The organism is Curtobacterium sp. PhB115, assembly GCF_003752025.1.
In the GTDB taxonomy this organism is placed as follows: domain Bacteria; phylum Actinomycetota; class Actinomycetes; order Actinomycetales; family Microbacteriaceae; genus Curtobacterium.
This window is the reverse complement of sequence record NZ_RJKR01000010.1, coordinates 171,865-228,277: the sequence shown is the minus strand read 5'-3', so window position 1 is coordinate 228,277 and position 56,413 is coordinate 171,865. Positions and strand designations below refer to the sequence as shown.

Annotated in this window: 55 protein-coding genes (2 of these 55 running past the window's edge); 21 read left to right on the top strand and 34 right to left on the bottom strand. The window is 70.3% G+C overall.

From position 1 onward, the window contains the following. Positions 1-672, top strand: the 3' portion of a protein-coding gene (locus EDF19_RS15245; protein WP_185022885.1) for a DUF4839 domain-containing protein. It extends 39 nt beyond the left edge of the window; the window shows 672 of its 711 coding nt (coding positions 40-711); the start codon falls outside the window, past its left edge; the stop codon is at positions 670-672. Here the strand turns inward: EDF19_RS15245 and EDF19_RS15240 are convergent. The 4 genes from EDF19_RS15240 to EDF19_RS15225 all read right to left on the bottom strand — a co-directional run bounded on the left by EDF19_RS15240 (position 653) and on the right by EDF19_RS15225 (position 8,014). After that, on the bottom strand, positions 653-3,331 hold the full coding sequence (locus tag EDF19_RS15240; RefSeq protein ID WP_123681701.1) for a DEAD/DEAH box helicase: 2,679 nt from the start codon (positions 3,329-3,331) through the stop codon (positions 653-655). The two genes, EDF19_RS15245 and EDF19_RS15240, sit on opposite strands and share 20 nt — an antisense overlap. 79 nt (positions 3,332-3,410) lie before the next feature. Continuing rightward, on the bottom strand, positions 3,411-4,871 hold the full coding sequence (locus EDF19_RS15235) for a hypothetical protein (protein ID WP_123681700.1): 1,461 nt from the start codon (positions 4,869-4,871) through the stop codon (positions 3,411-3,413). Next, on the bottom strand, positions 4,864-5,856 hold the full coding sequence (locus tag EDF19_RS15230) for a hypothetical protein (protein WP_123681699.1): 993 nt from the start codon (positions 5,854-5,856) through the stop codon (positions 4,864-4,866). Before EDF19_RS15230 ends, EDF19_RS15235 begins: the two co-directional genes overlap by 8 nt. Before the next feature lie 43 nt (positions 5,857-5,899). Then, the gene (locus EDF19_RS15225) at positions 5,900-8,014 is read right to left on the bottom strand and encodes a nuclease-related domain-containing DEAD/DEAH box helicase (RefSeq protein ID WP_221180682.1); all 2,115 of its coding nucleotides are present in this window, start codon (positions 8,012-8,014) and stop codon (positions 5,900-5,902) included. Positions 8,015-8,338: 324 nt separating this feature from the next. Here EDF19_RS15225 and EDF19_RS15220 point away from each other — a divergent pair, with 324 nt between their 5' ends. From EDF19_RS15220 to EDF19_RS15210, 3 genes are all read left to right on the top strand, one after another. Next, complete coding sequence (locus tag EDF19_RS15220) at positions 8,339-8,659, top strand: nucleotide pyrophosphohydrolase (protein WP_123681698.1); 321 nt, start codon at positions 8,339-8,341, stop codon at positions 8,657-8,659. Beyond that, positions 8,646-10,379: a DUF2075 domain-containing protein gene (locus EDF19_RS15215; protein ID WP_123681697.1), complete on the top strand. Its 1,734-nt coding sequence runs from the start codon at positions 8,646-8,648 to the stop codon at positions 10,377-10,379. The genes EDF19_RS15220 and EDF19_RS15215 overlap by 14 nt, the downstream gene beginning before the upstream one ends. A gap of 263 nt (positions 10,380-10,642) precedes the next feature. Beyond that, positions 10,643-11,431: a hypothetical protein gene (locus tag EDF19_RS15210; protein WP_148071113.1), complete on the top strand. Its 789-nt coding sequence runs from the start codon at positions 10,643-10,645 to the stop codon at positions 11,429-11,431. Here EDF19_RS15210 and EDF19_RS15205 read toward each other — a convergent pair. From EDF19_RS15205 to EDF19_RS15175, 7 genes are all read right to left on the bottom strand, one after another. Further along, positions 11,413-11,820: a (deoxy)nucleoside triphosphate pyrophosphohydrolase gene (locus EDF19_RS15205; RefSeq protein ID WP_148071112.1), complete on the bottom strand. Its 408-nt coding sequence runs from the start codon at positions 11,818-11,820 to the stop codon at positions 11,413-11,415. The two genes, EDF19_RS15210 and EDF19_RS15205, sit on opposite strands and share 19 nt — an antisense overlap. A 17-nt stretch (positions 11,821-11,837) precedes the next feature. Then, positions 11,838-12,266, bottom strand: a complete 429-nt coding sequence (locus EDF19_RS15200) for a very short patch repair endonuclease (protein ID WP_123681695.1) — start codon at positions 12,264-12,266, stop codon at positions 11,838-11,840. 63 nt (positions 12,267-12,329) lie between these two features. Then, positions 12,330-13,355: a MupG family TIM beta-alpha barrel fold protein gene (locus tag EDF19_RS15195; protein WP_123681694.1), complete on the bottom strand. Its 1,026-nt coding sequence runs from the start codon at positions 13,353-13,355 to the stop codon at positions 12,330-12,332. Then, entirely contained in the window at positions 13,355-14,908 is a 1,554-nt protein-coding gene (locus EDF19_RS15190; protein ID WP_123681693.1) for a PTS transporter subunit EIIC, read from the bottom strand. The genes EDF19_RS15195 and EDF19_RS15190 overlap by 1 nt, the downstream gene beginning before the upstream one ends. Positions 14,909-14,952: 44 nt before the next feature. After that, the gene (gene murQ, locus EDF19_RS15185; RefSeq protein ID WP_123681692.1) at positions 14,953-15,876 is read right to left on the bottom strand and encodes an N-acetylmuramic acid 6-phosphate etherase; all 924 of its coding nucleotides are present in this window, start codon (positions 15,874-15,876) and stop codon (positions 14,953-14,955) included. An 8-nt stretch (positions 15,877-15,884) separates the two neighbouring features. Continuing rightward, positions 15,885-16,799, bottom strand: a complete 915-nt coding sequence (locus tag EDF19_RS15180) for a MurR/RpiR family transcriptional regulator (RefSeq protein WP_123681691.1) — start codon at positions 16,797-16,799, stop codon at positions 15,885-15,887. Positions 16,800-17,003: 204 nt separating this feature from the next. Continuing rightward, positions 17,004-17,648, bottom strand: a complete 645-nt coding sequence (locus EDF19_RS15175; RefSeq protein ID WP_185022884.1) for an NrtR DNA-binding winged helix domain-containing protein — start codon at positions 17,646-17,648, stop codon at positions 17,004-17,006. Positions 17,649-17,739: 91 nt separating this feature from the next. Here EDF19_RS15175 and EDF19_RS15170 point away from each other — a divergent pair, with 91 nt between their 5' ends. Beyond that, positions 17,740-18,681: an ADP-ribosylglycohydrolase family protein gene (locus EDF19_RS15170; protein ID WP_185022883.1), complete on the top strand. Its 942-nt coding sequence runs from the start codon at positions 17,740-17,742 to the stop codon at positions 18,679-18,681. A 121-nt stretch (positions 18,682-18,802) separates the two neighbouring features. Beyond that, the gene (locus tag EDF19_RS15165) at positions 18,803-19,270 is read left to right on the top strand and encodes a hypothetical protein (protein ID WP_185022882.1); all 468 of its coding nucleotides are present in this window, start codon (positions 18,803-18,805) and stop codon (positions 19,268-19,270) included. A gap of 170 nt (positions 19,271-19,440) precedes the next feature. Here EDF19_RS15165 and EDF19_RS15160 read toward each other — a convergent pair whose 3' ends face one another. From EDF19_RS15160 to EDF19_RS15150, 3 genes are all read right to left on the bottom strand, one after another. Then, positions 19,441-19,920, bottom strand: coding sequence for a DUF4395 domain-containing protein (locus tag EDF19_RS15160; RefSeq protein ID WP_123681688.1), 480 nt, complete (start codon positions 19,918-19,920; stop codon positions 19,441-19,443). Then, the gene (locus EDF19_RS15155) at positions 19,917-20,351 is read right to left on the bottom strand and encodes a thioredoxin family protein (RefSeq protein ID WP_123681687.1); all 435 of its coding nucleotides are present in this window, start codon (positions 20,349-20,351) and stop codon (positions 19,917-19,919) included. The genes EDF19_RS15160 and EDF19_RS15155 overlap by 4 nt, the downstream gene beginning before the upstream one ends. A 130-nt stretch (positions 20,352-20,481) precedes the next feature. Beyond that, entirely contained in the window at positions 20,482-21,081 is a 600-nt protein-coding gene (locus tag EDF19_RS15150) for a TMEM175 family protein (protein ID WP_123681686.1), read from the bottom strand. Between the two features lie 47 nt (positions 21,082-21,128). On the opposite strand from EDF19_RS15150, the gene EDF19_RS15145 reads away from it, so the two are divergent. Continuing rightward, a complete protein-coding gene (locus EDF19_RS15145) occupies positions 21,129-21,344 on the top strand; it encodes a DUF1653 domain-containing protein (protein ID WP_260217227.1) in 216 nt (71 codons plus the stop codon). A gap of 76 nt (positions 21,345-21,420) precedes the next feature. Further along, on the top strand, positions 21,421-24,912 hold the full coding sequence (locus tag EDF19_RS15140; protein WP_123681685.1) for a bifunctional RecB family nuclease/DEAD/DEAH box helicase: 3,492 nt from the start codon (positions 21,421-21,423) through the stop codon (positions 24,910-24,912). Positions 24,913-24,936: 24 nt separating this feature from the next. Here the strand turns inward: EDF19_RS15140 and EDF19_RS15135 are convergent, their stop codons facing one another. From EDF19_RS15135 to EDF19_RS15115, 5 genes are all read right to left on the bottom strand, one after another. After that, a complete protein-coding gene (locus tag EDF19_RS15135) occupies positions 24,937-25,647 on the bottom strand; it encodes a hypothetical protein (protein ID WP_123681684.1) in 711 nt (236 codons plus the stop codon). Between the two features lie 382 nt (positions 25,648-26,029). Further along, entirely contained in the window at positions 26,030-26,689 is a 660-nt protein-coding gene (locus EDF19_RS15130) for a GPP34 family phosphoprotein (RefSeq protein ID WP_123681683.1), read from the bottom strand. A gap of 111 nt (positions 26,690-26,800) precedes the next feature. Further along, positions 26,801-27,598, bottom strand: coding sequence for an SDR family oxidoreductase (locus EDF19_RS15125; protein WP_123681682.1), 798 nt, complete (start codon positions 27,596-27,598; stop codon positions 26,801-26,803). 146 nt (positions 27,599-27,744) lie between these two features. Then, positions 27,745-28,551 (bottom strand): HNH endonuclease family protein, encoded by an 807-nt coding sequence (locus EDF19_RS15120; RefSeq protein ID WP_123681681.1) that lies wholly within the window; start codon positions 28,549-28,551, stop codon positions 27,745-27,747. A gap of 59 nt (positions 28,552-28,610) precedes the next feature. After that, complete coding sequence (locus tag EDF19_RS15115; protein ID WP_148071110.1) at positions 28,611-32,126, bottom strand: DEAD/DEAH box helicase; 3,516 nt, start codon at positions 32,124-32,126, stop codon at positions 28,611-28,613. A 128-nt stretch (positions 32,127-32,254) separates the two neighbouring features. Between EDF19_RS15115 and EDF19_RS15110 the strand changes: the two genes are divergently transcribed. Then, the gene (locus EDF19_RS15110) at positions 32,255-32,452 is read left to right on the top strand and encodes a hypothetical protein (protein WP_123681679.1); all 198 of its coding nucleotides are present in this window, start codon (positions 32,255-32,257) and stop codon (positions 32,450-32,452) included. On the opposite strand, the gene EDF19_RS15105 is transcribed toward EDF19_RS15110, so the two are convergent. Further along, complete coding sequence (locus EDF19_RS15105) at positions 32,449-33,867, bottom strand: amino acid permease (RefSeq protein WP_123681678.1); 1,419 nt, start codon at positions 33,865-33,867, stop codon at positions 32,449-32,451. The two genes, EDF19_RS15110 and EDF19_RS15105, sit on opposite strands and share 4 nt — an antisense overlap. 233 nt (positions 33,868-34,100) lie before the next feature. Between EDF19_RS15105 and EDF19_RS15100 the strand changes: the two genes are divergently transcribed. Further along, entirely contained in the window at positions 34,101-34,592 is a 492-nt protein-coding gene (locus EDF19_RS15100) for a DUF427 domain-containing protein (RefSeq protein WP_123681677.1), read from the top strand. A 108-nt stretch (positions 34,593-34,700) separates the two neighbouring features. Here EDF19_RS15100 and EDF19_RS15095 read toward each other — a convergent pair whose 3' ends face one another. Continuing rightward, positions 34,701-35,036 (bottom strand): hypothetical protein, encoded by a 336-nt coding sequence (locus EDF19_RS15095; protein ID WP_123681676.1) that lies wholly within the window; start codon positions 35,034-35,036, stop codon positions 34,701-34,703. An 86-nt stretch (positions 35,037-35,122) separates the two neighbouring features. Between EDF19_RS15095 and EDF19_RS15090 the strand changes: the two genes are divergently transcribed. The 3 genes from EDF19_RS15090 to EDF19_RS15080 all read left to right on the top strand — a co-directional run bounded on the left by EDF19_RS15090 (position 35,123) and on the right by EDF19_RS15080 (position 36,569). After that, a complete protein-coding gene (locus EDF19_RS15090) occupies positions 35,123-35,503 on the top strand; it encodes a hypothetical protein (RefSeq protein ID WP_123681675.1) in 381 nt (126 codons plus the stop codon). Then, positions 35,476-35,949, top strand: coding sequence for a DUF6264 family protein (locus EDF19_RS15085; protein WP_395860450.1), 474 nt, complete (start codon positions 35,476-35,478; stop codon positions 35,947-35,949). Before EDF19_RS15090 ends, EDF19_RS15085 begins: the two co-directional genes overlap by 28 nt. Positions 35,950-36,134: 185 nt before the next feature. Beyond that, entirely contained in the window at positions 36,135-36,569 is a 435-nt protein-coding gene (locus EDF19_RS15080; RefSeq protein WP_123681673.1) for a hypothetical protein, read from the top strand. A 53-nt stretch (positions 36,570-36,622) separates the two neighbouring features. On the opposite strand, the gene EDF19_RS15075 is transcribed toward EDF19_RS15080, so the two are convergent. Continuing rightward, positions 36,623-37,243 (bottom strand): hypothetical protein, encoded by a 621-nt coding sequence (locus EDF19_RS15075; protein WP_123681672.1) that lies wholly within the window; start codon positions 37,241-37,243, stop codon positions 36,623-36,625. Between the two features lie 372 nt (positions 37,244-37,615). Beyond that, on the bottom strand, positions 37,616-39,070 hold the full coding sequence (locus EDF19_RS15070) for an APC family permease (RefSeq protein WP_123681671.1): 1,455 nt from the start codon (positions 39,068-39,070) through the stop codon (positions 37,616-37,618). Between the two features lie 98 nt (positions 39,071-39,168). On the opposite strand from EDF19_RS15070, the gene EDF19_RS15065 reads away from it, so the two are divergent. Then, positions 39,169-39,597: a DUF6892 domain-containing protein gene (locus EDF19_RS15065; RefSeq protein WP_123681670.1), complete on the top strand. Its 429-nt coding sequence runs from the start codon at positions 39,169-39,171 to the stop codon at positions 39,595-39,597. Here the strand turns inward: EDF19_RS15065 and EDF19_RS15060 are convergent. From EDF19_RS15060 to EDF19_RS15050, 3 genes are all read right to left on the bottom strand, one after another. Continuing rightward, positions 39,589-40,218, bottom strand: coding sequence for a uracil-DNA glycosylase (locus EDF19_RS15060; protein WP_123681669.1), 630 nt, complete (start codon positions 40,216-40,218; stop codon positions 39,589-39,591). The two genes, EDF19_RS15065 and EDF19_RS15060, sit on opposite strands and share 9 nt — an antisense overlap. 133 nt (positions 40,219-40,351) lie before the next feature. Beyond that, positions 40,352-41,554, bottom strand: coding sequence for a glycosyltransferase (locus tag EDF19_RS15055; protein WP_123681668.1), 1,203 nt, complete (start codon positions 41,552-41,554; stop codon positions 40,352-40,354). A gap of 9 nt (positions 41,555-41,563) precedes the next feature. Continuing rightward, on the bottom strand, positions 41,564-42,460 hold the full coding sequence (locus EDF19_RS15050) for a DUF429 domain-containing protein (RefSeq protein ID WP_123681667.1): 897 nt from the start codon (positions 42,458-42,460) through the stop codon (positions 41,564-41,566). Positions 42,461-42,492: 32 nt separating this feature from the next. Here EDF19_RS15050 and ligD point away from each other — a divergent pair, with 32 nt between their 5' ends. After that, positions 42,493-43,515 (top strand): non-homologous end-joining DNA ligase, encoded by a 1,023-nt coding sequence (ligD, locus tag EDF19_RS15045; protein WP_123681666.1) that lies wholly within the window; start codon positions 42,493-42,495, stop codon positions 43,513-43,515. Between the two features lie 9 nt (positions 43,516-43,524). On the opposite strand, the gene EDF19_RS19235 is transcribed toward ligD, so the two are convergent. From EDF19_RS19235 to EDF19_RS15040, 3 genes are all read right to left on the bottom strand, one after another. Continuing rightward, positions 43,525-43,668 (bottom strand): hypothetical protein, encoded by a 144-nt coding sequence (locus EDF19_RS19235; protein ID WP_185022881.1) that lies wholly within the window; start codon positions 43,666-43,668, stop codon positions 43,525-43,527. Further along, a complete protein-coding gene (locus EDF19_RS19230; protein WP_185022880.1) occupies positions 43,665-43,826 on the bottom strand; it encodes a hypothetical protein in 162 nt (53 codons plus the stop codon). The genes EDF19_RS19235 and EDF19_RS19230 overlap by 4 nt, the downstream gene beginning before the upstream one ends. Positions 43,827-43,980: 154 nt before the next feature. Further along, positions 43,981-45,024, bottom strand: coding sequence for an ATP-dependent DNA ligase (locus tag EDF19_RS15040; protein WP_123681665.1), 1,044 nt, complete (start codon positions 45,022-45,024; stop codon positions 43,981-43,983). 202 nt (positions 45,025-45,226) lie between these two features. On the opposite strand from EDF19_RS15040, the gene EDF19_RS15035 reads away from it, so the two are divergent. The 3 genes from EDF19_RS15035 to EDF19_RS15025 all read left to right on the top strand — a co-directional run bounded on the left by EDF19_RS15035 (position 45,227) and on the right by EDF19_RS15025 (position 47,012). After that, positions 45,227-46,270: an MBL fold metallo-hydrolase gene (locus tag EDF19_RS15035; RefSeq protein WP_185022879.1), complete on the top strand. Its 1,044-nt coding sequence runs from the start codon at positions 45,227-45,229 to the stop codon at positions 46,268-46,270. A gap of 146 nt (positions 46,271-46,416) precedes the next feature. Beyond that, positions 46,417-46,620 (top strand): type II toxin-antitoxin system HicA family toxin, encoded by a 204-nt coding sequence (locus tag EDF19_RS19545; protein WP_123681663.1) that lies wholly within the window; start codon positions 46,417-46,419, stop codon positions 46,618-46,620. A gap of 14 nt (positions 46,621-46,634) precedes the next feature. After that, positions 46,635-47,012: an antitoxin HicB gene (locus EDF19_RS15025; protein WP_123681662.1), complete on the top strand. Its 378-nt coding sequence runs from the start codon at positions 46,635-46,637 to the stop codon at positions 47,010-47,012. Between the two features lie 2 nt (positions 47,013-47,014). Here the strand turns inward: EDF19_RS15025 and EDF19_RS15020 are convergent, their stop codons facing one another. From EDF19_RS15020 to EDF19_RS15010, 3 genes are all read right to left on the bottom strand, one after another. After that, the gene (locus EDF19_RS15020) at positions 47,015-47,647 is read right to left on the bottom strand and encodes an FMN-dependent NADH-azoreductase (RefSeq protein ID WP_123681751.1); all 633 of its coding nucleotides are present in this window, start codon (positions 47,645-47,647) and stop codon (positions 47,015-47,017) included. A 125-nt stretch (positions 47,648-47,772) separates the two neighbouring features. Next, positions 47,773-49,368 (bottom strand): putative Ig domain-containing protein, encoded by a 1,596-nt coding sequence (locus EDF19_RS15015; RefSeq protein ID WP_123681661.1) that lies wholly within the window; start codon positions 49,366-49,368, stop codon positions 47,773-47,775. Positions 49,369-49,635: 267 nt separating this feature from the next. Continuing rightward, a complete protein-coding gene (locus tag EDF19_RS15010; RefSeq protein ID WP_123681660.1) occupies positions 49,636-50,538 on the bottom strand; it encodes a LysR family transcriptional regulator in 903 nt (300 codons plus the stop codon). Between the two features lie 105 nt (positions 50,539-50,643). Here EDF19_RS15010 and EDF19_RS15005 point away from each other — a divergent pair, with 105 nt between their 5' ends. Both EDF19_RS15005 and EDF19_RS15000 read left to right on the top strand, forming a co-directional pair. Then, complete coding sequence (locus EDF19_RS15005) at positions 50,644-54,102, top strand: bifunctional proline dehydrogenase/L-glutamate gamma-semialdehyde dehydrogenase (RefSeq protein WP_123681659.1); 3,459 nt, start codon at positions 50,644-50,646, stop codon at positions 54,100-54,102. A gap of 288 nt (positions 54,103-54,390) precedes the next feature. Beyond that, positions 54,391-54,831 carry a VOC family protein gene (locus EDF19_RS15000; protein WP_123681658.1) on the top strand — a complete coding sequence of 147 codons (441 nt, stop codon included), beginning with the start codon at positions 54,391-54,393 and terminating at the stop codon, positions 54,829-54,831. Positions 54,832-54,833: 2 nt separating this feature from the next. On the opposite strand, the gene EDF19_RS14995 is transcribed toward EDF19_RS15000, so the two are convergent. Both EDF19_RS14995 and EDF19_RS14990 read right to left on the bottom strand, forming a co-directional pair. After that, a complete protein-coding gene (locus EDF19_RS14995; protein WP_123681657.1) occupies positions 54,834-55,271 on the bottom strand; it encodes a thioesterase family protein in 438 nt (145 codons plus the stop codon). Beyond that, on the bottom strand, positions 55,268-55,876 hold the full coding sequence (locus EDF19_RS14990) for a QsdR family transcriptional regulator (protein ID WP_123681656.1): 609 nt from the start codon (positions 55,874-55,876) through the stop codon (positions 55,268-55,270). Before EDF19_RS14990 ends, EDF19_RS14995 begins: the two co-directional genes overlap by 4 nt. 47 nt (positions 55,877-55,923) lie before the next feature. Between EDF19_RS14990 and EDF19_RS14985 the strand changes: the two genes are divergently transcribed. Next, a protein-coding gene (locus tag EDF19_RS14985; RefSeq protein WP_123681655.1) for an acyl-CoA dehydrogenase family protein crosses the window boundary here: on the top strand, positions 55,924-56,413 show its start. Its footprint extends 704 nt past the window's final position; only the first 490 of its 1,194 coding nucleotides appear in the window; its start codon is at positions 55,924-55,926; its stop codon lies beyond the right edge, outside the window.

Genomic DNA, 56,413 nt, shown 5'->3' with positions numbered 1-56,413 from the left:
AAGCTCGAGCAGGACGGGTGGGAGATCATGTCCCAGACCCAGGGTCGTCTCCAGTCGGAGATCCGCGTGCGTCGAGCGACCAAACCCCTGTCTCGGCGGACCCTCGCCATCGGCGGCAGCGTCGTCGCAGCGCTGGCCGTCGTCATCGTCCTCGGAGCTACGGGCGTCTTCGGCGACGAGAGCGGCGACGCGAGTGTGGCGGCTTCGGCTTCCGCTTCTGTTTCTGCTCCTGCTCCTGCTCCGAGCGAGTCAGCTCAGGCCCAGACCGACGAACCGACGGATATCGCGGTCCTGACCGGCGGCTCCAACCAGGACCTCGCAGACCTCCTCCAGCTCACCAACACTTGCGATCCGTCCATCGGACGGTTTGCCGATGAGTACGCCGGACGGACGGTCAGCTTCGACGGTTCGATCGGAGCGATGAACCTGCACGGCTCTGCGAGCACCCGCTACGACATCCTGATCGGGGCTGGCGACTACAGCACGACGGAGTCCGACGGGCCCGCATTCCAGTTCCGTGATGTGAACACGGTCGCCGACTTGCACTACGTCGGGGACACTCCCGGAACGATCGGTGTCGGCACGAACCTGACGGTCACTGCGACCGTCGGCGAGTACGAGCCGCAGACATGCCTGTTCCTTCTGGAGCCCGTCACGACGGTGGTGCGGTAGCCGCTTCCGGTGAACGCTCGGACACAGCGGACAGGCGGGCACGTTCTTCCGCGAGGACCTGGGTGATGAGCTGCGTCTCGGAGATGTCGAACGCCTGGACGGACGCGTTCGCGGTCTCACTGACCGCCGCGAAGTCGGCGAACGTCTTCGACTTGCGGGCGAGCAGCCGGACGAGTGCAGCGTCGACGCCGTCCTCCGACAACAGGCGATGCACCTGCACGGTGTCGAGCTGCCCCATTCGCCGTGCTCGAGCGATCGCCTGCCACTCCGTCATCGGCTTCAACTGTGGTTCGCAGATCACGACGACCGAGGCGGCCTGGATGTTCAGCCCCACTCCGCCAGCGATGATCTGTGCGACGAGGACGGCCCCTGGGGCGGCCGCAGAGAACTCGTCGACCATCGCTTGCCGCTCGGAGGGTGAGGTCGACCCACTCAGCGGACCGAACGTGACGCCGTCGACGGACCGGAGCACCGCCTGCAGGACAGCGCGGTAGTGCGAGAAGACGATCGTCTTCCTCCCGTTCGCACGGGCCTCCTCGATCACGTCGAGGAGCGACTCGACCTTGCTCGACGACGACCCCTCCAGCATCGCGAGCTGCCGCATGCCGTGGAAGTCGCCGGCGTCGACGGCCGCGGCGTACCGGTCAGCCTCGGTCGGCGTCAGGTCGGTCCACTCCTCGACCTCCACCAGCTCCGGCAGCTCCGTCAGGACGTCCGCTTGGCTCCGCCGCAGGTACACCGGGGCGATCTGCTTCCGGAAGGTCAGCGGGCTGTCGTCGCCGTCGTCCACGACGAGGTCCGGTCGGACGTGGTCGATGAGGACCCGGAACTCCTCGACGCGGTTCTCCAGCGGCGTGCCGGACATGAGCAGGACACGATCCGAGCGCTCGAGCAGTGCTCTTGTGTTCTTCGTGCGCTTCGCATCCGGGTTCTTGACGTAGTGCGCCTCGTCGACGATCACCGCCGCGAACCCGAGGTCCTCGGGCACCTGGGTCCGCACCCATGTGAGGGTCTCGAACGTGGTGACGGCGACGCCACCGGCGGCGAGCCAGGCGGCGACGCCACGTGCACGTTCAGGCCCGTGCAGGCGGAAGGCAGGAACCGAGGTGTGCCGCTCGGTCTCCCGCAGCCAGTTCGCGACCACCGCAGCGGGGCAGATCACGACGAAGTGCGGCAGCGCTCCGGTCGTCGTGGCAGCGACGTGGGCCAGGACGGCGAGCGCCTCGACGGTCTTGCCCAGACCCATCTCGTCCCCGATGACGACACGGTCCTGCACCAGCGCGAACGCCGCCCCGAAGCGCTGGTAGCCGCGCAGCGATGCGGTCAGCATCGAGGTGTCGAGACGGAACTGCTCGACTTGTTCGATGAGCCCCTCGGGGAGCAGCCCGCGACCGGCCGTCGTCGAGTCGGTGACCCCGATCTCGTCGAGCAGCGCGAAGTAGCTCGCCGGGCGGTCCAGGAAGTCGCTCCAGTCGTCCGTCGTCGCGACCCGGTCCCGATCACCGACGACGGCGATCGCGCGCTGCCGGGCATCGTCGACGTCCACCTCGATGCGCTCAGCCGCACCTTCAGCGGGGTTGAAGGAGCCGGACGCGAGAGCGCCGGGCTGGTGGACGATGCCGAGGACCGCTCCCTGCGACACCGCGGCCGCGATCGGGGTGAGCTCCTCGACCAAGGACGCGGTGTGCTCGCCGGCGCCGAACTTGGCTGCCTCCCAACGGCGGAGTGCCGAGACGAGGGCGACGCTCGCGGTGTCCTGACGCCGCGCATCGATCTGCACCGCGGCCCCGTCGAGCGCTGCGTCCTGCAGTGACCGGGCGGCGGCGTTGATGCGGGCCGCGGTGGTCTCACCGATCCCGGGGAGCTGCCCGGCGACGACCGGAGAGCGGAGGAGATCGCCCACCGTACTGATGCCGGCGTCACGAACGGCACCGAGACGGAGCTGGTCCCGGGTGACGTCACGCAGCCGATCGATGTCCATGCCGCGGAGTTCGCGCCGGGCTGCGTCGGAACGGACGCGGTGACTGGCGTCCAGGACGCGCGCTCGTGCTGAGCGCTCCGTCTCGATCACGGTCCGGAGCGCCTCGACCGTCATCGGCAGGTGCGCCATCGCGCCGAGGTCGAGCAGCGCTGCTGGACCGAGCTCCTTGGTGGCGGTGAGGAGCGGCCCGTCGGTCTCGAGGAGCGCTTCCACCGTCAGTCCGACGTGACGGCGGTCGCGGGTGTCGAGCGCTTCGAGCGTGCGCAGTGCACCCGTCTCCTCCAACCAGGCATGGGTCGTCGTGAGGAACTCCTCGGCGCGGACACCGGCTGCACGACGGTCCTTGCCTGCGAGCAGGCCGGCGATGCCGGACACGGCGCGGTCGTCCTCGAGTGCCGCGGGCACGTCCGTGGTGAGCATCGTCACGACGGAATCGGCGAGGCGGTCAGCACGGGGGAGTCCTGCGGCCTCGGCGAGTGCTGAAGCCAGACCGCCGTCGTCCGGACGGAGTGGGAGCACCGAGCACGACAGCGCAGGACCGCGCACCGTGAAGCGGCGGCCGAGCAGGTCAGCCCGAGCCGAGGCAGCGGCGTCCTCTACGGACGCACGATGGCGTCGTACCTCAGCTGCGAACTCCGCCAGCACCTGCAGCCGCTCACGGATCACTCTCTCGACCATCGCCGCCCTCCCCGGTTGTCGGTCTCATCGTGGCACGCGTCTCCGACATCGCTGTCCCCCCGACACTCGGGGCTGCGGATCACTCCGTGAAGAACGCCCACGTCTTGTCTTCCGTGTCGAGGACGTGCTCCGGAGCCACGCCGACGTGGACCGCGAGTTCGATCGACCCTTGCAGCGCCACGTCGACGTCCGGCGAGAAGGCCCGTTCGAGCACGGCGAGGTACACGGACGTGACTGACCGGAGCTGCTCGAGGAGTCGTTGGTGTTCGACGGCCAGCTGTTCCTCCAGCGCGCGCTGTTCGGCGCGGTAGCGGTCGATGAGCGCTGCCTCACGCTGTGCGAGCGAGGACGAGACCGACTGGTACATGACCGTGCCGACGGTGGTGCCGATGACGGCACCGAGCACCGGGATCGGGACGACGGCCTGGCCCACGACGGACGACAGCGCGCTGATCGCACTCTCGAAGCAGATGAGCTCCGCGCCCTCGATGAACTCGGCCTCTGTGATCTCACCACCGCGCAGTCTGTTGGCCAACGCCGCGATGCCGAACCCCGACGTGACCATCGCGCTCGCGACGGCCGCAGGGGTCGCGGTGAGGTTCGTGAGCGAGTAGACGCTGGCACCTCGGACGGCGCCCGTGAGGAATCCGGTACCGGATTCGGCCGCGATCTCGGTCCAGTCCTCGTCGGTGAAGTCCGCGATCTTCTTCCCTGCCCGCCGCTTCCGGACGACTCCGAGCACGAAGGCGGTCCCGCCTTCGACAGTCGACGCCACCGCGGTGGCCGTCACACCCTGTCGCAGCGTCGGGCGGCTCGCGGCGTGGGCGTCGTCGCGGCGCGCATGATCCGTCGCGCGGAGGGAGTCCCGTTCCGCGTCGAGCGTGCGGTCGTACACGCCTCGCTGAACGTCTCGGTAGTCGAACGTCGACGGCTCAAGGGACTCGAACGAGACGTCGCTTGTCGCGAAGAACTCCTGAACGTGTTGCCAGTCCTTCAACGAAGGGCCGACATCGCCGCTCGTCACGAGCTTCCCGGCGTCGGCAGCCGGCATCGTGTGGAGTGCCCGCACCGTCTCGTAGTGGTCTGCCGGGATCTGGTACCGCCCACCGTTCCTGATGTAGTCGGGGTACTTGTCGAGGTGTTGCTCGACCGCGCGGAGACTGAACCACCCGCCCCCTGCGCTGAACTTCTGCTGGATGGCCACCCCGTCACGCAGGAGGTCCACCGGGCTGTTGTCGTTCACCCACTGGTGGACGGCGTCCTCGCCGATGACCTGCGCCCGCGCGTTGCCCACACCGACCTCGGCGATCTCCGCGATGAACCCGTGCATGCCCTTCGTCGCACCTCGGTTCTTGGCCACGATCTCGAGGTCGATCTTCCGCATGGCTGCATCGACGGTGGCGAGGGCCTCTTCGAGGTTGCCGGTCTGCTCGCGCAAGCGCTGGACCAGGGCCTCGAGTCGGAGTTGGTTGAGGTGTGCCACCCAGGCCGCGACCGCTTGCCCTTGGGAGTGCTCGACACGCTCCATCCTGTCACGCATCGGCGACCCGCTGCACGACTCGTTCGCTCAGCAGGGCCGCAGTCGCTGTCGCCGTGTTCACGAGCGCTGCGAGCCGGGAGCGTTCGGCCGCGGGGAGCGCACGGAAGTCACTCGCGAACAGCCCTTGTGCCGAGACGTAGTTGTTGCGCACCAGTTCGCGGGCGGACGTGCTGCGCTGGAGGAGATCGTCGATCTGCGCGTCCAGTCCCTCGACGACCGCGGTGTTCTGCTTCACGGCGGTCAGCGCCTGCTGCTTCGCCTCGCGGTGCTCGAACTTCTTCTTAGTGAACAGCACGATCGACGTGAGCAACGCCGCGCCCCCCACCGTCCAGCCGATCGGGCCGGCGAGCGCCAGGAGTGCTGTCCCTGCGGCGGCCCCACCGCCGCCGACGGCAACCGCTCCACCGCCGAGCCACGCCAGCGCGGCGTTGGTGGCGGCAGCGCCCGAGAGCGTGGAGATCGCGGTGCCGGTCGACGCCGCGCCGAAGGTCGTCGCAACCCAGATCGCAGCGCTCGGCGCCATGCTCGCGACCGCTGCAGCCGCCGAGAGTCCGGCACCGGCACCGACTGCGGAAGCCCGAGCGGCCTTGAGGTCCATCCGAGCGAACTCCTCCGCATCGAGGAACGCGGCCCTGTGCAGGTCGATCACCTCGAACGCGGTCGCGAAGGACTTCGGGGTGTTGGCGATGCTGTTCACGAGCAACTCGACGAGTTCGAGCAGGTCTGCCGAACGCTCACGCTGCCGGAGGAGCGACAAACCCTTGTCGTTCATCGCCGTGAAGGCGCCGTTGTACGCGACGACTGCTTCTTCGTACGAGAGGGGATCCTCCGCGGTCAGCTTCTCGACGGCGTGCACGGTGGCGTCCCGGAGGTCGCTCGCCTGGTCGACGATGTGTGCAGATGCGCTGCGTGCGACCTTTCCGACGTCGTCGAGCGACTTCGCGAGGGTGTCCCGGACCTTCTTCGGGTTGAACGGTTCGACCAACGTGCCTCTCCTGGATCGCTCGACTTCGACGTGCTCTGAACGCTCAGCGGTTGCCGCGCGTTGCTCCGCTCCGGACGCCGACCCACAGGCCGTCGCGCGCTCGGGTCATCCCCACGTAGAGCTCCCTGCGGCCTCGTTCTCGCCGTTCCCGTTCGGTTTCCGACGGGTTCTCCGGAGCAGCGTCCAACAGCCGGGGATCGACGTGCGCGAGCAGCACCTGCTTGAACTCGAGGCCCTTCGCACGCTTGACGGTCCCCACCCGCACCGCGTCCGAAGTTCGACCCGCGTACTGCTGCAGCGACACGGTCGGGACGCCGGCTCGCCCGAGCGCATCCATGACGTCGTCCGCCTGCCGGTTCGTCGCCGTGAGGATCCCGACGTCACCGTGGCCTGTCCCGACGAGTCGGAGGACCTCGGTCAGCCGGTCGAGCATCGCCCGGTCGTGGTCCGCGCGATTGGTGAAGCGCGTCATCGTCGGAGCAGCACCGGAGCGCGAGACGTCGGACACCGCGTCGCCGACGCCGTCGACACCCTCGATGTCCACGAACTGGTCGTCCGCCACCATCTCCTTCGCGAACTCGAGGATCTCGGCGGTGTTCCGGTGGTTGACGTCGAGCACGACGCCTCGACCCGACAAGTTGATGCCGACCTCGCCGAGTGTGTACCCGCCGGGGTAGATCGTCTGCTGCCCGTCGCCGATGAGCGTCAGCCCGTCGGTACGGTCACCCACGAGCTGGTGCACCAGCGCGACCATCGCGCAGGACAGGTCCTGCGCCTCGTCCACGATGACCGCGTCGTACCGCTCGAGCGGCACCGCACGGACCGCATCGCGAGCGAGCAGGACGATGTCCTCCCAGTCGTGCGCCCGGCGGTCGCGCAGCCCGCGCGCGTATGCCTCGTACAGATCCCAGACAGCCTGGCGCGTCTCCAGCGGGAGCGCGTGCTTGCGCCCGATGCGAGCCAGGTCCGCGTACTCGTCGAACCGCGTCAGGCCGCGGCCCTTGATGACGTGGCTGATCTCGTCTTCCCAGTACGAGCGCGAGAATCGCGACGACCGCAATGGACTGGAGGCGCGGATCGCGTTCCACGCATCGTCGAACGCGAGCTGGGCCTCCCGTCCAGGAGCGCGGAACGCGATGCCGCGTTCCTTCAGGAGTCGAGACGCGAACGCGTGGACGCCCATGAAGTCGACGCGACCGACCATGTCGGGCGCGAGGCGTTCGAGGAGCGATTCGAGGACCTTCGGCAGGGTGCTGATGTACGTCGTGAACAGCACTCGGCCGCCGGTTGCGCGCGCGAGGTACGCGGCGCGGTGCAGGCCGACGACGGTCTTGCCGGTGCCCGCAGCGCCGCGGATGCGAGCCGGGCCGTTGAAGCTGCGGCGGACGAGCTTGGCCTGTGCCGGATCGAGGAACGCCATCCAGTCCTCGATGGCTGCTTCGAGGACGCCGTCGAGGAGCTGGTCGGTCAGCTCGTCGTCCAGCGCAGCGATCGTCGGCGCGGGCGTCGGCGCGGGCTCGCGGGGGAGGACGGCTGCGGGGGCGACGATCTGCGGCGGTGCCGTTGCCTGGTCGCCGATCACGGGGAAGTGGTGCAGCGTCGCGGCGAGGACCTCGTCGACTCTGGACGCCGACAGTCGGGCGCCGCGCTTCGTGATGTGCCCGACGAGGTCGTTCGCCCCGATCACGTCGACTGATGCGATGCGGGCGTGCATCTGCTTCTGGCCGGCGAGTGCGGCGACCGCGTGGACTTCGCCGGGCGCCAGGCCCGTGTCCGCCAGTGCTGCCTCGGTGCTGTACGCGAGGTCGGCGAGGCGGGCGATGTCGTCGGTGACGTCCTCTTGGCCGCGGGTGATCCGGTCGCCGTGGACCGCGACCTCGCGCCAGGCCTTCGTGTCGACGATGAAGACGCCGGCCCGGCCGACGACGACCATGTCGACCTGTGCCGTGCGGCTACCGGGCCAGCGGCGGTCGGCGAGCAGGTGGTACCCGATGCCGGCGAGTGGCGCGAGGATGCGGGCGGTCTCGCTCTCGGTGCGGTGCGCGATCTCGAATCGGGCAGCGCGTTGCTCGGCGTCGTCCGCCTGGCGGCGGAGTTCGCGTGCGTGGCTGCGCTGGCGGTGTGCCTCGACCCCTGCGGATTCGCCGGCCATCGTCATGGTGTTGCCCCTCGAAGTGCTTTTGTGCGGACCACTCGTCGTCCCCGGGACGTGTAGTGCTGAACCATCCTCGTGGACAGGGTGGTGAGTCGGGAGCACCCGTTGTGGGGGGCGCTTCAATTCAGGGGCTTTGCAGATCGACGCGCTGCACTTCGAGCGCCCCGTTCTCTCAGGGTGCGCTGGATTGCTCAATGGTGGTTGCCGGACCAAACCCGTTCGTCGCGGTGGGCCGGTCGACAGATGTCACACTCGTGATTCGTGCTCCTTCCGGAGCGGTCCTGGTGTTGCAAGATGCGCCGTCGATCTGACTGCTAGCGTGCCGGCATGGCGGATCATCGGCTACGAGACGAACTACGGCGTTTCGTTGCGGAGCGTGAGTGGGCTCAGTTCCACTCGCCGGAGAACTTGGCGAAGAGCATCGCGATCGAAGCTGCAGAGCTCCTCGAGTGCTACCAGTGGTCGGGCGACGCAGACGCCGGTCGGGTCAAGGACGAGCTCGCGGACGTCCTGACCTACTGCCATCTGCTCGCAGATCGCTTGGGGCTGGAGCCGACAGAGATCGTCCGCGACAAACTGGAGATCACCAAGAAGAAGTACCCGGTCGAGCGATCCCGAGGACGCAGTGTGAAGCATGACCGCCTCTGACATCGCCGTCCTCGACTTCACTGCAGCTTCGCTCGGCAGGTTCGCGGAGATCGAGCCTCGAACGGTGAACTGGCCGGTGGTCTACGTGATCGACGATGAGGAGGCCGGCCGGGCGTACGTCGGTGAGACGCTGAACACCAGCGGGCGCATGAGGCAGCATCTCCGTACCCGCGGCGCCCTGCTCCGGCGCGTGCGCCTCATCATCGACGAGACCTTCAACAAATCCGTCTGCCTCGATCTCGAATCTCAACTGATTGCTTGGTTGAACGCGGATCAGAAGTACCAGTTGCTCAACAGCAACGCAGGGATAGTGGGTGCCCAGTACTACGATCGGATTTCGTACCAAGAGACCTTCAAGAAGATCTTCGCGCAGCTTCGCGAGGACGGTCTCTTCGAGCAGTCGCTCGAAGATCTCGAGAACAGTGAGATCTTCAAGCTCTCTCCGTTCAAGGCCCTCAACGCGGATCAGACTCGGGTTGTCCTGCGCGTGGTGGAGGACCTCTTCCACGACGTGGAGAACAGCGTGAGCGAGACCGTGATCGTCCGCGGAGAGCCGGGAACGGGAAAGACCGTCCTCGGGGTCTACCTCATCAAACTCCTCAGAGACATCATCGACGGGACGGACTTCGACGGTGAACGAGAGTCCCTCTTCGCGACGTTCCTGTCGAACGAGTACCAGACGATCCTCGGGATGGGCTTCCGCATCGGGCTGGTCGTGCCGCAACAGGCGCTGCGTCGCTCGCTTCAGCGGGTCTTCGAGAGCACTCCCGGTCTCGCGCCGGAGATGGTGCTCTCCCCCTTCGACGTCGGGAAAGCAGACGTGGGATGGGACCTGCTGGTCGTGGACGAGGCCCACCGTCTCGGTCGCCGCTCCAACCAGTCCTCCGGCGTTCAGAACCGTGCGTTCTCTGAGATCAACCAGAAGCTGCTCGGTGACGACGATCAACGTCACACACAGCTGGACTGGATCGTCGCGCAGAGCACCCACCGTGTGCTGCTCCTCGACCCTGAACAGAGCGTTCGGCCTGCGGACCTCTCGGCGCGCGTCCAGCGTTCTCTTGTTCGTGACGCCCGCGACACCGACCGATTCCACCCGCTGACGACTCAGATGCGGGTGGCCGCTGGCTCGGATTACGTCGGTTTCGTGCGATCGGTGCTCCGTGGCGAGAGGCCTTCGCCACCGGACTTGGGTGACTACGACCTTCGCCTGTTCGATGACCTCGGTGGGATGCACGCTGCCATAAAAAGGATGGATCGCCGTTTCGGCCTAGCGCGCCTCGTGGCGGGGTTCGCATGGGAGTGGAAGAGCAAGAAGGACCGCGGAGCAGTCGACATCGCACTTGATGGCATCGAGCTCCAGTGGAATCGCACTGACAAGGATTGGATCACCTCGCCAGGCGCTGTTGATCAAGTCGGTTCGATCCACACTGTGCAGGGATACGACCTGAACTACGCGGGCGTCATCATCGGCCCGGACCTGAAGCTGGACCCGGACTCGAGGCAGATCGTGTTCAGCAGGGCGGATTACCACGACAAGAAAGGGAAACAGAACCTTCCGAAGCTCGGCGTCGTCCTGACCGACGACGACATCTTGCGGTACGTCACGAACGTCTACTCGGTTCTGCTGACGCGCGGTATCCGGGGAACGTACGTGTACGTCGTCGACCCACTCCTCCGGGAGCACCTCGCTCGCACCCTCCCCTTCCGATCGGACGCCTGAGAACCGCTGCTGATTCTGCCGGGCTCGGGATCCGATCTGGTTCTTTCTCCTTGAGCTCGTTAGCCTCACGTGCGTTAGCAAAACGGGCGATCGGGGAAACCGTGCGGGTCTTTTGGGTCAATCAGGGACAGACTTTCGACGAAGAACGGCGTGCAGGAGTCCTCTGGGCACCGAAACGGTCCCGACCTCGCTCTGGGCAGGATGTCGGTACGTCTCAAGCGCATTGGGACCGGATGCTCGAGGCGAGACCGGACGACGTCGTGATGCACTACTCGCGCAAGGCGATTCGGGGATGGAGTCGTGTCCTGGCACCGGCCTCCGACGGGCCTCCGCCATTCGATGTTGAGTCACGGCCCTGGTCAGCTGACGGGCGTCTCCTTCGCATCGACCTCCAGGCGCTCGAGATCCCGATCGCGCTCGCGGACATTCCGATGGAGCTCCGAACTGATCGTGACGTCACGAGCTGGCCGTTCTCGAAGAAGGGCGCGGTCAAGCAGACGTACCTGTCGGAGGTCGGCGGAGACCTCGCTGACTGGTTGCTGGACGAGGTGGGACTGCGTGTCGATGCCGCGCAGATGCCGTCTTGGCCACCTGACGTCGAATCAGCGACAGGCTTCGACTACCGGGGAGACAGGAAGGTCGTTGTCAGTGTCCGCGGTGAGCAGACTCGTCTGAGACGGCGCCTCTTCGGGAACGAGCTCATCGCCGACTGCGCGCTCTGCGGGCGAGACCTTCCGGTTTCCATGCTCGTGACGGCGCACATCAAGCGCCGAGCAGACACGACGAATGCAGAGCGGAGCCGAGAGGACATCGTGATGGCCGCGTGTTCCTTGGGATGCGATTCGATGTTCGAGCTCGGATACGTGACGGTGGCCCGCGACGGGACGATCGAGAAGGGGCCGCGCAGAACACCGATGACCGTTGACCTCGAGCTCGCTGTCGAAGCCGTCATCGGTCGAACCTGCGGAGCGTGGAACGTATCCACGGAGCGCTTTTTCTCGTACCACCGAAGATGGCAGAAGGCCGCCGCTCGTCAATACGGCCTTGGTTGATCGCGACGTAAGAGGCTGACGGCGGGAAGATCGGGGAGCGCCCAATTGAGTGTCGAGAGCTCAACGGAGGCCACCCAACGCAACGCGTCGTGGTCCGTGCTTGTACTTGGCTCCGCGGTCCTGAACGACATCCGGTAGCACGCGAGGTCGATCATGACATCGCCGACTACCGTGGCGTCACGTGTGATGAGATCGCCGACCTCGCCCTCGACTCCGAGCTCTTCGAGGATTTCGCGCCTGAGGGCATCGCTTGGCGACTCGCCGTACTCGACCTTCCCGCCAGGGAACTCCCACAGGCCGGCTGAAGCTCGTCCTGCCGCGCGTCTGCAGGCGAGCATCGTGCCGTCCTCGCGAACCGCTACTGCCGCAACCACTTCTATGGTCTTCACAACCCAGTTCTACCTGCTCAACGGCCGACGATCGAGGTCCAGCGGGCGAGCTCGAGTTCGATCGAGTCCGCCGCCTCACGTACGTCGTCGTGCTCCCACACCCTGACCACGCGCCAGCCCTCCGACTGGAGCACAGCGGTGTTCGCGGCATCCCTGCGCCGATTGGCGAGCAGCTTCTCGCGCCAGAGCGCGGCGTTCGCCTTGGGGAGGTGGGCGTGCTCATCGCAGTAATGCCAAAAGCAGCCATCAACGAACACTGCGATCCTGGCGCGAGGGAACACGAGGTCGGGCCGTGCCCGACAACGCGCGCTCACCCGCCGGTCGACGAAGAAGCGACGCCCACGCCGGTGTAGTTCGCGGCGCACAGCGAGCTCGGGCGCGGTGTCCCGGCGCCCGAAACGGGCCATGTGGCGGCGCCGCACGTCATCCGCTTCCCACTGCTCCATCACGGAATCCTCGTGGAAGGTCGGTACCTCGTGGGGCGGGCGCGAGGATCAGTGGAACCGGAGTCAGCCGAGGACGATTGTGAGGGACCGATCTCGCAACACCTGCGAAGGCACGGTGAGCACTCCGAGCACGTCCACGCGATCGTCAGCGGGCAGGTCCCGCAACGTGATCGCCACCTCGCCGCAGTACCTCCCCGCCGAAGCCAACTGCACGGTGACCGACCCCGCCGGCCTCGGCTGACCACCGACCTCGGGCAGCGGCAGCCCGGCGAACCGATTCCGCGAGTGCTCGAGCCGGATCATGGCCTCGGCAGCATCGGGACGGTTCCGGTCGGGGATCGCCAGCGCCTCGATGACTGCCGGGTGCACACCCGGCGCCGCACGGCCGTCGAGCACGACGACGTCATCGCGGACAAACGACCCCAACCGCGACCACGAGTGATCGGTCAGCGCCGGATCCCCGGCGTACACATCGTCCACGCCGGCATCGACGAGCGCCACAGCCTGGAACAACGGCGGCATGGACCGGTGCTCCTCAACGGTCGGCAGCCCCTCGCCGAGTGGCCCACGCTGCACGGAGTCGCCGGCGATGAACGCCCCGACCCGCCAGCCGTACTGCCGAGCAACGGCGACCGACGAAGCCACGGAGGACAACGCCAGACCAGTCCACTCCCGCGGGTAGAAGTTGTGGATCAGCTCGACGTCCAGGTCCGCGAACGGTGCCAGATCGGCGGCCCGCAGCGTGCTCGCGTTGAGGGCGATCGGCAGGACGGCGGCGATCGAGAGGATCTCACGGACCGAGAACCCGAAGTCGATCCGAACCCGCGCCACTCCGATCGACCGCAGGAACTCCCATGGCGAATCCCCGAGCAACCGTGCGGTGTTGGGGGAGACGTCCGCGACGACCGACAACCCCGAGGACGCAGCAGCCGACACGATCGCGGTCGCAGCGGCGCGGGCGCCCGAAGGGGAGTCCTCCGGGATGTGCAACGAGGTGAACGCGAGCGTCGCACCCGCGGCCGCGGCGGCCTCGAAGGTCGGACCAGCCAACGGACCGTGCGCCAGGTACGCGCTCGCGCCCAATCGCATCAGCGTGCAGCTCCCACGGAGTCAGCCGGCGTGACCTGCACGTCGAGCGGGGCGTCCGGAGCGACGGGGTCGCCGGACGGCGCAGCCGACTGCTCCTCGAGATCGGCCTTTACCGATGCCGAAACCCCGAACAGCAGCGTCGCTACGAACCCGACGACGTACGCCACGATGAGCCCCGACCCGTACCCGAGAAGGGCCCACCCGTACCCGGACGAGCCGTTCAGCAGCGGGATGAGCGACAGGTCCGACGCCCCGATGGCGATCGCCCCGACGGAGTGCCCGAGCTGGTCGAACAACCCGACGACACCGCCGCCGAAGGCCCCACCGATGCAGGCGGTGATGAACGGCCGACCCAGGGGGAGCGTCACACCGTAGATCAGGGGCTCCCCGACACCGAGGAACCCGGCCGGCAGCGCACCGCGGATGGTCCGCACCAACGAAGCGTTCGACCGGAACCGCACCCACAGTGCAATGCACGCACCGATCTGTCCGGCACCACCCATCGCCAGGACGGGCAGCAGCACGGTCCACCCGGTCTGGTCGATCAGGGTGGTGTGGATGGGGATGAGGCCCTGGTGCATGCCGGTCATGACGAGCGGCAGGAAGAGGCCTCCGAGCACGAAGCCAGCGAAGGCTCCGCCGTTCGCGAGCAGCCAGGTAGCAGCGGTCCCGATCGCGACGGAGACGACTCCGGCGACGGACATCAGGATGCCCAGCGTCACCGACCCGGCGACGAGCACGGTCACGGTCGGGACGACGATGAGCGCGATCACGTCCGGAGTCACGCGCCGCATGAACCGCTCGACGTAGGCGGCGAGGATGCCACCGGCCAACGCGCCGAGCACACCGCCCTGCCCGGGCGCCAGGGTCTCGCCGAACACGGTCACGTTCGCGACGCCGGCCGCGACGATGATGCCGCCGACCGCTCCACCGAGGATGGGCGTGCCGCCGAACTCCTTCGCGGCGTTCATCCCGACGAACACGGCGAGCAGCGACAGGAAGCCGGATGAGAGCACGCCGAGGAACGGCGTCACCCCGGGTACCCACCCCAGGTTCGTCAGGATGCCGTTGATCCCGGCGATCAGACCGCAGGCGATCAGTGCGGGGATGAGCGGGATGAAGATCGCGGAGATCTTCCGGATCGCGCGCATGGTGCGGCCGTCGGAGCGGGACCGTGCGGAGGCCTTGATCGACGCGCCGCGAGCGGCGAGATCCTCGGGTGACGCACCGGACGCACCGGATGCACCCGACGCGGCAGCGGCGCTGGATGCGCCAGCCCCACCAGCCGCAGCCGGCGGAGCGGCCGCGCGCAGGGCCTCCAGGTCGACAGCCACGCGATCGACGAGACCCGGGCCGAGCACGATCTGCAGGTTCGAGCCGGCCGCGATGGCGGCCATGACGCCGTCGGTGGCCTGGAGGGCCGGCAGGTCGACCGACGCGGGAGACGAAACCTCGACCCGGAGTCGGGTCATGCAGTTCTCGACGTCGGCGATGTTCGCGGAGCCTCCGACAGAGTCGAGGATCTGCTGGGCGAGTTGCTGTGCATCGGGCATTGCTGTGCTCCTCGGGGGAAGGAAACGGAAAAGGGGAACGAGGTCTACAGCACGGCGCGCAACGAGCCGGCAGCAGCATCGAGGCGCTCACGGGCCGAAGCGGCCGAGGCTCCGGTGAGGATCACAGCGATGGCGGTCTTCACCTCACCGTCCGAGGCGTCGAGTGCCGCCTGGACCTCGGCGGGGGCAGCGCCGGTGACGTCCTGCACGAGCGAGAATGCCCGCGCGACGAGCTTCGCGTTCGTGGCCCGCACGTCGACCATGCGGTTGCCGTACGTCTTGTGGCTGCGCACCATCGCGAGCGTGGTGAGCATGTTGAGCACGAGCTTCTGCGCGGTGCCCGCCTTCAGGCGGGTCGAGCCGGCGATGAACTCGGGGCCGACGACGACGTCGATGGCGATGTCCGCCTCCCGCCCCGCGGCCGAGTCGGGGTTGCACGCGACGGAGACCGACAGGGCGGAGCGGCGCCGGGCCTCCAGGATGGCTGCGATGACGTAGGGCGTCCTGCCGGACGCGCTGATCCCGACGACCACGTCGTCGGCCGTCAGGCCGAGCGCGTCGAGGTCGCGGACGGCCGCTGCTTCGTCGTCCTCCGCGCCCTCGACGGCGGTGGTCAGGGCAAGGTCGCCGCCGGCGATCAGGCCGACGACCTGCGAGGGGTCGGTACCGAAGGTGGGCGGGCACTCGCTGGCGTCGAGGACGCCGAGTCGGCCCGGCGTGCCGGCGCCGACGTAGACGAGTCTGCCGCCGCGCGCGAACGCTGCGGCGATCGAGTCTGCCGCCAGGGCGATGGCCGGGAGGCACGGCTCCAGTGCCGCAGGCACGCTGCGGTCGCCGGCGTTCATGCGCTGGGCAGCTTCCAGCGTGGAGATCGTGTCGATGTCGTCCAGTGCGTGGTCGGTCGCCTCGGTGGTGAGGGCGGCGAGTTCGTCGCGGAGGGCGTCGTGGCTGTCGTGCTTCGTGGTCATGGTGGTGCTCAGTTCCGGTGGTGGGTGCGGACGGCGTCGCGGCTGCGGGCGAGGAGCGGCTGGGACCGCTCGTCGGTGCGCTGCGCGACGACGATGAAGAGGGCGTCGACGATGGCGAGTTGGCTCATGCGGCTGCCCATGGCGGCGGGGCGGAGGGCGCTCTCGGCACCGGCGACGCCGAGCAGGACGTGGTGGGCCGTGGTGGCGAGCGGGGCGGCGGCGTGGCCGGTGATCGCGATGATCGTGGCGTGCTGTGCCCGGGCGGCGTGGGCGACCTCGAGGGTCTCGGTGGTGGAGCCCGAGTGGCTGACGAGCACCAGGACGTCGTGCTCGCCGATGACGCTCGCGAGGGTCAGCGCGTTGTGCGGGTCATCGGCGATCGAGCTCACGATGCCGATGCGTTCGAGCTTGAGGTGCAGGTCCCGCGCGACGATGCCGCTCGCACCGACGCCGTACAGGACGACGCGGCGGGCCTCGCTCACTGCTGCGGCCGCTGCTTCGAGGGCGTGCGGGTCGATCGCGGCACGGGTGTCGGCCATCACGGCCCGGACGTCCTCGGTGACCTTCGCGATGACGGTGGCGACGTCGTCGTCGACGGCGACCCCGGCGTGGATCTCGGTGGACTCGCGCTCGTGGATCCCGCGCTCGACGGCCCGGGTCATGCTGCGTTGCAGCGCGGCGAAGTTCGAGAAGCCGAGGTGCTGGGCGAAGCGGGAGACGGTGGCGGGGGAGACGCCCGCGCGGCCGGCGAGTTCGGCGGCGTTCGTGGTGGCTGCGGCTGCCGGGTCCTCGAGGACGGCGTCGGCGATGGCGCGCATGCTCGACGGCATGCTCGCCGACTGGGTGCGGACAAGGGCGAAGGCGTCGGCGCGCTCGACCCGGTCGGGCCGCTCGGACTGCTCTGACCGCTCGGAGATCGTCATCCCGCTATGAAAGCGCCTTTCGCGGGCGAGCGCCAGCGGTGAAAGTAAATTGCGTGTTACGGGTGGTGGAGCGGTGCTGGTCGGGGGCTCGCGCGTTCAGTGAGCAGATAACGTCGAGTCACCGCAGCGGACTCGACGTTTTCTGCTCACTTGATGAGCGGCGGACGCGAACCCGGACGGTCGTGCGTCCGGCGACCGGCCGCGTCACCCCCGCAGGTACCGCGTCGCCGGCTTCCCCGGCCCGTCCGTCCGCTTCGTGTCCGTCGGCGTCAGGTGCGGCAGCATCGCGCGACGGAACGAGTCCGGCAGCAGGCGCTCGCCGAGGACCGCCTCGTGCAGCTGCCGCAACTCCGACATCGTGAACGGCTCGTCGAGCAGCCCGCGCGGATCCGGGGCGTCGCTGTAGACGGAACGGAGCCGAGCGACCGCGAACTCGAGGATGTCGTCGTGCCCGTGCACCATCCCGTTCGCCTCGGCCACCGGCACGAGTCGTGCCCGGGTCCCGCCCAGTTCCAGGGCAGGAGCCGGCACCACGTCGAGGTGCGCCACCGACAGCACCCACCCGCGGTCGTCCCGCGCCGGGTCGTCGAACACGTGGAGTTGCTGCGGCGCGAGCCCGCTCACGCCGGCCTTCTCGCGGAGCGACCGCAGCACCGCATCCGCGAGCCGCTCGCCCTCGTGCACGAACGTCCCCGGCAGCCGCCAGTCTCCGGCGACGGCGTCGCGCACCTGCACGACGGACAGCGCCCCGCCGGCGGGAACGGTCAGTACGGCGGTGTCCACCGCGACCGAGGGCCTCGGGTAGTCGGCCAGTCGCTTGCCGCTCGCATCGCGGAACTCGTCGCTCATGGGGCCGAGTTTACGCACAGTTGCGCAAACTCGACGAGTGGTGCAGGATCGGTTTTACGCAATCCTGCGCAAACTCGACCCGGAGGTCCTCATGACCAACCCGCAGATCCACGACCGAGCTGTCGGCGCCGTCCTCGGTTCCGCCGCCGGAGACGCCCTCGGCGCCGGGTACGAGTTCCGACCCGCAGTCCCCGCGCCCACACCGATCCGGATGGCCGGCGGCGGCTCGTTCGGCTGGGCGCCGGGGGAGTGGACGGACGACACGAGCATGGCCGTCCCCATCCTCCGCACCGTCGCCCGAGGCGGTGACCCGGCATCCGACTCGGCCCTCGACGGCCTCGTGGCCGCCTGGGCAGCATGGTCGGTGAACGCGCCGGACGTCGGCATCCAGACGCGCAACGTCCTCACCGGCCTGGAGGCGCGGACCGCCTCCGCAGCGCGCGCTGCGGCCCGGCAGGAACACGCGATCAAGGGCCGCAGCGCCGGCAACGGGTCGCTGATGCGGACCGCACCGCTGGTGCTCGCCTACCTGCACGGTGACGCCGGCGAAGAGGAGCGCCTCGCCTCGGCGGCCCGTGCCATCAGCGACCTCACCCACCACGAGTCCGACGCGGGGGACGCGTGCGTGCTCTGGTGCGTGGCGATCCGGCACGCGGTGCTGACCGGCGAGCTCGACGTGCTCCGGGGCCTCGACCTGCTCGACCTCGACAAGCGCCGGGTCTGGGTGAACCGACTCGTCGCGGCCGAGCACGCGGAGCCCGTCGACTTCACGGAGACGAACGGGTGGGTGGTGTCCGCGTTGCAGGCCGCCTACGCAGCGGTGAAGCAGAGCTCCTCGCTCGAGGACGCCCTGGTCCGAGCAGTCCGCACCGGCAACGACACGGACACCGTCGCCGCGATCGCCGGCGGGCTCGCGGGTGCGCTGTACGGCGCATCGACGCTGCCCGCGCAATGGCGGGAGCTGCTGCACGGCTGGCCGAACCTGCGCGCCGACGACCTCGTCGCGCTCAGTGAGCAGGCGCTCGCCGCCTGACCACCGGCCCGGCGTCGGAGGCTGCCGTGGGGGGAGCCTCCGCCGCTGGGCCCGGGCTCGACGATCGTCGGAGTGCAGCTTGTCCTGAGGCATGGTCAGGATCTGGAACGATGAGGTCACCATGAAACAGCTCATCGCGCCCATCGCGCTCGCCGCGGCGCTCGTCCTCACCGGATGCAGCACCCCCGGCTCGACCAACGCCACCTCTGGCGCCGAGACGACCGAGGTCGCCGCCACGCCCACGCCGGAGCCAGTGCAGATCCCGGACCTCACCGGCGCCTGGAAGCAGAACAACACCAAGAGCGACGACGGCTGGACCAGCGCCACGATCACCGACGACACGATCACCGTGAACTTCGTCACGGACGGCGGCGACACCACCTCGCTGTTCTGGGTCGGCACGTACACGGCGCCGACCGATGACACCTTGCCCTACGTCTGGACGTCGACGCGTGACAAGGCGGCCACCGACAACGCGCTCCTGGCATCGACGGACGACACGAAGGACTTCACCTTCGCCGACGACGAGATCAGCTTCCCGGTGAGCATTGCCGGGACGAGCACGACGGTCCGGCTCTCGAAGGACTGAGGCCGCACAACCGGAGTCAACTCGCACCGCGGAATCGCGCGGCGCGAGGTGATCTTGGTTGTGCGCAGGGCGGGCCGGGCTTGTGGGGCCTGCGCAGGGCGGTGGACGGGACCACGGTGTCGGCGCGGGCGGCGGGGCGGACGTGATCCGCGCCTCCAGGCCGACCGCCGTCAGGCGATGCCGCGTCGAGGACGGAAGACGCCCGCTCGGACCAGCCACACGTACAGCAGGCAGCCGATGCAGACGTCGAAGACGGCGTTGAGGAACGCGGCGATCAGTGCGACCGCGGCACCGATCGGAGCCGCGTACGGCACGCCGACCAGCGCGAGGAGCAGCGCGACGGCGGTGACGAACAGACCGATCTGCTGCGCGAAGGTCGGGGGCTCGGGGGCCTCGAGCTCGGCGGGCGGGCCGAGTCGTGGTCGGACGAACCGACGGAACAGTGCGCCGTACGGGTGGCGGCGGATGCCGGCGATGCCACCGATCGCGAAGAGGACCACGACCACGGCGAGCAGCACGATGCCGGCGACCCACGTCGCGGGGATCAGCGTCAGGACGATCGTCACGGCGAGCAGGACGCTGGTGATCGCGGCGCCGAAGCGCGGGGAGCGCGGGTCGATGCCGCGGGAGGTGTCGGAGGTGCTGGTCATCGGGACTCCAGGACGGTGTCGAGTGCTGCGGCGAGTTCCGGCGGGCGGGGTGGGCCTCCGAAGCGGGTGCGGACGGTGTGGTCGCCGTCGACGAGCAGGACCGTGGGGGTCTGCAGGACGTTGAAGCGGCCGGCCAGGTCGGGATGATCGGCGAGGTCGATCTCGAGCCGTGCGACACCGTCGTGTCGAGCGGCGAGGGCGTCGAGCTGCCGGGCTGTGGCGGGGCAGCGGGCGCAGGTCGGCGTGGAGAACTGGACGAGGGTGGCGCGGGTGCCGAACGCCTCGGCTGGTGCAATGTCGGCGACGGTGGCGGTCGCGTCCGTGTGCTTGGCCGATTGCGCGCGGCCGGTGGTGGCTCGCAGGAGCAAACCGATGACCGTCGCGAGTGCGAGGACTCCGACGAGTGCGGCGACGGCCACGATCACGGTCATGCCGCGACCGTACGTCGAGCGGGGGCGACGGTGGCCAACGTGACCGCAAGTGACGGCGGGGTGCTTCGTCGGCCCTTCAATAGGCATACCAATGGAGCGTCGCCCGATGGCATCGATCGATCGATTCTTCTCAGACGCGGCGCAGCAGTCTCGCGATGGTGCCCTGCAGCAGCAGGAGCAAGGTCCAGAGGAGTCCGATGGTCGGGAACACCACGGCGAGCACGAGCGCGGCGGCGAGGAGCCCCGCGGCGATGAGGCCGCGCCGCGAGTCGCCGAGTGGGGTCGCGAGCAGCTCGGGCGAACGGCGGAGCTCCCACTCGATGCCGGTCAGGGCGAGGCTCGTCAGGACCATGCTCCCGAGGTAGAGCGCGTGGGCCACCCGGTCGCTGTCCTCGCCGCTGTTGAGCAGGTTCGCGGCGAACGGCAGGAACACGATGCTGATGAGCCAGAGGAAGTTCAGCTGCATCACACGGGTGTTGTACGAGCGGACGTGCTCGAACACCTGGTGGTGCAGGGTCCAGAAGCGGGAGATCACCCAGAAGGTGATGAGGAACTCGAGCAGGGCGGGCCAGTGCTCCTGGAGCAGGTCACCGGCACTCTCGCCGGCGGTCATGTCGCCGGCGATGTCGACGAGCGGCAGGATCAGCAGCGTGATCGCGATGGCGACGGTCGCGTCCGAGAAGTTCACCAGTCGGTCGAGTCCGCGGTCCGTGCGAGCGTGCTCCGTCATGGGCTGAGTGTACGAGCGCGCTGCCACCCGGCCCTAGCATCGCGGGTGTGAGCGACGATGTGACTCCCGGCCGGTACCGGCACTTCAAGGGCAACGACTACGAGGTGCTGCTCGTCGCCCGTGACGTCGACACCGAGGAACCGGTCGTCGTGTACCAGGCGTTGTACGGCGAGCACGGGCACTGGGTCCGCACGCTGGCGGACTTCACGGCGCACGTGACGCGCGACGGGTACGACGGGCCGCGGTTCGTGCCGATCGCTTGATCCCCGCGCGGCCCGGAGGCTCCGGTGTCGGCGCCCGCCCCTAGGGTGAGAACGCACCAGAGAGACGGGGGAACGCATGCAGATCGGCGTCGACGGGCACGTGCTGCTCAGCCCGAGTGACCTCAGCACGTGGTCGGCCTGCGAGTGGGCGTTCCTGCGCCGGCTCGACGCCAAGCTCGGTCGCGGGGATGCTCTGCCGGACGTGCACGACGACATGCTCGAGCGCACCGCTCGGCTGGGGGACCAGCACGAGCTCGACTACCTCGAGATCCTCAAGCAGACCCGCGACGTCGTCGAGTTCGACCGGCCAGCGCCGCCTGACTACGCACGCGCCGCCGCCGAAGCGCGACAGGCCTTCGCCGCCGGCGCCGACGTCCTGTACCAACCGACGTTCCACGCCGCGCCCTCGACGGACAGCCCGGGCTTCATCGGCTTCGCGGACTTCATCATCCGCAACGACCAGGGCGAGTACGAGGTCTACGACACCAAGCTCGCCCGGCACGCGAAGATCAGCGCCCTGCTGCAGCTCGCCGCCTACGCCGAGCAGATGCAGGCACACGGCATCCCCACCGGGGCGCAGGTGCACCTGGTGCTCGGTGACCGGACGACGACCACGCACGACCTCGCCGACATCACACCGGTGTACCGCACGCAGCGCGCCGAACTGCAGCGCGTGATCGCAGAGCGGATCACTGCCGACGCCGAACTGCAGTGGGGCGACCCGCGGTACTCCAGCTGCGGCCGCTGCGCCGTCTGCTCGGCCCAGGTGACGGAGCACCGGGACCTGGTCCTCGTCGCGGGCATGCGCCTGGACCAACGGGCGAAGCTCATCAAGCACGGGGTGCGGACGATCGACGACCTGGCGGTCCGCACCCGGGCAGTGCCGGGCTTGTCGCGGACGACGCAGGACAGGCTGGTGCGTCAGGCGAGCCTCCAGATCGAGACGGAGACTGCCGGACGGACGAGCGCCGACCGGCCCAGCCACCCCGTGAAGCCGCGTTTCGAGGTCCTCGACGCCCGAGCACTCGACGCGATCCCGGCACCAGACCCAGGCGACGTCTTCTTCGACTTCGAGGGCGACCCGCTGCACACCGAGGACGGCGTGCACTGGGGACTCGACTACCTGTTCGGCCTGGTCGACGACCGCGCGGAGTTCACCGCGTTCTGGGCGCACACGATCCGCGACGAACGGCAAGCGCTGATCGACTTCCTCGCCTTCATCGACGAGCGGCGCCAGCGGTACCCGGGGATGCACGTCTACCACTACGCGGCCTACGAGCGGACGCACCTGCTCTCGCTCGCTGCCCGGCACGGTGTGGGTGAGGACGCCGTCGACGACCTGCTCCGCGCCGGTGTGCTCGTCGACCTGTACCCGATCGTCCGCAAGGCCCTGGTCGTCGGCAGCCACAGCTACTCGATCAAGAAGCTCGAGCCGCTCTACATGGGCGAGGACCTGCGCCTCAGCGACGTCACGAACGCCGCCGACAGCATCACTGCGTACGTCGACGCTATCGAGGAGCTCCGGAACGGCGACCCCGCCGCCGGCCAGCACATGCTCGACGAGGTCGCGGACTACAACGCCTACGACTGCCGCTCGACCCTGCGCCTGCGGGACTGGCTCCGGTCGCTGCGCACCGACGACCCGGACGCAGCGGATCCGGCACTCGAGCTCGACGTCCCGCCGATCCCCGTCGAGCGCGAGCCGAACCCGGTGTACGTCGCCCTGGCGGCGCACATCGCGGACGTGAACGCACTCGACCGCACACCGGACCAGACCGCGTTGGCGCTCGCCGCAGCCGCGATCGACTACCACCGGCGCGAGGCGAAGACCTTCTGGCAGGACCACTTCGACCGACTCCGGAACCCCGTCGACGACTGGGCCGACACCCGCGACGTTCTGGTCGTCGAGCGTGCGTCCGTCGAGCGCGACTGGGACACGCTGCCGCGTGCCCGGTCGCAGTCCCGAGAACTCCGGTTGTCGGGGACGCTCGCGCCCGGTTCGCGGCTCCGGCCTGGAGGCACGCCCCACCTCGTCTACGACGACCCGCTTCCGCCATCGGTCGCCGCTCCGGGCCCCGGGTCGAAGGGCGCGTCGTCCCGGGCCCAGATCATCGACGTGCGGGACGACGGCGACGCGATCGAGGTGCTGGTGAAGGAGGGACTGCCCGTCGGCGCGGAGCCGCACCACGAGTTCCCGGTCGCGCTCGCCCCGTCGGCACCACCGCGCGCGAAGCCGCAGCCCGAGGCGATCGCCGAATGGGGCCAGGCGGTCCTCGACGAGCTGCCCGAGATGCTGCCCGACCCCGCGCTCGACCTGCTCCGCCGGGTTCCGCCGCGCGGTGCGATCGTCCCCGTGCAGGGCGACGACACGGTGTCCGCCGTGGTGTCGACGCTGCTCGGCCTCGACCACTCGTACCTGGCGATCCAGGGGCCTCCCGGCACCGGCAAGACCTACGTCGGCTCGAACGTCGTCGCCCGGCTCGTCCGCGAGTACGGGTGGCGCGTCGGCGTCGTCGGGCAGTCGCACGCGACCTCGGAGAACTTCCTGTCCTCGGTCGTGCAGGCTGGCGTGCCCGCGGCCCGGGTCGTGAAGGTGCCGAAGTCCGGCGCGACCGAGGACGAACTCGACGCCGCCGCGTGGACCCCCGTGAAGAACGGTGCTGCCGTCGCCGCGTTCCTGGCCTCGTGCGAGGAGAGCGGCATCGGCGGGGTCGTCGGCGGCACGGCGTGGACGTTCGCGAACGAGTCGACGATCGAGCGCGGCTCCCTCGACCTGCTCGTGGTCGACGAAGCCGGGCAGTTCTCCCTCGCTCCGACGATCGCGTCCACGGTCGCCGCGACCCGACTCCTGCTGCTCGGGGATCCCCAGCAGCTGCCCCAGGTGTCGCAGGGCTCGCACCCGGAGCCCGTCGACGAGTCCGCGCTGGGCTGGCTCGCCGATGGTGAGCACGTGCTCCCGCCGGAGTTCGGGTACTTCCTCGCCCGCACCCGTCGCATGGAGCCCGCGCTGACCGAGTCCGTCTCGGCGCTGTCCTACGACGGGCAGCTCGCTTCGATGGTGTCCGGTCGGCACCTCGACGGCATCGACGCGGGCGTGCACCCCGTGCCGGTCGTGCACGCGGGCAACACGACGTCGTCCCCGGACGAAGCCGCCCGCGTGGTGGAGCTCGTCGCCGACGTCGTCGGGCGGACCTGGACCGACGGCGACTCCACCCGGACGCTCACCGACGAGGACGTCATCGTCGTCGCCCCGTACAACGCGCAGGGGGCGCTGATCCGTCAGGAGCTTGACCGTGCCGGGTTCACCGGGACCCAGGTCGGCACGGTCGACCTGTTCCAGGGCCGCGAGGCCGTCGTGTCGATCGTGTCGCTCGCAGCGTCGAGTGCGGCCGACATCCCGCGGGGCCTCGACTTCCTGCTCATGCCGAACCGGTTGAACGTGGCGTTGTCCCGGGCGAAGTGGGCGGCGTACCTCGTGCACTCGCCGGCGCTGACCACGGGCCTACCGCCGTCGATCTCCGGCCTGTCCCTGCTGTCCCGCTTCATCGAGCTGGTCGACCCCCGCTGAGGCCCTCCGCTCCGCCCAGCGAGGTCAGCCGGCCTGGACCGTTCCGACCGTCGAGCTGAAGGTCGCCACCGCCCCGAACCGTGCGCCGATGATGGTGACGGACCACGACGAGCCGTCCGGGGCCGCGGAGTAGAGGACCCTCGCGCCGTCCGGGATCGGAGCCAACGGTGTGCCGTCGAGCAGCAGGATCCGTTCCGGCGCGGCCATGCCCACCGTCAGCGTCGCCGGGTACGGGCCGGCGCCGAAGGACTGCTTCATGACGTACGCCAGCGTGCCGGCGCTCTGCACGACCCCTGCCCGCTCGATGTCCACCGTGGTGGGGACGTTCTCGGTCACGACGTTCGGTACGGAGCCCTCGGCATCCGCGGGCGCGGACGCAGGGGCAGGAGCCGGCGTCGGCGTCGGGGTGGCATCGGGTGTCGGGAGCGCGACGGTGTCGAGCTCCGACCGGTACTCGGTGCTGGGCAGCGAGAGCGCGGGCAGCTGCACGCCGGTCCCGCTCAGTGCGACGCCGATGAGGGCGTACGCCATGAGTGCGGTGCCGACGCCGCCGAGGACCGCGCCGCCGCGACCGAAGGCTCGAGTGGCCGACGAGCTCCACCGTGCGACCTTCACCGCGTGGACCCCGACGACGATCGCGAGGATGCCGACCGTCGACACGATGAAGCCGGTCTGGATGCCCGACCGCTGCGGTTCGGCGACGCCGACGACCACGCTGAACACCCCGAGCAGCATCGAGAGGGTCGCGAAGGCCCATGGTCGCGTGCGTCGTCGCGGCTGTGCGTTCAGCAGCGGCGACGGTGCGTACAGCCTCGGTCCTCGACGAGGTGTGCCTCCGGTCGAACCGGACGAGTACTCCGAAGGGGACCAATCACGCGGTCCCGGTCCACCCAGCGGCATCGTCGTTCCCCCGTTCGTTCCGCACGACGGAACAATCCTGGTGGGGACCGGTGACCTGAGCGATCCCCAGAACTGGGGCGCTCGTGTTCAGCCGCGGAGGGCAGCGGGAGTGGGAGTCCATCCCGGCCGCAGACGGTTCCGGTTCTTGATACCTGCTGTTCGTGAACCAGAACCGCCAACGGTCGAGAAACCTTCGGGCCTCCTCTGCCCGCCGCCGTCAGCTCGAAGCGGTCGTCGCAGCAGTGGTCGCGGCGACGGCGCCGATGATCACGCTCATCTGGATCTCGTCGAGCACCGCCTTGACGGCCGGGGCCGCCCAACTGCCCGAGGTGATGTCCTTCACGAGCGAACGGTCGACATTGCCGAACTGGCGACGCAGGGTGTTCGTCGCGTCGAGCAACCCGATGACCGCGGCGGAGAACGGCGTCGGTGCGGTGCGACCCGCGAGGACGTCGGCGATCGCGGCCCGCACGAGGGACTCCGGGCCGCCGTCGCGTTCCGGGTAGGCGGTGGTGGGGAAGATGCCGAGGGCCTTGCGCTGCTCCGACACGACGATGCCCCGCTGCACGAGGCTGCCGAACACGTCGTCCCGCAGCGGCCGCTTGCCGAGCCGGGTCACCCACCACTTCGCCTTGCGGGGCGCACCGGACGCGGCGATGGTCCCGACGACGCCGTCGAGCACTGGATCGTCGGTGGCCGCACCCTTGGTGACGGTGACGCGGCCGTCCTCGAGGGACACGACCCCGCGCAGCGCGAGGTCGGCGAGCACTGCGCCGGCCAGGGCCATGTCGAAGGCCTGCGAGGCGAGGGCCCGTTTGCCGTCCGGCGCGAGCTGGAGGAGCGCGAACGCCTGCGGGACCGTGAGTTGCTCAGCCATGTCCGCAGCCTGCCACGCGTGGCGGGGGTGCGCCGTGCCTCCAGGCCGATGCCCAGCGCGCGTGCGCGCCGGGCTGGCACCGCGCACGCGCACCCGGCGCCCGAGCCGAGCTCAGTACGCGGCGGACTGTCCGCCGTCGATCGGGACGACCGTCGCGTTGACGTACGACGCGTCGTCGGAGAGCAGGAAGGCGACGACGGCGGCGATCTCGGGGGCCTCGCCGTAGCGCTTCGTCGGGTTGACCTGGATGAACTCCTCGGCGGCCTTGCGCGGGTTCTCCGGGTCGAGCTGCTTCATCGAGTTCTCGACCATCGGGGTCCAGATGGCTCCGGGGGCGATGGCGTTGATGCGGATGCCGTAGCGGCCGTACTCGACGGCCGAGTTGCGGGTGAGTCCGACGACGCCGTGCTTGGCGGCTGCGTAGCCGGACTGGTTGCCGATGCCGCGGATGCCGCCGACGCTGGCGGTGTTCACGACCATGCCGGAGCCCTGCTCACGCATGACCTTGAGCACCTTCTCGAGCCCGAGGAACACGCCACGGAGGTTGATCGACACGACGCGGTCGAACTCCTCGGCGGTGAAGGACTCGGTGGGGTTCTGCTTGCCCTCGATGCCGGCGTTGTTGAAGAAGCCGTCGATGTGGCCGAAGCGCTCGGTGGTCGCGGTGACGTAGGCCTCGACCTGGGCTTCGTCGGAGACGTCGGCGACGGTGGTGAGGACCTGGGCGTCGGGAGCCGCCTCGAGGACGGCGGCCTTCGAGGCCTCGAGTCCCTGCTCGGAGACGTCGACGAGGGAGAGCGCAGCGCCTTCTGCGGCGAGGCGGACGGCGGTGGCGCGACCGAGGCCGGAGCCGCCGCCGGTGATGAGGACGACGCGGTCGGTGAAGCGGGCGGTGCTGGTTTCGGGCATGGGGGAGGCCTCCTGAGGTCTTCGACGGTGAAGGGCTCGGGGTCCGCGCGGTGCTCGTGGTGCGGCGCTGGGCAGCGAGTCCGAACGATGCATTCGCATCGACGGCGTCTAGACTACACCTGTTGCTTTACGGCTGCTGGCGGGAGTCAGCAGGTGCTCAGGATCCGCTCCATCGCATCGTGCTCGGCCGGTGCGACCCAGAGCCGGTACTCGGCCTTCACCGAGACCTGGTGCTCGATGTAGGTGCAGCGGAAGGCCTTGTTCGCAGGCAGCCAGGTCGCGGCGTCGCCGGAGCCCTTCTGCGAGTTCGACCGGCCGTCGACGGCGAACAGGTTCGACGGGTCGTTCGCCAGGGCCTCGCGTTCGGACTGGCTCAGCTGCTGGGCTCCGGTGCGCCACGCGTTCTCGAGCGCGACCACGTGATCGATCTGCACGAGGGTCGAGGTCGTGTTCCCGCGGACGAAGTCGATCGTCGCCCCGGTGTACGGCGAGACGAGTGTGCCGGTCATGACCTTGCACGGCCCCTGCCGCACGATGTCGCTGAGGTCCCTGGCGAGCACGTCGTTCCGGGTGTCGCAGCCGTTGTCGTCGACGTCGATCCAGGCGCTGCCGAACTCGCCGGTGCGGTCGTACCCGGTGCCGGCGGACTTGCCCTTCACGGGCAGCGTGGCGAGCACCGCGCGGGCGTCGGCGGCGTCGGTGTCGGTCGATGTGCTGACGGTCGGATCCGTCGGGGCGGTCGCGTCCGTCGGCCTGGAGGCGCGGCTCGGCTCCGGTGCGTCGCTCTCGGTCCCGACGGTGGCCGTGGCGACTGCCGTGGGCCCGGCAGCCGCGTCGGCGTCCGGACCGATGACGCCGGTGGCGTCGAGTGCGTAGCCACCGACCGCGAGGGCGAGGACGACGAGGACGGAGGTCAGGCTGATGCGGGTACGGCGGCGTCGGCGGGACGTCATGCGGGTGGGACTCCAGTGGTGCGGGGCGGAACGGTGGTGCGGGCGGAACGGCGTGGGTGTCAGGTGAGCAACGAGCGGATGTCGTCGGCGGTCAGGTCGTCGGCGAACAGGGCGTCGTCGTCGATCATCGTGGCGAACAGCTCGGCCTTGCGGGCGGCGAGGGCGAGGACCTTCTCCTCGATGGTGTCCTCGGCGATGAACCGCTGGACGCTCACCGACCGGGTCTGTCCGATGCGGTGGGTGCGGTCGACGGCCTGGGACTCGGCGGCCGGGTTCCACCACGGGTCGAGCACGAACACGGTGTCCGCCTCGGTCAGGGTGAGCCCGAAGCCGCCGGCCTTCAACGAGATGAGGAACGCCGGCGCGGTGCCCTGCCGGAAGCGCTCGATCACCTGCGGGCGCTTGCGCGTGGAGCCGTCGAGGTACTCGTAGCCGATGCCCCGTTCGTCGAGGGCATCGGACACCATCCGGAGGAACGACGTGAACTGGCTGAACACCAGGGCACGACGCCCCTCGGCCGCGAGCTGTTCGAGTTCGTCGAGCAGCAGGTCGAGCTTCGCCGAGGGGATCGGGGCAGCAGGAGCCTCGGCGGGATCGTCGGCGAGCGACGACCCCGACGACACCAGCGCCGGCGACAGCGCGAGCATCCGGAGCAGCGTCAGCGACCGGAAGACGATCATCCGGTTCTTGGACAGGTCGTCGATCAGGTCGAGGACCTTGAGTCGCTCTCGGTTGAGCGTCCGTTCGTACAGGGCCCGGTGCGCGGGGTCGAGCGTGACCCGGACGACCTGTTCCTGCTTCGGCGGCAGGTCGGCGGCGACGGCTTCCTTCGTGCGGCGGAGCATGAGCGGCCGGATCCGGCGGCGGAGCTTCGCGGTGAGTTCCTGCCGGGCCTCGCCACGGAGCTCGGGCGAGGCGAGGGGCTTCACGTAGTCGTCGCCGAACCGTGTCCACGAGGACAACAGACCGGGAGCGACGATGTGGAACAGCGCCCACAGGTCGGTCAGCCCGTTCTCGAGCGGGGTGCCGGTGATCGCGAACTTCACCGGCGCCCGGAGTTCCGACGCCACCCGGTGGGTCTGGGATGCCGGGTTCTTCACGAACTGGGCCTCGTCGAGCACGAGCGCCGACCACGGCAGGTCCGTCCACGCCTGGGCGTCGAGCCGGAGCAGCGCGTACGAGGTCACGACGACGTCGGCCTCGGCAGCGGTGCGGGCCACGAGCCCAGGGTCCTTCAGCGACGTCGAGGTCACGGTCGCCACCCGGATCGACGGAGTGAACTTCGCCGCCTCGGTCGCCCAGTTGCCGACGACGGAGGTCGGTGCGACGACGAGGAACGGCGGCGCCAGGGGCTCGGCGGCGCGACGGGCGGCGATCATCGCGAGGACCTGCAAGGTCTTGCCGAGGCCCATGTCGTCGGCGAGCACCCCGCCGATGCCGTGCGACACCAGGAACGACAGCCACGCGTACCCGGCGTGCTGGTACGGCCGCAGCTCGGCGTGCACGGTGTCCGGCACCGGGACGTCACCCGGGGGAGTCGCCCCCATCAGACCCGCGGTGATCTCCTGCCAGCGCTCGTCGTGCGAGGTCTCGTCGGCGAGCAGGTCGAACTCGGTCCACAACCCGGCCTGCATCGGCGTGACCGCGATCGGCTGGTCGGGCTCCCACTCGTCGAGCTCCCGAGCTTCGTCGATGAGCTCCTTGAGTCGGTCGAACGCGGGATCGGCGAGGGACAGGTACGAGTTGTCGATGAGCTTGAGCCGCCGCTGCCGACCGGCAAGTGCGGTCAACAGCGGCGTGAACGGGATCTGCTTGCCGTTCACGCTGACGATGATGCCGAGGTCGAACCAGTCGTGCTTGTCCGACGGCATCGTCGTGACGCGGATGTGCGGTCGCCCGCTCAACCGCTCGTAGTCGACGCGTTCGCCCTGCACGACGGTGCGGACGCCGAGCGCCGGCAGCTCCGGCAGGAACTCGTTCGCGAACACCGCGACGTCGGCTCCGTCGATGGTGCCGTCCTGGAACCAGTCCAGTCCGCCACCGGGTCCCGCGGGACTGCCGGGAGGCCCGCCCGCGGGCGCGTCGTCGGCCGACGCCGTCGACGTGGCCGGCTCCACGGCCGTGGCCGGGTCGTCGGTGCTGGCTGGATCGTCGGTGCGAGCCGGGTCGTCGGTGCGAGCCGGGTCGTCGGTGCGAGCCGGGTCGTCGGTGCGAGCCGGGTCGTCGGTGCTGGCTGGGTCGTCGGTGCTGGCTGGGTCGTCCGCGGCGCGGAGTCCCGTCAGGTCGGGGAGCGGCCCGTGCAGCGAGACCGGGTCCTTCCGGCCGTCGACGTGCCAGCGCCAGTGCAGGTGCACGCGGTCGTCGGTGCGGGGTGCCCGGGCCGGCTCGAACGTCGCGGTGAGCACGAGTTCGGGCGGGGTGCGCTCCGGCAGCTCGATCGAGCCGTCGGAACTGACGAGTCCGAGCGCACCGCGGAGCCGCGGGGACCAGTCGGCCAGGAACTCGTCGACCTCGGCGTCGGGGACGGTGATGCGGGTGCCCTCGAGGAGCATGCGGCGCTGGTCCTCGGGCACGGGTGCCGGTGTCGGTGCGAAGGCGACCGTGAAGTCGGGGCTCTCGCGGAACACGTAGACGCCGTGGTCGCCGATCATCCGTGCCGCTCCGGGCACCACCGGGCGGCCGTCGAGCACCGCGCTCGCACCGATCACCACGGCGTCGTCGTGCCGGGCGACGTCGAGGAGCACCTGCGCCTGCTCACCGAGGACCACCCCGCCCTCGCGCTTGCCGGTCACGAAGGCGATGTCGAGCGCAGCGGCCTGTCGCAGCAGCGGCCAGAGCAGCGGGCTGCGGAAGTCGTCGAGGTGGATCCAGTCGCTCTCGCCGGGAAGTCCGGCCAGCTGCCCCGCACGGTGCAGGGCCGCGAGCTGCATGAACCAGCCGTGCTGCTCGGTGCCGATGCCGAGCCGGTTCTGCGAGTAGGGGAGCGTGCCCCAGGTCAGCTGCCCGCGCACCCAGTTGCCGGCGGCGCTGCGGCTGACCGGACGCACCCCGAGCCGCACCGTCCGGGACGGCGCGGGCAGGGCACGGCCGGCGGCCCGGGCGCGGGACGCGAGCCCGGCGGGGACCGCGTCACGCAACTCGAACTGCAGACCCATCCGCGTGCCCTGCGGCGCGACCGGCCGCTCGTCGTCACCGGCGAGGCGGGCGAGGTCGTGCCTCCAGTCCGAGGGCGGCGGAGCCGGCGCTTCCGGGCGTGGGCCGGCGTTCGCGGCGAGGGCACGCGCGTTGATGGTGAGGAGTGCGGCGGCGACGTGCTTGCAGTCGCCGCCGAGGGGGCAGGAGCAGGCGCTGCGGACCGGGCGGACGAAGTCGCCGCGGGCCGGGGTGGTGTCGACACTGAGTTCGTACGGGGCGTCGGCGGTACCGGAGACGGTCGCCGTGACGGTGCCGGTGTCGTCGTGCCAGGTGGCGTCGTCGACGAGTCCGGCGCGGACGACGTCGCGTGCGCGGCCGAAGGTCTGCGGCCCGACGAAGCGGATGACGTCGACGGCGTCGATCATCGGGGCTGCTGGCACGGGTCAATCGTGCCAGGTGCCACCGACGCCCGACGCCGCCGGGCTGAACGGCGCACATCCGACAGGGCTACCGTCTGCTGCGGAGCCCGGTGACCGTGCTCCGCTCCCCATCGGATTGGAACACGCTCATGCCGGACCGACTGCGGTGGGTGCACGACTCGGAGGACCACTGGAACGTGTGGCTCGGCTCCGAGGTCGTCTGCGACGTCACCCGTACGGACCAGTTCACCGTGGACTCGCCCGACCACTCGATCAACGGGGCGCACTCGTCGCTCGAGAGCGCGGCCGCGCAGGTGCAGGGCTGGGTGCGCTGGAGCGGCCGCTAGCCGTTCGTCTTCTCGGTGGTGGCGAGCTTGCTGTGCTTCCGTGAGTAGCCGAAGTACACGCCGAGGCCGATCGCGAACCAGACCGCGAACCGCACCCACGTCTCCCACTGCAGGAACGTCACGAGCCACAGCGACGCGATGACGCCGATGATCGGGATCACCGGCATGAACGGCAGCCGGAACTGCCGGTCGAGGTCGGGCTGGCGGTAGCGGAGCACGATCACCGCGGAGCAGACCACCACGAACGCGAGCAGGATCCCGATGTTCGTCAGTTCGGCGACGACCCCGATCGGCAGGACCCCGGCCAGGACCGCCGACGCGATGCCGAGGATCCAGGTGACCCGGGTGGGGACGTGGCGCTTCGGGTCGGTCTTCGCGAACCACTTCGGCATCAGGCCGTCGCGGCTCATCGAGAACCAGACCCGGCTCGCACCGAGCATGAAGGTGACGAGCACCGTGATGATGCCGACGATGGCGCCGATCGCGATGACGTTCGCGACACCGCCGAGCCCGACCGAGGCGAACGCCGACGAGAAGCCCGAGGCCGGGTCGATGTCGGTGTACTTCTGCATGCCCGTCAGCACCAGGGTCGCCAGCACGTAGAGGACCATCGAGATGCCGAGGGACAGCAGGATCGCCTTCGGCATGTGTTTCCGGGCGTCGGTGGACTCCTCGGCCGCGGTGGACATGGCGTCGTAGCCGAACACGGCGAAGAACACCGTCGCGGCACCGGTCATCACGCCGCCGAAGCCGAACGGGAAGTAGGGGGAGTAGTTCGAGCTGTTGATGTGGAACACGCCGAGCACCACGATCAGCACGACGAGCGCGACCTTGATGCCGACGGCGACGAACTCGAACCGGGCGGCGCTCCGGATGCCGCGGGTGAGGACGAACGCGGTGAGCAGGCACAGGATGATCGCGAAGACGTCGATGACGTGGCCGTCGCCGGTGCCGGGCGCACCGAGCATCCACGCGGGCAGGTCGATGCCGAACTGGCCGACCAGGAACCCGACGTAGCCGGAGATGCCGATCGCGACCACCGCCACGATCGCCGTGTACTCGAGCAGCAGGTCCCAGCCGATGAACCAGCCGACGATCTCGCCGAGGACCGCGTAGCCGTACGTGTACGCGCTGCCGGCCTTCGGGATGAGGCCCGCGAACTCGGCGTACGACAGCGCTGCCGCGGCACTGGCGACGCCGGCGACGAGGAAGCTGATGAGCACTGCTGGTCCGGCGACGCCGTTCGCGACCGTGCCGGCGAGGGTGAAGATGCCGGCGCCGATGATGCCGCCGATGCCGATCGCGGTGAGCTGCCACAGGCCGAGGTGTCGTTTCAGGCCGTCCTCGGCCCCGGTCTCGTCATCGATCGTGTCGATGGGCTTCCGTCGGAAGAGGGTGCGTGTCGTCGTCGTCACCCGCCCATGGTGCACCCTGCGGGCGTCCGGCGCGCGCGGCGTGGTGCGGGTGGGCCGCGCGGCGGGTGGGCGGTGGGCCGCGCGGAGTTTCGCGCTCACCGACACTTCACGCGCGCGCCGGCCCGTGAGGTGTCGGTGAGCCCGTGAACTCGGGCGGGCCCGGCGGGCGTCGCGCGGCCCGGCGGGCTCGCGCGGCCCGGCGGGCGTCCGGCGCGCGCGAGTACACAGGGGGCATGCGCCATCCCACTCGGATCGAACCCGGCCCCGGACAGGAGTCCGTCTGGGACTACCCGCGGCCGCCCGCCGTCGAACCCGTCACCGCTCGGGTGGTCGTGCGGCTCGGCGGAGCCGTCGTCGCGGACACCACCGATGCCGTGCGGGTCCTCGAGACGTCGCACCCGCCGGTGTACTACCTGCCGATGGCGGACCTCGAGCTCCGCCCCGCCCAGGGGTCGAGCATGTGCGAGTTCAAGGGCCGAGCGCGCTACTTCGACGTGGTGGGTGGGGACGGTGTCGTGGCCTCCCGGGCTGCGTGGAACTACCCCACGCCCGAACCCGGGTACGAGTCCTTGCGGGACCGGGTCGCGATCTACCCCTCGGCGATGGACTCGTGCGAGGTCGGCGGCGAGGTCGTCCAGGCCCAGGACGGGGACTTCTACGGCGGCTGGATCACGGCGGACGTCGTCGGTCCGTTCAAGGGCGCGGCCGGCACCCTCGGCTGGTGAGGCCGGCGTCCCCGACGCGACCGCGGCCCTGCGGCGCGACCGCCCCGGGGGCGTGAGCGGCGGGGCGGAGGCGAGCCGCGCCTCCAGGCCGGGTGTCCGCGACGGACGTCAGCGGTTCGCGTAGGGCGACCAGAACGGTGGCGGGAACGCGCCGCCGGTGACGATCACCAGCACCTGCCAGACCAGCATGACCAACCCGGCCACGCCGATCACGATGCCGATCCACGCCCAGACCTGCACGCCACGGCGGCGCCGACCGGCGATCGCGATCGCACGCCACCCGCTCAGCACGCACACGATGCCGAACGCCGCTCCGAGCAGGACGTGCCGAACCGTGCCCTGCGCGGGGACGATGATCCCGAGGTAGAACGCGACCGGTCCGAGCAGGACTGCGAACGTCGCTGGAGCTGCCGGTGGTTCGTGGTCCCGAGACGCTGCTCCCATGCGTCTGAATGTACCGAGCATGTCCACGATCCGTGTGACGCGCGCCCGACTGGTCGCACCCGTCGGTGAACGGGCACGATGGGTGCATGCGTTCCTTCCTCCGCGTCCTGCTCGGCCTGGCGCTCGTGTTCGCCGGCACGAGCCACCTCACGTTCGCGCGGAAGGAGTTCACAGCGCAGGTGCCCGACTTCGTCCCGCTGTCCGACGACACCACGGTGCTGGCCTCCGGAGTGGCCGAGATCGGGCTCGGATCGGCGCTCGTCCTCGCGCCGGGGCCGGCACGCCGGTTCGTCGGCAACGTCGCCGCGTTCTTCTTCACCGTGATCTTCCCGGGCAACCTGTCGCAGTGGGTGAACCGCCGCGACGCGTTCGGCCTGGACTCCGACGAGAAGCGCGTCGCACGGCTCTTCGGGCAGCCGCTCCTCATCGCGGCAGCCCTCTGGTCCACGCGCGGCCGGCGGTCCTGATGGACGCGCCCGCCCGGCAGTCCGGTCCGGCCCTCGGGGCCGGTCCGGATCCGCTCGGGTCGGGTCCGGCACGGTTCGGACGGGAGGCCCGCCACCCCCTGGCAGGCCGCCGCCGCGTCGCGGACATGGTCGCCTCCATCGCCCTGCTCGTGTTGTTGACGATCGAAGCGTTGGCAGCGGGGTGGGGCATCAAGCTGATGTCGTTGGCGTTCATGTCGTGTGCGGCACCGGGGAACACGTGCAACGTCGGGCTCGGTGACTCGGCCGTCACCGTGGGGCCGATCTTGGTTGCAGTGGTGCTCGTCGCCTCGATCGTGGTGTGCGTGCTGCGGCTCGTGCGGCGCCGGCTGGCCTGGCCGTTCGTGCTGGTCGGGATGGCGGCCGTGGTGGCGGTGTTCTTCGGGGCGCTGCTGCTCGTCGACAGTTCGGTGACGCACGGGATCTGAGGGGTTCTTCCGGGGTGTTGGTCCTCGGTGGGGTCGTTCCTGGGCTCGTTCCCGGGGTCGTTCCCGGGGTCGTTCCTGGGCTCGTTCCTGGGCTCGTTCCTCCACAGGGGGCGGTTCGGGGGCATGCGGTCCACAGATGCGGTCCGGTCGGCTGAGGGGCCCGTCTTCGTCGTCAGGCTTGGGGCATGCCAGACACCGACATGCTCGACCGCCTCATCCGCACGCCCGTCCGCACCGACGACGACGTCGTCCAACTCGTCTCCGCCGTCGTGGGGGATCCCCTGCGACGGCAGTGCTGGGTGCTGTTCCTCGACGACCGCAGCGTCCCGATCCCGTTCCTGTTGCCCATCTCCGAGTTGCCGTCGCACCCGGACGAACACGTCGACGACCTCGGATCGCTCGTCGCCGACATCGTGGAGCAGCTCGCGGCGGTCGACGTCGTGCTGGTCTGGGAGCGCCCGGACGACTCGATGCTCCAGCCCGTCGACTGGGAGTGGGTCGACGCGTGCGCCTGCGCCTTCGACGAACACCGGGTGCGGCTGCGCGCCCAGGTCCTCGTGCACCGCGGGGGTGCCTCGATCGTCGAGCTGGACGAAGACGAACTGGCCGAGGCGTCGTGAGCGCCAGGGTCGTGAGTGCCCGGGTCGTGAGCGCCCGCGTCGTGGGCGGTTGCTCAGTCCTGGGGAGCGGTGTCCGGGACGGTCTCGCCGGTGAGGCCCTCGACGACCGCCTTCGCCGCCGGCCACGACTTCGCGTAGTGCTCGGGGTCCGAGTTGACCTGCACCGCGTGCGCCATCTGCGTCGGGGTCATCGTCTTCCACCCGGGGACCTTGACGAGCTTCGCGTAGAACTTCGACGCGGCGGTGTACGGGTCCATCCGCTGCTCGTACGTGCCCCACGCGCCGTTGTCCCGCTGTTGGAAAAGTCCGCGGCTGTCCGGGCCGGCGGCGTCCCCGTGGTCGAGGTTCACCAGGCTGGACTCCCCGATCGCGGTCATCACCCCGACGGCCTGGGTGTGCGGTCCGATGCCGAGGTCCTCTGCGGCCTCGATCACGGACGCGGCGTTCACCAGGCGGTCCTGGCAGAAGCCGGCGATCGGGCCAGCGGGGACGACGAGCCCGCCGACGGTCTTCGATGCGACGTTCGGGCAGGTCGGGGCGGCCTCGGTGGCGCTGGAGCGTGCGATGCCGGCGAGTGAGTTCACCGCGATGACGACGAGCACGACGACGCCGATGCCCACGGCCACGATGCCGGCACCGAACACCGACGCCAGGGTGATGCCGACACGGCGCATGACGGGACCTCTCGACGGGCGGGGGCGGGGCGGGCGGAGCACGACGAGCGTACGGTCGCCGCCTGGGAACCGCACCCGCCCGATCGGGGGCCGCCTGGGAGCCGCACCCGCCCGATCGGGGGCCGCCTGGGGACCGCACCCGCCCGATCGGGGGCCGCCGTGACGAACTGACGGTCCTGGTGCACCGAACGCGGGCGTCGTGCACCAGGACCGTCAGCAGCGTCGTCAGCGTCGTCCGGGTGTCAGCGTCGTCCGCGCGTCAGCGTCAGCGTCGGCGTCGGCGCGACCGGCTCCGACCCCATCCGCCGGCGGACAGGGAGACGAGCGCGATGGCCGCGATGACGATCGTCCAGATGACGGCGGTCGCGTCCATCAGACGTCGCGGTGGTCGTGCGGCGGCTGCTGGACCTTGGTGGGCTCCGTCACGAGTCCGGTCGGGGCCTTCTCCGCCTGCTTCCGGCCGTGGGTGAACCACGTCAGGATCCAGAGCAGCACACCCAGGGCGAGCAGCGCGCCGGCGATCTGGTACTGCTGCGGGTCACGCCCGGACGAGAACGGCAGCACCAGCCACAGGCAGGTGACGACACCGATCACCGGGATGATCACGCCGGCACGGAAGTGCTTGTGGTCGACCTTGTCGCGCCGGAGCACCAGCACCGTGACGTTCACGATCGCGAACACCGACAGCAGCAGGAGCGAGGTGGTGCCACCGAGGACCACGACGATGGGGGAGTCCGGGTCGAGCGAGACCCACCCGATCAGCAGGAGCGAGATCAGCGTGGTGAAGACGATCGCGGTCGACGGGGTGCGGCGGGCGGGGGAGATGCGGGACAGGAACCCGGGCAGGACGCCCTGCTTGCTCATGCCGTAGAGCAGTCGTGACGCCATCATCATGTTGATCAGGGCGGTGTTGGCGACGGCGAACATCGAGATGAACGGCAGCAGGTCGGCGATCGGGAAGTCCGGTGCTGCGGTCTGCACGACGGTCACGAGCGGGGTCTCGTTGCCGGCGAGCTGCCCGATCGGCACCACGGCGACGGCGCAGATCGACACGAGCACGTAGATCACCGCGGTGATGCCGAGGCCGGTGAGCATGACCTTCGGGAAGATGCGCGAGGGGTCCTTCGTCTCCTCGGCCATGTTCACCGAGTCCTCGAAGCCGACCATCGCGAAGAACGCCAACGACGTCGCGGTGGAGATCGACAGCAGCAGGGTCTTGTCCTCCGGCGTCTCGAACATGACCACGCGGGAGAAGTCCGCGTTGCCGCCCGCGATCGCCCAGAAGCCGATCAGGATGACCATCACGAGGCCGGACAGCTCGACCAGGGTCAGCACGACGTTCGTCTTCACGCTCTCGCTGACGCCACGGAAGTTGATGGCCATCACGGCGAGCATGAAGCCCATCGCGATGAGCATCACGACGCCGTTCGGCAACTCCAGCCCGAAGCCGGCGCCGAGGTTCGCCGCGAACGCCCGGGAAGCCGTCGACGCCGACGTGATCCCGGAGCACATCACGATGAAGGTGACGATGAAGGTGAGGAAGTGGATGCCGAAGGCCTTGTGCACGTAGAGCGCGGCACCGGCGGTCTGCGGGTACTTCGTGACGAGTTCGAGGTACGAGAACGCGGTGAGGAGCGCGACCGCGAAGGCGATGAGGAAGGGGAGCCACGCTGCTCCACCGACCTCTGCCGCGACCTGACCGGTGAGCGCGTAGACACCCGTACCGAGGATGTCGCCGACGATGAACAGCAGCAGGAGCTTGGGACCGATGACCCGGCGGAGCTCGGTCTGCTCCTGCTGTGGGCGGTCCGTGTTGGTTGTGGCCATGCATCACCCTCTTCCGGGGGACATCACTCTGTCCGGTTTCACAGGAAGCTCCCCGCAGATCGCAACACGCTCGTGCCCTGCCGGATACGCTCCGGGCCATGGACCACGAGTCGAACACCACCGAGGAACCCGTCGAGTTCGCGGACTTCAACGCGAAGCTCCTCGTGCTCGACGTCCTCTGCTACGACCTCGACGTGCTCGACCCGTACAACCCCGAGGCGGAAGAGGAGACCGACGAGGACCTCGACGTCGACGGGCTGGACGACCGGGCCCGCGAGTACTACGACGACCTCGAGCTGCTGCCGTCGCAGCTCTCCCTGGTCACCGAACTGACCGTCGACTCCGACCTCGAGGTGCTGCAGGACGTGCACCCCGGCTGGGACGGCTCCGACGACCGCTTCGACCCGCAGAACTGGGACGACCTCCTCGAACTGCCGGAGCTCAGGACCGTGTTCGCCGCGGCACCGCTGCCCGCGTACGTGTCCGAGCGGCTCGCCGAGAAGGGCGTCGAGGTCCGCTCAGCCTGACGGGCGTTCCCGTGACAGCGCCTGCAGCTGCTCGGTGAACTGCTTCGCGCCGCCCTGCGCCGGGTGCCGGACCGCGACGGCGTCGATGCCGGCGAGGGCGAGTGCTCCCTGTGCCTTCCGGCCGACGGCCACGACCCGGACACGATCGACCCCGCCGAGTGCGTCGAGCAGTGCGAGTGCGACCGGTGCTCCCGAGCGGACCTCGGCGGGACGAGGCGTCCGGTTCGTCAGCCGGTCGGGCGCGACGAACGGGTGGTGCGGGAAGATCGCCCAGGCGACGGGGAGCGGACCGGTCCAGCCCTCGAGCGCCTGGTGCACGACACGCGACGACGCTTCCCAGGGTGCCGTCGGCGCTGACGGCACGAGGTACTCATCGCCAGCGCGTTCCGCATCGAGCTCGCGCATGCTCGTGAACGGGATGCCCGTGTTCGTCATGCCGCGCCAGCCGGGGGCCTCGGCGACGAGCAGTGTGTCCGCCGCCGGCCTGAGCCGTTCCAGGTACCGGGAGAAGTTCTCGCGTCGCAGCCGACCCTCTACGGACCCGACGTCGTAGAGCGCCTCGGCGTCGGGCTCCACCGGCACGGCGTCGAGCGACGCCCAGAACGCCTCGAACCCGCTCACGCGCGCCGCTCCGAGCCTGCGGTGTGCGAGGTTCCGGTCACGGTGCGAGCCTCGCGCCGTCCCACAGTGTGCGGAACCTCGCACACTGCACTACCGACACCGACACCGACACCGACACCGCCGCCACCCCCGCTCACGCGCGCCCGAGCACCCGGCGGTACACGTCCTCGAGCCCGGCGGCGGAACGCTCCCAGCTCAGGCGCTCGGCGTGCTCACGGCCCGCCGATGCCAGCCCGGCCGCGTACCCGGAGTCCGTCAGGATCCGTTCGATCTCCGCAGCCCACACCGCGGGGTCGCGGGACTCCAGCACGACGCCGGTCTCCCCGTCGACCACGGCCTCGCGGAGGCCCCCGGCCGCGGCGGCCACGACCGGCACCCCGGAAGCGGAGCCCTCGAGCGCGACGAGGCCGTACGTCTCGGAGTGCGACGGCACGAGCACGGCTGCCGCGCCACGGAACAGGAACGCCAGGTCGGCCCGTGACTGCGGACCGATGAAGGTGACGCGGTCGGCGATGCCGTGCGCGGCCGCGAGCCGGCGCAGTTCGTCCACGTAGTCACCTGCCTCACTCGAGGCGTCACCCGCGATGACCAACGTGGGGCGGGCCTCCAGGCTGATGCCGGCGATCGCCTCGATCGCCAGGTCGAGCCCCTTCAACGGCTGTACGCGTGCCGCTGCGACGACGTAGGGTTCGGCGGCGCGACGCGCGCCCGCGCCTGCCGGTCGGAACACCGAACCGTCGACGCCCGGCGGGACGATCCACACGCGGGAGTCGGCGCCGCCGAGCCGGGTGCGGACGGTGGTCGCCTCGGCCTCGGACACCACGACGACGGCGTCCGACTCCCGTGCCAGGACCTGCTCGCCCGCGATCCGTCCCGCGGACTCGGGGCGCTCACCCTCGGACAACGGCGTCTCGGGGTCGGCGGCGATGGAGTGGAAGGACTGCACGTGGGGGATCCCGCGCTCCCGGGCGACGGGGAGCGCCGCCGCGCCGGAGAACCAGTGGTGCGAGTGCAGTACGTCGAACGGCCCGAGCTGTTCGAGCTCGTGGCGGAACGGCTCGATGAACGCGTCGTGCTCGCCCTTCGGAACCGGCTCAGCTGGCCCGGCGGACAGGAACCTCAGGCACACGCCCGGCACGAGCGACACCGAGTCCGGCTGCGTCGGCGCTGAGCGGCGCGTGATGATGTCGACGTGGTGGCCGCGGTCGGCCAGCGCCTCGGCCTGGTGGCGGACGACGACGTTCATGCCGCCGACCTCGCCCGATCCGGGTTCGTCGCCGGGGGAGGTGTGCAGCGACACCAACCCGATGTGCAGGGGTTCGGTGGTGGTGCTCACCGGTCAACCCTAGCCGCGCGGACCCCGCTGCGACGGGCGCGCGGGCGCCACCACGACGGGCTGGCGGCCCGCCTCGTCCATCGGGTCCGCCTGGAGGCTGGGCCCACGCCGCCGGTTCCCGGGCGACGCGCCAGCGGCGTCCGGGCCGTGCCGGTGGGGACGATCACCTCCCAGGATCTGCACGCGCTGGTCGCCGTGTCGCTCCCAGAACGCGGCCGTCCAGGCGCACAGGGCGCCGTCGAGCAGGTCCTCCCGGTGCTTGTGCGTGGGTCCGTGCAGCACCGACGGGTCGGCCAGCCGCTGCGTCAGCGGGTGCGAGTCGAGCTGCATCGGCGGGTCGAGCGGGGTCTCCCGCAGCCGCCGGACCAGTTCGTCGAAGGCCTCCGCGCGGCGGGCACGGGCGACCCCGGCGGGAACGGTGGGGTCGAGTCGCTTGTACCGGGGACGTTCGACGTCGTAGCCGAGCTCCTCGACGCCGACGAGGGTCGTGTACGGGTAGCACTCGAACATCGCCGGACCGCTCCGCTCACGCATCGCGTCGGTGCTCGAGACGTACTCCACGCCGAGCTCGGTCAGCCGGTCGAGCAGCCGGGCGCCGGCGCTCGCCGCAGAGGCCAGGTTCGTCGGGTTCGCGGCGACCTTCCACCGGCCGTAGCGCTGTCCGACCTGCCGTTCGGCCTCGCGGATGCCGGTGGGGTTCGTCACGACGAGCGAGGCGTCGACGGCGATCAGCGAGCGTGGCCCGAGGTGCGCGGCGACCCAGGCGGTGACCGCATCGACTCCGCGGGCCCAGCCGGCATCGGTTATCGTGCCGGCGGGATCCATCGCGACGAGTCCTGTCTCGTTCGGTGCGCGGTCCGGGGTGCCGAGTCCCCACGCCAGGTCGACTCCGAGGTACGCGCTCACCCACCCATCGTGCACCGTGTACGGTCCGGGGCATGGCGAGCGAAGCGACGACGCTGACGGTGCCCGGGCCGGACGGCGACCGGGAGGTCCGGATCAGCAGTCCCTCGCGGGTGCTCTGGCCCGAGGCCGGGATCACCAAGCTCGACCTCGCCGAGTACCTCGTGATCGTGGGCGACGCCTTCGTCCGGGCGAACGGCGACCGACCGATCTCGCTGCAGCGGTTCCCCGGCGGCGTCGACGGCGAGCAGTTCTTCTCGAAGAACCCGCCGAAGGGTGCCCCGGACTACGTGCGGTCCGTCGCGGTGACCTACCCGAGTGCCCGGTCGCACCCGCAGCTCGTGATCGACGAGCCGGCCGTGGCGGTCTGGGCAGCGCAGATGAACACCGTGGTCTTCCACCCGTGGGCCTCCCGCGCCGAGGACAGCGACCACCCGGACCAGCTGCGGATCGACCTCGACCCGCAGCCCGGCACCGACTTCGACGACACGGTGCCGGTCGCGCAGGAGCTCCGGAAGGTGCTCGACGAGGTCGGTCTGACGACGTGGATCAAGACGAGCGGCAACCGTGGACTGCACGTCTTCGCACCGATCCGCGCCGAGTACGAGTTCCTCGACGTCCGGCACGCCGTGATCGCCGCCGCGCGGGAACTCGAACGGCGGATGCCCGACCGGGTGACGACGGCGTGGTGGAAGGAGGAACGCGGGCAGCGGGTCTTCGTCGACTTCAACCAGGCGAACCGCGACCGCACGATGGCCGGTGCCTACAGCCCGCGGGCCCTTGCGCACGCTTCGGTGTCGACACCGATCACGTGGGAGGAACTGCCCACCGCGGACCCGACGACGTTCACGATCCGGACGGTCCCGGAGCGCCTCGCGACCACCGGCGACCCGTGGGAGGCCATGCACGACGCACCCGCGAGCATCGCACCCCTGCTCGAGTGGTGGGACCGGGACCTGGCGAACGGCGAGGGGGAGCTGCCGTTCCCGCCGGACTTCCCGAAGATGCCGGGGGAGCCGCCGCGCGTCCAACCGTCCCGCGCGAAGAAGACGAGCTGACAGCCCGCGTCAGGCGGAGTGGCTGCTGTCCCGCTGCCGGTCGGGGTCCTCGACGCGGGTGGTGTGCATCGGCAGGCCGACGCTCGCGGTGTGCAGGCGGGTGAGTCGCGACCAGGTGCCGCGGTGCGCGTCGCTGATGCCGTCGACGATCACGAGCCGAGCCCGATCGTGACGAGTGCGAGTGCGGTGGCGGTGACGCCGGCGATGGCACTGACGACCGCGCTGAGCTGCAGGGTGCGCTGGCGGCGTGCCTCGCGGATCTCCGAGAAGGGGTTCCGCTGCGAGTGGCGGAGAAGCGTGCTGGTGCTCATGTCGATCCGCTCCGATCCGTTGGGGCGTCCGGGCCGGACGCCGTCGTGCTGCTGGACACCATCGTGACACCGTTTCGCTAGTTCGGCTAACTACTTTCACAACCGAGCGAAAAACGGACAACCAAGCGGACAACGAAGCGGACAACGACACCCGTCAGGACAGGACGTCCCGCAGGTCGTACGCCGAGGGCACCTCGAGCTGGTCGAACCCGCACGACTCCGCGTCGCGGTCCGGCCGCCACCGCTCGAGCTGCACGGTGTGCCGGAACCGGTCGCCCTCCATCTGGTCGTACCGGACCTCGAGCACGCGTTCCGGCGCCAGCCGGACGAACGACGTGTCGCGACCCGACGAGAAACGCGACCGTTCCCCGTCGCCGGTGACGGGCCTCCCGTCCGCATCGCGGAGCACGACGGGCTCGAGCTCGTCGACCAACTGCAGCCGACGCTTGTCGGAGAAGGCGGACACGCCGCCCACCTGACGGAGCTCGCCGTCGTCCCCGTACAAACCGACGAGCAGCGACCCGACCCCGGATCCGCTCTTGTGCACCCGGTACCCGATGGCGACGACGTCCGCGGTGCGGTGGTGCTTCACCTTGAGCATCGTGCGCTTGCCCGGCTCGTACGCCTTGGTCCGGGGCTTCGCGACCACCCCGTCCAGGCCAGCGCCCTCGAACGTCGTCAGCCACTCGCGGGCCAGGTCGACGTCGAGCGTGGTGCGGGACACGAAGAGGGGGTCGGACATGTCGCTCGCCAACGACTCCAGGCGGTCGCGTCGCTCGTCGAACGGCAGGTCGACCAGTTCCTCGCCGTCCACGGCGAGCAGGTCGAACGCGACGAACTGCGCGGGCGTCTCGGCGCTGAGCTTCGCGATCCGCGAGGCCGCCGGGTGGATGCGCTGCGACAGCGATTCCCAGTCGAGACGTTCGGCGCCCTGGTCGCCGGAGCGCAGGATCACCTCGCCGTCCAGGACCACCGGGTGGTCTCGGCCGCCGAACTGGGCGCGGAAGGCCTCGACGAGCTCGGGGAAGTAGCGCGTGAGGGGCTTCGCGCCGCGGCTGCCGATCTCGACGTCGTCCCCGTCGATCGTGACGACCCCGCGGAAGCCGTCCCACTTCGGTTCGTACCGCAGGCCGCCCTTCACGCTGTCGGGTTCCGGGACGTCGGCGACGGCCTTGGCGAGCATCGGTGCGATCTCCATGCGTCCTGTCTACTCGGGGCGGCCGCGGGGCCGCGCTGCGCGCTGCGCGCTGCTGTGCGCTGCGCTCTTCGCTGCGCGCTGCGCTTCGTGAGCAGCAATGGTCGGGTCCGGCGCGACGACTCGACATCTTCTGCTCACCATGAGCAGCCTGGAGGCACGGATCACCTCGGGCGGTCCCGGGCGCGTCAGTAGGGTGGTCGGCGTGACGACCGTGCCACCGCCGGCAGCGCCGGCCCCGGAACCGATCAGCGCCGTGCAGGCCGCCGCACTCCGTGCCCGCGTCCTGCCACCCGTCGAGGAGGTCCGCCCCGGCATCTGGACCCTCGCGGTGCCGTTCCGGTTCGGCGTCCCCGACGCGACGCTCGTCTACGTGGTCGAGGGCAGCGACGGCTCACTCGCGCTGATCGACCCCGGCTGGTCGGCCGACGGTTCCCTCGCGGAACTCCGGGGGGCGCTCGACTCGATCGGGCGGTCCCTCGACGACGTGTCCCTCGTGGCCGTGACGCACCTGCACGCCGATCACCTCGGTGCCGCGGCCGCGGTCCGCCGAGCATCCGGTGCCCGGGTCGCGATGCACGGGTTGGAGGTCGACGCCCTGCACCGCGAACGCACCGACGCCGTGGCGAACGACGCCGAGATCGCGACGTGGGGGCTGCCGACCGAGCTGCGTGCCGGCGTCGTGGCGGCCTGGGGGAGCGGGCGTCGCATCGGGCTCGGGCAGACGTCCGAGCCCTTCGCGGACGTGCTGCTGGACGACGGCGACGTGCTGCCGATCCCGGGTCGGACGATCCGGACGCTCTGGACCCCGGGACACACCGCCGGGCACGTGTGCTTCGTCGACGAGCCGGACGGGCTCCTCTTCACCGGCGACCACGTGCTGCCGCGGATCAACTCCGGCATCGGGCTCGGGGGTCGGACGGACACGAACCCGCTCGGCGACTACTTGGCGTCGCTGCGACGGCTCGACGAGCACGCCGACCTCGAGGTCTGCCCCGGCCACGAGTACCGCTTCCGCGACGTCGTCGGCCGCGCCCGCACGCTCGCCCGGCACCGGGAGGAGCGCTCGCGCCACGTCGCCCGGGCGCTCGATGCCCTCGACCGGCCGACGTTGTTCGAGGTCGCCGCTCGGGTGCCGTTCAGCGGTGGGATCGAGTCGATGACGGGGTTCCTGCTCGCCAGCGCGCTGACCCAGACGGCGTTCCACGCGGAGCTGCTCGGCCGCGCTGACGAGATCCGCCCCGCCTGACCGTCCCTCCACAGCAGGACGTGGTCCCGCGGTCCTGCACAGATCGTCCCTGCCCGCCCCGACAGCGAGGGCTCCTTCGTCAGACTCAGATCGAGGCCCGGTTCTCTACTGGCCCTTGATGGAACTGACTAGAAGGGCTTGATAACGTGGTGCGAGCTGTTCCACACCGGGCAGCCACGACGTTCCTGCGGCATCGGGGATGGTGGCTGGACCGCACCCGAGGAAGCCACGAGGTCTGGTGCGGACCGGACGGTGGTCGCCTCGTGGTGCCGAGGCACAGAGAACTGAGCCCCGGCGTCGTTCGACAGATGCTGCGGATCTTCCCGGACGCACCGGACGGCTGGCGATGAGCGGAGGAACGATGATGACGAGCTACCGGGCGACGGCCCACCGAGAAGGCCGATGGTGGTCGATCGAGATCCCGACGGCCGGCGCGGTCACGCAGGCGCGACGGGTCGCCGACGTCGAGTGGATGGCACGGGAGTGCGTCGCGCTGACGCTGGATGCGCCCGAGTCCGACGTCGCGATCGACGTGGAGTTCGTGCTGCCCGACGACGCCCGTACCGAGTGGGAGGCGTCCCGGGCCCTGGCCGAGCATGCGCGACAGGACGCTGCCGAGGCTGCTCGGCTGGCGCGGAGCGTCGTGACGCGGATGCGGGCAGAGGGGTACACGTACGCGGAGATGGCGTCGGTCCTCGGACTCTCCGCGCAGCGGGTGCACCAGCTCGCGAACGCTTCCTGAGGTCAGCCGAGGGTGGCGGCGAGACGCTCCAGGGTCGTCTTCGCGTCGGCGAACTCGGCCGCGGCGTGCTCGGCGAGGGGAGCGAGTTCGGGCAGCCGGTCCGCCAGGGTCGCACTGACGGTGACCGGGTAGGCCTTCATGCCGAGCGCGGTGCCGAGGATGAGGTGCAGCACGGGGGAGCCGTGGTCCCAGTCCTCGGTCGGCGTGCCGGCGTCGTAGGTCGCGCCGCGGCTGACCACGGTGACGACCGGGCGGCCGGCGAGGGGCTGGACGTCCCCGGCCAGGACCCCGGGGACGTGGATGCGGTCGATCCAGGCCTTCAGGGTCGAGGGCACCGTGTAGTTGTACAGCGGCGCACCGACCACGACGACGTCGGCGGCGAGGAGTTCGTCGATGACCTCCTGGCGGAGGGCCTCGGCCTCGGGCGCGACGACCTCGTCCGCGGTGCGGTCCGCGGCGGCCCAGTGCAGCGCCGAGGTCTCGAGGTGCGGGAGCTGGTCGGTGTGCAGGTCGCGCCGCACCACCGTGTACTCGGGACCCCGGGCACGCCAGGCGTCGGCGAAGGCGGCGGTCAGCTCGCGCGAGCTCGAGTGGGAGAGGTCGGCCGAGGAGTCGATGTGCAGCAGCGTGGGCATGCCGACCACGCTACCGGCGGCGGTACGGAAACGGCCCCGCCGCCCCGGTGAGGGGGCAGGCGGGGCCGAGGTGGGCCTCCCGTCCGTCACGCGGGCACGCGACGGACGGGAGACGCTGGATCACGTCAGCGCTGTGCGCGACGGCGGCGCACGAAGCGGGCGCCGATGAGGCCGGCACCGGCGACGAGCAGCCCGAGTGCCCAGGGGAGGGCGTCCGTGGCGTCCGAACCGGTGTAGGCGAGCTGGCCGCCACGGTTGGTCGGCGTGACCGGAGCCGCTGCCGGGACCGGGGTCGTCGGGGCGACGACCGGGGCGACGGCGGTGGGCTGGACGTCGACCGCGAAGGACGTGGTGAACGAACCGGCGGACACGGACAGGTTGTGGGTCGAGGCGTGCGGGAACGTGACGTTCACGAGCCCGAACTCACCGAAGTCGGGGTCCGAGGTGATGACGTCGCTGGCGACGTCGGACGTGACGACCGGCTGGATCGGCTCGTCGTCCTCGCCGTCGATCTCGTTGCCGTACGCGTCGACGAGACCGCCCTGGACGAGGAGCGTGCCGCCCTGCTTGATGGTCGGTCGGCCGCCGTCGATCCCGCTGCCGGAGTACCCGCCGTCGCCGTCGCTCGTCAGCTTCACGGTGAAGACCGCGCCCGTCGGGTCGATGATCCACGTGGTGCGGGTGCCGCTCTCTTCGTCGGTGTCGAAGTCGAAGGCGCCGGCGCGGTCGGTCGTGTAGACGAGCACGCCGAGGGGAGCAGCGGCGTCGACGGTCAGGTCGACGTACTGGGTCACGGTCTCGGTGCCGCTCGTCGCGGTGACGGCGAAGGTCCAGTCGGAGGCCCAGGTGGTGGTGCCGCTGAGCTCACCGGTCGACGCGTCGAAGGTCAGGCCCTCGGGCAGCTGGTCCGCGGGGCCGTCGTAGTACTCGGCGTCCTCGTCGAAGTAGTACGCGAGCTTCAGCGTGGGCTCCGGGAAGCCCTGCGTGCGGAACGTGTACGAGAACGCGTCGCCGGCGGTCGTGCTCAGCGCGAGCGGGTCGTCCTGGTCCGCACCGGCCGTGGTCGGCTCACCGTCGGCGCCGAGGAACGCCGGCGTCTGGCTGACCGGAGCGGTGGCGTCGGAGACGATCGTGACGGGGGCGGACTCGGGCGCGGTACCGGTCACGGCGACCACGATGGTCTTCCGGACGTCGGTCGCGTCGACGCGGTAGGTCGCGGTCTTGGACAGCACGTTGCCGTCCTGGTCGCTCCAGGAGTACTTGTAGGTGCTCTCCTCGTCGAAGCCGGTGACGACGGCGCTGAGGAGCGAGCCGACCTTCGCGGCGCCCTCGATCGTGACGGTGGCGTCGGCGGCCTTCGTGGTCACGTCGGGGGTCTTCGTCGCGGTCGGCACCGAGGTCTCGGGCGCGGCGGGGGTCGTCGAGGCGGGAGCCTCCGGCTCGGTCTCGACCGGCGCCGGGGCCGGAGCCGGGGACTCCTCGGGAGCCGGGGTCTCGGTCGGCGCGTCGGTCGGCGCGGGGACGGGGGACTCCTCGTCGGGGACCGGCGTCTCGGGCAGCGCGGGGGCCGGCGTCTCGGTCTCGAAGGGCTGCTCGGTGCCGAGCGGCTCGGCGTTCGCGGCCGTCGCGGTCATGATGCCGAGGCCGGTGGTCAGACCGACCAGCGCGACGGTGGTGCCGACGGCGCAGGCGCGTCGGACGGCGGAGGTGCTGCGGTGCACGGGTTCCCCCCAGGGGTTCAGGTCCGGCGGGGTCGCCGGATCGTAAGAATCTGCCGAGAGTTTCGGCGTCATCGGATCGTACTGGCCCTGCGTGGCCGTACAGGGCTCGGTGATCGGAATGTGACCCAGGTTGGGGGTGCTTGCGGAGATCCGCCGATCGGTGGCGGTGACCACGGGACGGTCTGGAGGCGCGGGGCGGGCCCGCCCCGCGCCTCCAGACCGTCAGTGGGTCGAGGCGAGCGCCACGATCCTGACGACCCGGGCGGGTCAGTCGCCCACGACCGCGGCTGCGCGCTCCAGGGCGGCGCGCAGCGCACGGACCGCCGGTGAGGACGACCCGGCCGACCGCACGACGGTGAAGATCGTCCGACGCGGGCGCTCCGGCAGCTCCAGCAGTCGACACGTCGTGGTGCGGCCGGTCCACATCAGGTCGGGCATCAGGCTGACGGCGTTCCCGGACTCGACCAGGCGGATCTGGGTCTGCAGGTCGGCGGTCTCGTAGCGGACGTCCGGCTCGAAGCCCCAGCGGCGACAGACCTGCTCAGCGAAGTGCCGCGACGCCGTGCCCCGGGGTTCCATCACCCACGGCAGGGCTTCGGCGTCCTCCAGCGACGACACCGGGAGCAGGGCCGTGTCGAGCGGCGGCAGCGCCAGCCGGACGGCATCGGTGGTGAGGTCCGAACGGTCGAGACCCGGCAGGTGCGGAGCGGCGTGTGCGGGGTACTGCTCGGCGATGACCATGTCGAAGTCCCGGGCCCACGTCTCGTTGAGCGCCGTCTCCGGCTCGCGCTGCACCATCTCGACCCGGACGTCCGGGTGCTCGGTCGCCATCTCGTACAGCGCGTTCGGCATCAGGGCGAGCGCCGCGGACTGGAACACGGCGACGCGCACGCGCCCCTGCACCGACGGCAGGGTGTCCTCGACCTGCGCCTGGGCCTGCTCGAGGACGTCCTGCACGTGGCCTGCGGCGGCCACGAGCACCTCGGCCTGCGGGGTGAGCTGCAGCCGCCGTCCGGCCTTGCGGAGGAGCTGCACCCCGGCCTCGCGTTCGAGGGCGCTGAGCTGCTGCGACACGGCAGACGGGGTGAAGTTCATCGCCTCGGCGACGGCCGCGATCGTGCCGCGGATCGACAACTCGCGGAGGAGGACCAGGCGGCGGACATCGAGCATGGTCCGACGGTAGCGGGGTCGCGGCTGATCCGGTAGCGCAACTGAACGGTACCCGTCAGGAACGGTCGCTTCCGCTACTGCATCCGGGGCCTCCACACTGAACCCATGACGACCCTGCAGGAGCACCCCGCCACCGACCACGACGCCCTGGCGGACGAGTCCGTCGCGCTCGTGCGGCAGTGGCTCGCCGAAGCCGAGACCTACCCGGTCGACGGCTCGGCGAAGCAGCTCGCCGGCGTGCTCGCGGACCCCGCCGGACTCGACTTCGCGGTCGGGTTCGTCGACGGCGTCGTCCGGCCAGAGGACCTCGCCGTCGCCGCCCGCAAGCTCCGCCAGATCGCGCCGGACGCCCCCGGGTTCCTGCCCGCCGCGCTCCGCGGACTCGTCCGGCTCGGCGGCGGCATGGCCCCGGTCCTGCCGGGCGTCGTCGTGCCGATCGCCCGCCGGGTCCTCCGCAACATGGTCGGCCACCTCATCGTCGACGCGACCGACGCCAAGCTCGGCCCGGCGATCGCGAAGATCAAGCAGGACGGCGTCCGGCTCAACGTGAACCTGCTCGGCGAAGCGGTGCTCGGCGAGCACGAGGCCGCACGCCGGCTCGAGGGCACGCACAAGCTCCTGGCACGCGACGACGTCGACTACGTGTCGATCAAGGTCTCCTCCACCGTGCACCCGCACTCGCCGTGGGCCTTCGACCACGCCGTCGACGACATCGTCGAGCAGCTCCGCCCGCTGTTCGAGCGCGCCGCCGCTGCGACGCCCGCGAAGTTCATCAACCTCGACATGGAGGAGTACAAGGACCTCGACCTCACGATCGCGGTCTTCACGAAGCTCCTCGACGAGCCGGCGTTCCTCGAACTCGAGGCCGGGATCGTCCTGCAGGCGTACCTGCCCGACGCACTCGCCGCGATGCAGGAGCTGCAGGAGTGGTCCGCCGCCCGTCGTGCCCGCGGTGGTGCCGCCATCAAGGTCCGTCTGGTCAAGGGCGCGAACCTGCCGATGGAGCAGGTCGAGGCCTCGGTGCACGGCTGGCCGCTCGCCACCTGGCACACCAAGCAGGACTCCGACACCAACTACAAGCGGGTGCTCGACTGGGCACTCACCCCGGATCGCATCGCGAACGTGCGGGTCGGCGTCGCCGGGCACAACCTGTTCGACGTGGCGCACGCCTGGCTGCTCGCCGGGACGCGTGGCGTGCGGGACGGCATCGAGTTCGAGATGCTGCTCGGCATGGCGCAGGGGCAAGCCGCTGCCGTCCGGCGCACCGTCGGCTCGCTGCTGCTCTACACGCCCGTCGTCCACCCGGGCGAGTTCGACGTCGCGATCGCCTACCTGATCCGCCGCCTCGAAGAGGGCGCGTCGCAGGACAACTTCATGTCCGCCGTGTTCTCCCTGGTGTCGTCGCCGCCGCTCTTCGCGCGCGAAGAAGAGCGGTTCCGCGCGTCCCTGGCGCCGCTCGCGACGCCCGAGGGACTGGCAGTGCCGGCTTCCCACCGGGTCGCCGACCGCTACGCCGCAGTCGGACGCCCCGGCCCCGGCCGCTTCGAGAACACCCCGGACAGCGACCCGTCGGTCGCTGCGGTGCGCCAGTGGGGTGCGGCCATCACGGACCGGATCGCGTCGTCGACGCTCGGCGTCCGTGCCGTCCAGGAGGCCCGGGTCGAGTCCGCCTCTTCGCTCGACTCGGCGCTCGGTCGCGTCCGGGCCGCGGGTGCGGTCTGGGGCAGCTGGTCCGGTGCCGCGCGTGGCACGGTGCTGCACGCCGTCGGCGATGCGCTCGAGGCGAACCGTGCCGCCCTCATCGAGGTCATGGCCGCTGAGACCGGCAAGACCATCGACCAGGCCGACCCCGAAGTCTCCGAAGCGATCGACTTCGCCCACTTCTACGGCTCGCTCGCGTCCCAGCTCGACGAGCTCGACGGCGCGACCTTCACGCCGGCCGCACTGACCCTGGTCGCACCGCCGTGGAACTTCCCGGTCGCGATCCCCGCCGGCTCCACCCTCGCAGCCCTCGCCGCCGGGTCCGCCGTCGTCCTGAAGCCGGCGCCGCCCGCAGAGCGCTCCGGTGCCGTGCTCGCCTCGATCATCGAGACCGCGCTCGACGCTCACGGCGCACCGGCCGACGTCCTCGCGTTCTTGCAGGTGTCGGAGGACGAGCTCGGGCAGCAGCTCATCGCGTCGCCGATGGTCGACCAGGTCATCCTCACCGGTGCCTACGAGACCGCCGAGTTGTTCCGGTCGTTCCGCCCCGACCTCCCGCTGCTCGCCGAGACCTCGGGCAAGAACGCCGTCATCGTGACGCCGTCGTCCGACCTCGACCTCGCCGTGAAGGACGTCGTCGCCTCGGCCTTCGGGCACGCGGGCCAGAAGTGCTCGGCCGCGTCGCTCGTCGTGATGGTCGGCTCGGTCGCGAAGTCGAAGCGCTTCCGCAACCAGCTGCTCGACGCCGTGTCCTCGCTCACCGTCGGGTACCCGACCGACTCCGCCACCCAGATGGGTCCGATCATCGAGCCGGCGTCGGGCAAGCTGCTCGCCGGGCTGACGACGCTCGGCGCGGGGGAGTCCTGGGCGGTCGAGCCGAAGCAGCTCGACGAGACCGGGAAGCTCTGGAGCCCCGGGGTCCGACAGGGCGTCCGGCGTGGCTCGGAGTACCACCGCACCGAGTACTTCGGTCCGATCCTCGGCATGATGACCGCCGACACCCTCGACGAGGCCATCGACATCGTCAACGAGGTCGACTACGGCCTGACCTCGGGCCTGCACTCGCTCGACCCGGCCGAGATCGGCACGTGGCTGTCGCGGATCCAGGCGGGCAACCTCTACGTCAACCGCGGCATCACCGGTGCGATCGTGCGTCGGCAGCCGTTCGGCGGGTGGAAGAAGTCGGCCGTCGGCGCGGGCACCAAGGCCGGCGGGCTGAACTACCTGCTCGGGCTGGGGTCGTGGCAGTCCACCGAGTCGACCGCTGCGGCCACGCCGACCGGCCCGATCAGCACCTTCGTCCGTGCTGCGGGGGTCTCGTCGTCCGTGCTCGATCGGTCGCTCGCGTCGGACGAGCAGGCCTGGTCGACGCTGTTCGGGACCGCGACCGACGTCTCAGCCCTGTCGGCGGAGCGGAACATCGCGCGCTACCTGCCGTTCCCCTCGGTGCAGGTGCGGTTGGCATCGGTTGACGAGGATGCTGTCCCTGAGCTCGTCCGGGTCGTCGCTGCTGCGCTCCGGGCCGGTACGCCGATCGAGGTCTCCACGGCTGCGGCGCTGCCGGCACCCGTCGCGTCCGCGCTCCGATCGCTGCCCATCGTCCGGTCGCTGTCGCAGGCGGTCACCGACGAGGCCTTCGCGGCGTCCATCTCGGCTGGTCCGTCGGCCCGCGTGCGGCTCATCGGCGGAGACGCCTCGGCGCTGTGCACGGCCGTCGGCGGTCGGCCGGACGTCGCGGTGTACGGCGGGCCGGTGACCGAGGCCGGTCGGCTCGAGATCCTGCCGTTCGTCCGCGAGCAGGCGGTCTCGATCACGGCGCACCGCTTCGGGACGCCGAACCACCTGACCGACGACCTGATCTGACCGGACCGCGGCGCTGGCGTTCGGGTCCAGCGCCGCTTGCACAACCAAAGTGCCCCCGAACTGCGGAGAACCGCGGTTCGGGGGCACTTTGGTCGTGCGACGTGCGACGTGCGACGTGCGACGTGCGACGTGCGACGTGCGACGTGCGGAACGCGATGCACGTCGCTGTCCGGTCGCCGCACGGTGTCGGGCGCTTCGGAGGGACCGAGCGTTGCCTCGGATGTGCGCCGCAACCACGGCGCGCACCCCGGCGGCCTGTGTCGGGGAGGAACCCGGAGGAGCACCGCCATGACCGAACCGTTCGCACGCCCGACCGCCCTGGCCCACGTCCGCGTGACCGTGACCGACATCCACCGCAGCAAGGCGTTCTACCAGCAGCTGCTCGGCACCGACCCGGCCATCGACTTCAGCGACCAGGTCGACGAGCCGGGCATCCGCGAGGACCGCGAGCGCTTCTACGGCGGCTCCGTGTTCCAGCTCGGCGACCAGGTGTTCGGACTCCGTCCGGTGGCTCCCGCGGGGCAGCGGTTCAACCCGGACTCGGTGGGCCTCGACCACGTGAGCTTCGTCGTCGGATCGGTGGACGAGCTGCACCAGGCGGCCGCGCGTCTCGACGCCGCAGGGGTCGAGCACGGAGAGGTCACGGACCTCGGTGATGCCGGCATGGTGATCCTGTCCGTCCAGGACCCCGACGACATCAACCTCGAGCTGGCCGCCCTGAAGGCCTGACCTCAGGTGGCGGGCTGCTCCGCGACCATCGTCGACGTCACGAGCTCGCGGAGCGACTCCGGCAGGGGGATCGGCCGGCGGGCACCCTCACGGTCGATGATCACGTGCGCGAACTCGCCCGTCGCGAGCAGGCCGCCGTCGGACTGCCGGAACAGCCCGAACTCCCACGACAGGCTCGTGTTCCCGAGGTGCTTCGAGCGCATCCCGACCTCGATCACGTCCGGCCACACCGCCGACTCGACGAACCGGCAGCTCGACGACACCAGCACCGCGATCCACTCCGACGAGAAGGGGTCGAGGCCCGCTTCCTCGCGGAACCAGTACGTCGACGCGTTGTCCATCGCCGAGTAGTAGATCGTGTTGTTGACGTGCCCGAACATGTCGTTGTCGTTCCACCGCGTGGGGTAGATCCGGCGGAACGGGTACTCGTCGATGGTCATCGGTCTCCGATCGGTGGTGCGGGTGTGGAGTGCACCGCGTCGGGCCGCAGGACGTACTCGAACGCTGCACGGGCTCGGTCGGGATCGGGGGTCTCGCCGGAGATGAACTCGGCGTAGGTGAACGACTCGGAGATCCGGACGAGCAGCCGTGCGAGCTCCTCAGCCGACAACGGTGCCGGATCGAACGTACCCGACGACTCCTGCTGCTCGATGAGTGCGGTGACCCGTCCGACGAACCGGCTCTGCACGTCGCTGTCCGAGGTGGTGAGCAGGCGCATCGCGCGGGCGGGTTCTCGCGTGAGGAACGCGCGGAAGTACGTCGCCTCGATCAGGTCGGCGGTGAAACGGTCGAGCACGGCGACCATGCGAGCGGCCCCGACAGCACCGGCGGCGTCGGCAGCGCTGGTGGCCCGGTCGAGCGTCGGCACTGCGAGGGACCACAGGATCTCGGACAGCAACCGGTCACGGTTGCCCACCCACCGGAACAGGGACGTCCTGTCCACGCCGAGTGCGGCAGCCAACGCGCCCATGTCGATGCGTGAGCCGTCGATGAAGGTGTGGCGGGCCTCCCGGAAAGCGCGCAGCGCAGAATCCGATGTGTACACGCGAGCCTCCCTTGCAACGTTTTCGAGAATGATGCATCGTTGGTGCCATGTCAACGACGACGCCCACGACGGCCCTGCTCGAATCGGACTTCTACGGCTTCCAGCAGCAGCTCACCGAGCAGGAGCGCGCGTCGATCGGGCGGCTCCGGGAGTACCTCGAGCGCGATGTCGCGCCCATCGCCGACGAGTACTGGGCGCGAGCCGAGTTCCCGATGCAGGTCATCGCGCCGCTCGCCGAGCTCGGCATGTACGGGCCGGGTGTCCCGCTCGTGCGCCAGTTCGAGAACTCCGCGGTGTACCGGGGGTGGGCGGCGCTCGAGCTCGGTCGGGTCGACGCGAGCGTCGCGACGTTCATCGGGGTGCAGTCCGGCCTGGCGATGAACTCCATCGCGGTCGCCGGCAGCGACGAGCAGCAGCGCGAGTGGCTGCCGCGGATGGCCGCGGGCGAGATCGTCGGGGCCTTCGGGCTCACCGAGCCGTACTCGGGGAGCGACTCCGCGAAGGGGCTCCGCACCACCGCACGGCGCGAGGGTGACG

Coding starts and splice junctions, on each gene's coding strand:
- EDF19_RS15240 (WP_123681701.1), bottom strand. CDS start 3,331: ATGGTCGAGAGAGTGATCCGTGAGCGGCTGCAGGTGCTGGCGGAGTTC.
- EDF19_RS15235 (WP_123681700.1), bottom strand. CDS start 4,871: ATGCGTGACAGGATGGAGCGTGTCGAGCACTCCCAAGGGCAAGCGGTC.
- EDF19_RS15225 (WP_221180682.1), bottom strand. CDS start 8,014: ATGACGATGGCCGGCGAATCCGCAGGGGTCGAGGCACACCGCCAGCGC.
- EDF19_RS15220 (WP_123681698.1), top strand. CDS start 8,339: ATGGCGGATCATCGGCTACGAGACGAACTACGGCGTTTCGTTGCGGAG.
- EDF19_RS15215 (WP_123681697.1), top strand. CDS start 8,646: ATGACCGCCTCTGACATCGCCGTCCTCGACTTCACTGCAGCTTCGCTC.
- EDF19_RS15210 (WP_148071113.1), top strand. CDS start 10,643: ATGCACTACTCGCGCAAGGCGATTCGGGGATGGAGTCGTGTCCTGGCA.
- EDF19_RS15200 (WP_123681695.1), bottom strand. CDS start 12,266: ATGGAGCAGTGGGAAGCGGATGACGTGCGGCGCCGCCACATGGCCCGT.
- EDF19_RS15195 (WP_123681694.1), bottom strand. CDS start 13,355: ATGCGATTGGGCGCGAGCGCGTACCTGGCGCACGGTCCGTTGGCTGGT.
- EDF19_RS15190 (WP_123681693.1), bottom strand. CDS start 14,908: ATGCCCGATGCACAGCAACTCGCCCAGCAGATCCTCGACTCTGTCGGA.
- murQ (WP_123681692.1), bottom strand. CDS start 15,876: ATGACCACGAAGCACGACAGCCACGACGCCCTCCGCGACGAACTCGCC.
- EDF19_RS15180 (WP_123681691.1), bottom strand. CDS start 16,799: ATGACGATCTCCGAGCGGTCAGAGCAGTCCGAGCGGCCCGACCGGGTC.
- EDF19_RS15175 (WP_185022884.1), bottom strand. CDS start 17,648: ATGAGCGACGAGTTCCGCGATGCGAGCGGCAAGCGACTGGCCGACTAC.
- EDF19_RS15170 (WP_185022883.1), top strand. CDS start 17,740: ATGACCAACCCGCAGATCCACGACCGAGCTGTCGGCGCCGTCCTCGGT.
- EDF19_RS15165 (WP_185022882.1), top strand. CDS start 18,803: ATGAAACAGCTCATCGCGCCCATCGCGCTCGCCGCGGCGCTCGTCCTC.
- EDF19_RS15160 (WP_123681688.1), bottom strand. CDS start 19,920: ATGACCAGCACCTCCGACACCTCCCGCGGCATCGACCCGCGCTCCCCG.
- EDF19_RS15155 (WP_123681687.1), bottom strand. CDS start 20,351: ATGACCGTGATCGTGGCCGTCGCCGCACTCGTCGGAGTCCTCGCACTC.
- EDF19_RS15150 (WP_123681686.1), bottom strand. CDS start 21,081: ATGACGGAGCACGCTCGCACGGACCGCGGACTCGACCGACTGGTGAAC.
- EDF19_RS15140 (WP_123681685.1), top strand. CDS start 21,421: ATGCAGATCGGCGTCGACGGGCACGTGCTGCTCAGCCCGAGTGACCTC.
- EDF19_RS15135 (WP_123681684.1), bottom strand. CDS start 25,647: ATGCTGCTCGGGGTGTTCAGCGTGGTCGTCGGCGTCGCCGAACCGCAG.
- EDF19_RS15130 (WP_123681683.1), bottom strand. CDS start 26,689: ATGGCTGAGCAACTCACGGTCCCGCAGGCGTTCGCGCTCCTCCAGCTC.
- EDF19_RS15125 (WP_123681682.1), bottom strand. CDS start 27,598: ATGCCCGAAACCAGCACCGCCCGCTTCACCGACCGCGTCGTCCTCATC.
- EDF19_RS15120 (WP_123681681.1), bottom strand. CDS start 28,551: ATGACGTCCCGCCGACGCCGCCGTACCCGCATCAGCCTGACCTCCGTC.
- EDF19_RS15110 (WP_123681679.1), top strand. CDS start 32,255: ATGCCGGACCGACTGCGGTGGGTGCACGACTCGGAGGACCACTGGAAC.
- EDF19_RS15100 (WP_123681677.1), top strand. CDS start 34,101: ATGCGCCATCCCACTCGGATCGAACCCGGCCCCGGACAGGAGTCCGTC.
- EDF19_RS15095 (WP_123681676.1), bottom strand. CDS start 35,036: ATGGGAGCAGCGTCTCGGGACCACGAACCACCGGCAGCTCCAGCGACG.
- EDF19_RS15090 (WP_123681675.1), top strand. CDS start 35,123: ATGCGTTCCTTCCTCCGCGTCCTGCTCGGCCTGGCGCTCGTGTTCGCC.
- EDF19_RS15080 (WP_123681673.1), top strand. CDS start 36,135: ATGCCAGACACCGACATGCTCGACCGCCTCATCCGCACGCCCGTCCGC.
- EDF19_RS15075 (WP_123681672.1), bottom strand. CDS start 37,243: ATGCGCCGTGTCGGCATCACCCTGGCGTCGGTGTTCGGTGCCGGCATC.
- EDF19_RS15070 (WP_123681671.1), bottom strand. CDS start 39,070: ATGGCCACAACCAACACGGACCGCCCACAGCAGGAGCAGACCGAGCTC.
- EDF19_RS15065 (WP_123681670.1), top strand. CDS start 39,169: ATGGACCACGAGTCGAACACCACCGAGGAACCCGTCGAGTTCGCGGAC.
- ligD (WP_123681666.1), top strand. CDS start 42,493: ATGGCGAGCGAAGCGACGACGCTGACGGTGCCCGGGCCGGACGGCGAC.
- EDF19_RS19230 (WP_185022880.1), bottom strand. CDS start 43,826: ATGAGCACCAGCACGCTTCTCCGCCACTCGCAGCGGAACCCCTTCTCG.
- EDF19_RS15040 (WP_123681665.1), bottom strand. CDS start 45,024: ATGGAGATCGCACCGATGCTCGCCAAGGCCGTCGCCGACGTCCCGGAA.
- EDF19_RS15025 (WP_123681662.1), top strand. CDS start 46,635: ATGACGAGCTACCGGGCGACGGCCCACCGAGAAGGCCGATGGTGGTCG.
- EDF19_RS15020 (WP_123681751.1), bottom strand. CDS start 47,647: ATGCCCACGCTGCTGCACATCGACTCCTCGGCCGACCTCTCCCACTCG.
- EDF19_RS15010 (WP_123681660.1), bottom strand. CDS start 50,538: ATGCTCGATGTCCGCCGCCTGGTCCTCCTCCGCGAGTTGTCGATCCGC.
- EDF19_RS15005 (WP_123681659.1), top strand. CDS start 50,644: ATGACGACCCTGCAGGAGCACCCCGCCACCGACCACGACGCCCTGGCG.
- EDF19_RS15000 (WP_123681658.1), top strand. CDS start 54,391: ATGACCGAACCGTTCGCACGCCCGACCGCCCTGGCCCACGTCCGCGTG.
- EDF19_RS14995 (WP_123681657.1), bottom strand. CDS start 55,271: ATGACCATCGACGAGTACCCGTTCCGCCGGATCTACCCCACGCGGTGG.